At 58.1% G+C, this 56,595-nt stretch carries 57 protein-coding genes and 1 tRNA gene (2 of these 58 only partly in view); 34 read left to right on the top strand and 24 right to left on the bottom strand.

Annotation, left to right across the window (positions count from 1 at the left end; genetic code table 11):
• Positions 1–606: the 3' portion of a cation transporter gene (locus tag NUW46_RS16235; protein ID WP_418140693.1), read on the top strand. Its footprint begins 48 nt before the window's first position; only the last 606 of its 654 coding nucleotides appear in the window; the start codon falls outside the window, past its left edge; it ends in the stop codon at positions 604–606.
• Here NUW46_RS16235 and NUW46_RS16240 read toward each other — a convergent pair.
• Positions 603–1,520, bottom strand: a complete 918-nt coding sequence (locus NUW46_RS16240; protein ID WP_222465325.1) for an AEC family transporter — start codon at positions 1,518–1,520, stop codon at positions 603–605. The genes NUW46_RS16235 and NUW46_RS16240 overlap by 4 nt on opposite strands.
• 174 nt (positions 1,521–1,694) lie before the next feature.
• Between NUW46_RS16240 and NUW46_RS16245 the strand changes: the two genes are divergently transcribed.
• Entirely contained in the window at positions 1,695–2,402 is a 708-nt protein-coding gene (locus NUW46_RS16245) for a Crp/Fnr family transcriptional regulator (protein ID WP_418140694.1), read from the top strand.
• 93 nt (positions 2,403–2,495) lie between these two features.
• Here the strand turns inward: NUW46_RS16245 and wrbA are convergent, their stop codons facing one another.
• The gene (gene wrbA, locus NUW46_RS16250) at positions 2,496–3,095 is read right to left on the bottom strand and encodes an NAD(P)H:quinone oxidoreductase (RefSeq protein WP_069181822.1); all 600 of its coding nucleotides are present in this window, start codon (positions 3,093–3,095) and stop codon (positions 2,496–2,498) included.
• Positions 3,096–3,261: 166 nt separating this feature from the next.
• On the opposite strand from wrbA, the gene trhA reads away from it, so the two are divergent.
• Entirely contained in the window at positions 3,262–3,951 is a 690-nt protein-coding gene (gene trhA / locus NUW46_RS16255; protein WP_209400215.1) for a PAQR family membrane homeostasis protein TrhA, read from the top strand.
• Here trhA and NUW46_RS16260 read toward each other — a convergent pair whose 3' ends face one another.
• Complete coding sequence (locus tag NUW46_RS16260; RefSeq protein WP_418140695.1) at positions 3,952–4,515, bottom strand: Yip1 family protein; 564 nt, start codon at positions 4,513–4,515, stop codon at positions 3,952–3,954. It lies immediately after the preceding gene.
• Between the two features lie 73 nt (positions 4,516–4,588).
• On the opposite strand from NUW46_RS16260, the gene NUW46_RS16265 reads away from it, so the two are divergent.
• From NUW46_RS16265 to NUW46_RS16275, 3 genes are all read left to right on the top strand, one after another.
• A complete protein-coding gene (locus tag NUW46_RS16265; RefSeq protein WP_418140696.1) occupies positions 4,589–5,746 on the top strand; it encodes an NnrS family protein in 1,158 nt (385 codons plus the stop codon).
• Between the two features lie 254 nt (positions 5,747–6,000).
• Positions 6,001–7,632, top strand: a complete 1,632-nt coding sequence (locus NUW46_RS16270; protein WP_136631283.1) for an antiporter — start codon at positions 6,001–6,003, stop codon at positions 7,630–7,632.
• 162 nt (positions 7,633–7,794) lie between these two features.
• Positions 7,795–8,211 (top strand): globin, encoded by a 417-nt coding sequence (locus NUW46_RS16275; protein WP_209400203.1) that lies wholly within the window; start codon positions 7,795–7,797, stop codon positions 8,209–8,211.
• A gap of 93 nt (positions 8,212–8,304) precedes the next feature.
• Here the strand turns inward: NUW46_RS16275 and NUW46_RS16280 are convergent, their stop codons facing one another.
• Positions 8,305–9,807 carry an MFS transporter gene (locus tag NUW46_RS16280; protein WP_418140697.1) on the bottom strand — a complete coding sequence of 501 codons (1,503 nt, stop codon included), beginning with the start codon at positions 9,805–9,807 and terminating at the stop codon, positions 8,305–8,307.
• 47 nt (positions 9,808–9,854) lie between these two features.
• The gene (locus tag NUW46_RS16285) at positions 9,855–10,316 is read right to left on the bottom strand and encodes a universal stress protein (RefSeq protein WP_069181828.1); all 462 of its coding nucleotides are present in this window, start codon (positions 10,314–10,316) and stop codon (positions 9,855–9,857) included.
• A 310-nt stretch (positions 10,317–10,626) separates the two neighbouring features.
• Here NUW46_RS16285 and NUW46_RS16290 point away from each other — a divergent pair, with 310 nt between their 5' ends.
• On the top strand, positions 10,627–11,949 hold the full coding sequence (locus tag NUW46_RS16290; RefSeq protein WP_418140698.1) for an MFS transporter: 1,323 nt from the start codon (positions 10,627–10,629) through the stop codon (positions 11,947–11,949).
• Positions 11,950–12,036: 87 nt separating this feature from the next.
• Complete coding sequence (locus NUW46_RS16295; protein WP_418140699.1) at positions 12,037–12,495, top strand: EVE domain-containing protein; 459 nt, start codon at positions 12,037–12,039, stop codon at positions 12,493–12,495.
• Between the two features lie 24 nt (positions 12,496–12,519).
• Here the strand turns inward: NUW46_RS16295 and NUW46_RS16300 are convergent, their stop codons facing one another.
• The gene (locus tag NUW46_RS16300) at positions 12,520–13,872 is read right to left on the bottom strand and encodes a hypothetical protein (protein ID WP_418140700.1); all 1,353 of its coding nucleotides are present in this window, start codon (positions 13,870–13,872) and stop codon (positions 12,520–12,522) included.
• 220 nt (positions 13,873–14,092) lie between these two features.
• Here NUW46_RS16300 and NUW46_RS16305 point away from each other — a divergent pair, with 220 nt between their 5' ends.
• On the top strand, positions 14,093–14,914 hold the full coding sequence (locus tag NUW46_RS16305) for an ion transporter (RefSeq protein WP_069181831.1): 822 nt from the start codon (positions 14,093–14,095) through the stop codon (positions 14,912–14,914).
• 1 nt (position 14,915) lies between these two features.
• Here the strand turns inward: NUW46_RS16305 and NUW46_RS16310 are convergent, their stop codons facing one another.
• Entirely contained in the window at positions 14,916–15,287 is a 372-nt protein-coding gene (locus NUW46_RS16310; protein ID WP_104321597.1) for a SirB2 family protein, read from the bottom strand.
• A 123-nt stretch (positions 15,288–15,410) separates the two neighbouring features.
• On the opposite strand from NUW46_RS16310, the gene NUW46_RS16315 reads away from it, so the two are divergent.
• Positions 15,411–16,595, top strand: coding sequence for an NnrS family protein (locus NUW46_RS16315; RefSeq protein WP_418140701.1), 1,185 nt, complete (start codon positions 15,411–15,413; stop codon positions 16,593–16,595).
• A 13-nt stretch (positions 16,596–16,608) separates the two neighbouring features.
• On the opposite strand, the gene NUW46_RS16320 is transcribed toward NUW46_RS16315, so the two are convergent.
• Positions 16,609–17,124, bottom strand: a complete 516-nt coding sequence (locus tag NUW46_RS16320; RefSeq protein WP_418140702.1) for an SRPBCC family protein — start codon at positions 17,122–17,124, stop codon at positions 16,609–16,611.
• 223 nt (positions 17,125–17,347) lie between these two features.
• Between NUW46_RS16320 and fabA the strand changes: the two genes are divergently transcribed.
• Positions 17,348–17,857: a bifunctional 3-hydroxydecanoyl-ACP dehydratase/trans-2-decenoyl-ACP isomerase gene (fabA, locus tag NUW46_RS16325; RefSeq protein ID WP_069181834.1), complete on the top strand. Its 510-nt coding sequence runs from the start codon at positions 17,348–17,350 to the stop codon at positions 17,855–17,857.
• Between the two features lie 11 nt (positions 17,858–17,868).
• Positions 17,869–19,080 carry a beta-ketoacyl-ACP synthase I gene (fabB, locus tag NUW46_RS16330; RefSeq protein WP_069181835.1) on the top strand — a complete coding sequence of 404 codons (1,212 nt, stop codon included), beginning with the start codon at positions 17,869–17,871 and terminating at the stop codon, positions 19,078–19,080.
• 6 nt (positions 19,081–19,086) lie between these two features.
• Here fabB and NUW46_RS16335 read toward each other — a convergent pair whose 3' ends face one another.
• The gene (locus NUW46_RS16335) at positions 19,087–19,443 is read right to left on the bottom strand and encodes a helix-turn-helix transcriptional regulator (protein WP_014578227.1); all 357 of its coding nucleotides are present in this window, start codon (positions 19,441–19,443) and stop codon (positions 19,087–19,089) included.
• A 158-nt stretch (positions 19,444–19,601) separates the two neighbouring features.
• Here NUW46_RS16335 and yegQ point away from each other — a divergent pair, with 158 nt between their 5' ends.
• From yegQ to NUW46_RS16375, 8 genes are all read left to right on the top strand, one after another.
• Positions 19,602–20,921, top strand: a complete 1,320-nt coding sequence (yegQ, locus tag NUW46_RS16340; protein WP_418140703.1) for a tRNA 5-hydroxyuridine modification protein YegQ — start codon at positions 19,602–19,604, stop codon at positions 20,919–20,921.
• Positions 20,922–21,405: 484 nt separating this feature from the next.
• Positions 21,406–22,854 (top strand): Fe-S cluster assembly protein SufB, encoded by a 1,449-nt coding sequence (sufB, locus tag NUW46_RS16345; RefSeq protein ID WP_069181837.1) that lies wholly within the window; start codon positions 21,406–21,408, stop codon positions 22,852–22,854.
• Between the two features lie 225 nt (positions 22,855–23,079).
• Entirely contained in the window at positions 23,080–23,853 is a 774-nt protein-coding gene (gene sufC, locus NUW46_RS16350; protein ID WP_069181838.1) for a Fe-S cluster assembly ATPase SufC, read from the top strand.
• 12 nt (positions 23,854–23,865) lie between these two features.
• Entirely contained in the window at positions 23,866–25,152 is a 1,287-nt protein-coding gene (gene sufD / locus NUW46_RS16355; protein WP_136631293.1) for a Fe-S cluster assembly protein SufD, read from the top strand.
• Between the two features lie 6 nt (positions 25,153–25,158).
• Complete coding sequence (locus NUW46_RS16360) at positions 25,159–26,412, top strand: aminotransferase class V-fold PLP-dependent enzyme (RefSeq protein WP_412536493.1); 1,254 nt, start codon at positions 25,159–25,161, stop codon at positions 26,410–26,412.
• Between the two features lie 13 nt (positions 26,413–26,425).
• Positions 26,426–26,779 (top strand): HesB/IscA family protein, encoded by a 354-nt coding sequence (locus NUW46_RS16365; protein WP_136631294.1) that lies wholly within the window; start codon positions 26,426–26,428, stop codon positions 26,777–26,779.
• Positions 26,780–26,820: 41 nt separating this feature from the next.
• Positions 26,821–27,363 carry a putative Fe-S cluster assembly protein SufT gene (gene sufT / locus NUW46_RS16370; RefSeq protein ID WP_209400182.1) on the top strand — a complete coding sequence of 181 codons (543 nt, stop codon included), beginning with the start codon at positions 26,821–26,823 and terminating at the stop codon, positions 27,361–27,363.
• Complete coding sequence (locus tag NUW46_RS16375) at positions 27,364–27,834, top strand: SufE family protein (RefSeq protein WP_305965764.1); 471 nt, start codon at positions 27,364–27,366, stop codon at positions 27,832–27,834.
• Positions 27,835–27,846: 12 nt separating this feature from the next.
• On the opposite strand, the gene NUW46_RS16380 is transcribed toward NUW46_RS16375, so the two are convergent.
• Together NUW46_RS16380 and NUW46_RS16385 are read right to left on the bottom strand one after the other, a co-directional pair.
• A complete protein-coding gene (locus tag NUW46_RS16380; RefSeq protein ID WP_418140704.1) occupies positions 27,847–29,052 on the bottom strand; it encodes a flagellar assembly protein T N-terminal domain-containing protein in 1,206 nt (401 codons plus the stop codon).
• An 18-nt stretch (positions 29,053–29,070) separates the two neighbouring features.
• Positions 29,071–29,619 (bottom strand): LPP20 family lipoprotein, encoded by a 549-nt coding sequence (locus NUW46_RS16385; protein WP_136631220.1) that lies wholly within the window; start codon positions 29,617–29,619, stop codon positions 29,071–29,073.
• A gap of 248 nt (positions 29,620–29,867) precedes the next feature.
• Between NUW46_RS16385 and traF the strand changes: the two genes are divergently transcribed.
• The 5 genes from traF to trmL all read left to right on the top strand — a co-directional run bounded on the left by traF (position 29,868) and on the right by trmL (position 35,001).
• Positions 29,868–31,169 (top strand): conjugal transfer protein TraF, encoded by a 1,302-nt coding sequence (gene traF / locus NUW46_RS16390; RefSeq protein WP_418140705.1) that lies wholly within the window; start codon positions 29,868–29,870, stop codon positions 31,167–31,169.
• Positions 31,170–31,347: 178 nt separating this feature from the next.
• Positions 31,348–32,469, top strand: a complete 1,122-nt coding sequence (locus NUW46_RS16395; protein ID WP_305965761.1) for a multifunctional CCA tRNA nucleotidyl transferase/2'3'-cyclic phosphodiesterase/2'nucleotidase/phosphatase — start codon at positions 31,348–31,350, stop codon at positions 32,467–32,469.
• Positions 32,470–32,478: 9 nt separating this feature from the next.
• Entirely contained in the window at positions 32,479–33,225 is a 747-nt protein-coding gene (locus NUW46_RS16400) for a pteridine reductase (RefSeq protein ID WP_418140706.1), read from the top strand.
• Between the two features lie 127 nt (positions 33,226–33,352).
• Positions 33,353–34,531, top strand: coding sequence for an acetyl-CoA C-acetyltransferase (locus NUW46_RS16405; protein ID WP_069181849.1), 1,179 nt, complete (start codon positions 33,353–33,355; stop codon positions 34,529–34,531).
• A 5-nt stretch (positions 34,532–34,536) separates the two neighbouring features.
• Positions 34,537–35,001 carry a tRNA (uridine(34)/cytosine(34)/5-carboxymethylaminomethyluridine(34)-2'-O)-methyltransferase TrmL gene (gene trmL, locus NUW46_RS16410; RefSeq protein ID WP_305965760.1) on the top strand — a complete coding sequence of 155 codons (465 nt, stop codon included), beginning with the start codon at positions 34,537–34,539 and terminating at the stop codon, positions 34,999–35,001.
• On the opposite strand, the gene NUW46_RS16415 is transcribed toward trmL, so the two are convergent.
• The 8 genes from NUW46_RS16415 to NUW46_RS16450 all read right to left on the bottom strand — a co-directional run bounded on the left by NUW46_RS16415 (position 34,959) and on the right by NUW46_RS16450 (position 43,117).
• Positions 34,959–35,780 (bottom strand): heme ABC transporter ATP-binding protein, encoded by an 822-nt coding sequence (locus NUW46_RS16415; RefSeq protein WP_418140707.1) that lies wholly within the window; start codon positions 35,778–35,780, stop codon positions 34,959–34,961. The two genes, trmL and NUW46_RS16415, sit on opposite strands and share 43 nt — an antisense overlap.
• Positions 35,780–36,817: a FecCD family ABC transporter permease gene (locus NUW46_RS16420; protein WP_418140708.1), complete on the bottom strand. Its 1,038-nt coding sequence runs from the start codon at positions 36,815–36,817 to the stop codon at positions 35,780–35,782. Before NUW46_RS16420 ends, NUW46_RS16415 begins: the two co-directional genes overlap by 1 nt.
• Positions 36,807–37,631: a heme/hemin ABC transporter substrate-binding protein gene (locus NUW46_RS16425; protein WP_228744375.1), complete on the bottom strand. Its 825-nt coding sequence runs from the start codon at positions 37,629–37,631 to the stop codon at positions 36,807–36,809. Before NUW46_RS16425 ends, NUW46_RS16420 begins: the two co-directional genes overlap by 11 nt.
• Before the next feature lie 26 nt (positions 37,632–37,657).
• Positions 37,658–38,731 (bottom strand): hemin-degrading factor, encoded by a 1,074-nt coding sequence (locus tag NUW46_RS16430; RefSeq protein ID WP_222465344.1) that lies wholly within the window; start codon positions 38,729–38,731, stop codon positions 37,658–37,660.
• Positions 38,732–38,735: 4 nt separating this feature from the next.
• On the bottom strand, positions 38,736–39,860 hold the full coding sequence (locus NUW46_RS16435; RefSeq protein ID WP_418140709.1) for an HmuY family protein: 1,125 nt from the start codon (positions 39,858–39,860) through the stop codon (positions 38,736–38,738).
• A gap of 37 nt (positions 39,861–39,897) precedes the next feature.
• Positions 39,898–41,907: a TonB-dependent receptor plug domain-containing protein gene (locus NUW46_RS16440; protein ID WP_418140710.1), complete on the bottom strand. Its 2,010-nt coding sequence runs from the start codon at positions 41,905–41,907 to the stop codon at positions 39,898–39,900.
• A 145-nt stretch (positions 41,908–42,052) separates the two neighbouring features.
• A complete protein-coding gene (gene secB / locus NUW46_RS16445) occupies positions 42,053–42,556 on the bottom strand; it encodes a protein-export chaperone SecB (RefSeq protein WP_064227537.1) in 504 nt (167 codons plus the stop codon).
• A 144-nt stretch (positions 42,557–42,700) separates the two neighbouring features.
• Positions 42,701–43,117: a rhodanese-like domain-containing protein gene (locus NUW46_RS16450; protein ID WP_008169323.1), complete on the bottom strand. Its 417-nt coding sequence runs from the start codon at positions 43,115–43,117 to the stop codon at positions 42,701–42,703.
• Positions 43,118–43,264: 147 nt separating this feature from the next.
• Here NUW46_RS16450 and gpmM point away from each other — a divergent pair, with 147 nt between their 5' ends.
• The 4 genes from gpmM (at position 43,265) to NUW46_RS16470 (ending at position 48,282) form a co-directional block, all read left to right on the top strand.
• Positions 43,265–44,812, top strand: coding sequence for a 2,3-bisphosphoglycerate-independent phosphoglycerate mutase (gene gpmM / locus NUW46_RS16455; protein ID WP_418142052.1), 1,548 nt, complete (start codon positions 43,265–43,267; stop codon positions 44,810–44,812).
• Between the two features lie 20 nt (positions 44,813–44,832).
• Complete coding sequence (locus tag NUW46_RS16460; RefSeq protein ID WP_418140711.1) at positions 44,833–45,966, top strand: murein hydrolase activator EnvC family protein; 1,134 nt, start codon at positions 44,833–44,835, stop codon at positions 45,964–45,966.
• Positions 45,967–46,063: 97 nt separating this feature from the next.
• On the top strand, positions 46,064–47,470 hold the full coding sequence (locus NUW46_RS16465) for a S41 family peptidase (RefSeq protein WP_418140712.1): 1,407 nt from the start codon (positions 46,064–46,066) through the stop codon (positions 47,468–47,470).
• A complete protein-coding gene (locus tag NUW46_RS16470; protein WP_418140713.1) occupies positions 47,467–48,282 on the top strand; it encodes a divergent polysaccharide deacetylase family protein in 816 nt (271 codons plus the stop codon). The genes NUW46_RS16465 and NUW46_RS16470 overlap by 4 nt, the downstream gene beginning before the upstream one ends.
• Here NUW46_RS16470 and hisF read toward each other — a convergent pair.
• The 5 genes from hisF to NUW46_RS16495 form a co-directional block, all read right to left on the bottom strand.
• Positions 48,279–49,052 (bottom strand): imidazole glycerol phosphate synthase subunit HisF, encoded by a 774-nt coding sequence (hisF, locus tag NUW46_RS16475; RefSeq protein ID WP_069181860.1) that lies wholly within the window; start codon positions 49,050–49,052, stop codon positions 48,279–48,281. The two genes, NUW46_RS16470 and hisF, sit on opposite strands and share 4 nt — an antisense overlap.
• Positions 49,053–49,061: 9 nt before the next feature.
• A complete protein-coding gene (gene hisA / locus NUW46_RS16480; protein WP_418140714.1) occupies positions 49,062–49,799 on the bottom strand; it encodes a 1-(5-phosphoribosyl)-5-[(5-phosphoribosylamino)methylideneamino]imidazole-4-carboxamide isomerase in 738 nt (245 codons plus the stop codon).
• A complete protein-coding gene (gene hisH / locus NUW46_RS16485) occupies positions 49,793–50,434 on the bottom strand; it encodes an imidazole glycerol phosphate synthase subunit HisH (protein ID WP_418140715.1) in 642 nt (213 codons plus the stop codon). The genes hisA and hisH overlap by 7 nt, the downstream gene beginning before the upstream one ends.
• Before the next feature lie 56 nt (positions 50,435–50,490).
• Positions 50,491–51,084, bottom strand: coding sequence for an imidazoleglycerol-phosphate dehydratase HisB (hisB, locus tag NUW46_RS16490; protein ID WP_014578250.1), 594 nt, complete (start codon positions 51,082–51,084; stop codon positions 50,491–50,493).
• A 138-nt stretch (positions 51,085–51,222) separates the two neighbouring features.
• Positions 51,223–51,684: an SRPBCC family protein gene (locus tag NUW46_RS16495; protein WP_418140716.1), complete on the bottom strand. Its 462-nt coding sequence runs from the start codon at positions 51,682–51,684 to the stop codon at positions 51,223–51,225.
• Between the two features lie 193 nt (positions 51,685–51,877).
• Here NUW46_RS16495 and NUW46_RS16500 point away from each other — a divergent pair, with 193 nt between their 5' ends.
• The 5 genes from NUW46_RS16500 to NUW46_RS16520 form a co-directional block, all read left to right on the top strand.
• Positions 51,878–54,043, top strand: coding sequence for an AsmA family protein (locus NUW46_RS16500; RefSeq protein ID WP_418140717.1), 2,166 nt, complete (start codon positions 51,878–51,880; stop codon positions 54,041–54,043).
• Complete coding sequence (gene mutY, locus NUW46_RS16505; RefSeq protein ID WP_222465354.1) at positions 54,043–55,110, top strand: A/G-specific adenine glycosylase; 1,068 nt, start codon at positions 54,043–54,045, stop codon at positions 55,108–55,110. The genes NUW46_RS16500 and mutY overlap by 1 nt, the downstream gene beginning before the upstream one ends.
• A gap of 75 nt (positions 55,111–55,185) precedes the next feature.
• Positions 55,186–55,458 (top strand): oxidative damage protection protein, encoded by a 273-nt coding sequence (locus tag NUW46_RS16510; protein WP_008169302.1) that lies wholly within the window; start codon positions 55,186–55,188, stop codon positions 55,456–55,458.
• 121 nt (positions 55,459–55,579) lie between these two features.
• Positions 55,580–55,655: transfer RNA gene (locus tag NUW46_RS16515), tRNA-Phe, on the top strand.
• A 461-nt stretch (positions 55,656–56,116) separates the two neighbouring features.
• A protein-coding gene (locus NUW46_RS16520) for a methyl-accepting chemotaxis protein (protein WP_418140718.1) crosses the window boundary here: on the top strand, positions 56,117–56,595 show its 5' end (the start). It continues 1,090 nt past the right edge of the window; only the first 479 of its 1,569 coding nucleotides appear in the window; it begins with the start codon at positions 56,117–56,119; its stop codon lies off the right edge, out of view.

Raw genomic sequence — 56,595 nt, forward strand, 5'->3', positions numbered from 1 at the left:
TTTCGCAAAGCGTTGTGGATTGCCTTGTGGGTGAACCTGGCCATGTTCGTCGTGGAAGGCATCGCCAGCCTTTCGTCCGGCTCGGTCTCACTAATGGCGGACGCCATCGATTTCTTCGGCGACAGCGCCAATTACATTCTATCCCTCACCGTGCTCTCCATGGGTATGCTCTGGCGCGGACGAGCTGCCATGGTGAAAGGCATTACCATGGCGGTGTTTGGCCTTGTGGTCTGGGCCAGGGCAGTCTGGGTGGTACAGGCCGGCATTACGCCTGAACCGCTGACAATGGGGGCCGTTGGCATGTTGGCACTCACCGCCAACATGGGTGTGGCCGCATTACTGTTCAAATTCCGTGAAGGCGACTCCGACATGCGCTCGGTCTGGCTGTGCAGCCGGAACGATGCCATCAGCAACATCGCCGTTATGGTAGCCGCCCTGGGCGTGTTCGGTACCGGAACCGCCTGGCCCGACCTGGTCGTTGCCGCGATCATGGGTACGCTGGCGATAACAGCCGGCATCAGTGTGGTGCGCCACGCCCGTAGTGACATCGCGGAAGCCAAGGCCTGCACTGTTGAGCCGGCAGCGGCAGGCTCAAGCAACCGTTAGAACGCCAGCGAAATCATCACCGGAATGAACGCCAGGGCAAACAGCGTGGTAAGCAGGACGGTACCCGCTGCCTGCCTTGGCGAGGTATCCAGCAACGTGGCAATAACCACGGTGTTGGCGGCAATCGGGGTGATCGAGATCAGGAACATGGCCTTGTGAACGGCCGGCTCGTAAATGCCCAGAACCGCGGAATCCACCCACCAGAACACGATAGCCACCAGGGGCCAGATCACAAACTTGCCGAAGAACGCCAGTGCCGTGAAACGGACATTACCCGCCAGGCCGCGAAAGCTGGTGATGCTCATGCCGATGATCATCATGCCCAGAATGCTGTAGGCGCCGCGCAGGTTATCGAACAGCGGCACGAAGATATCCGGAATACCAACACCGGCCAGGTTCAGGGCGACGGCCGCCAGGAAGGCGTATACCGACGGCAGTTTCAACACCCGCCAGAGCGCATCCTTGATGCTGTAGCGTCCTCTCGCCGCCAGATAGAAGCCCACGGAGTTCTCGAACAGCGTGGTGCCCAGCATGCACACGATATAGAGCCCGAGCCCCTCTTCGCCAAACAGCAACAAGGCGACCGGCACGCCGAAGTACCCGGTGTTGCCGGAGCCCACACACAGGGGAATGATGTTGGCACTGCCGTCATCAAGCACCCGCTTGGCCAGCTTTAATTGCACAATTCCCAGAACAGAAGAAATCCCGAATACCAGAAACGGCAGCAGGATGACCTCGGGAGAAAGCGGCGCCGCCATAACCCCTGAAAACACCACAGATGGTGTCACGATATAGAGCATTATGCCGGCAATATGACGACCACTGGCCTCAAGGTAACGACCGGCGACCCAGCCCAGGGCGACCGTCACATAAAGCGGAATAAGCTTGAAGAAAAGGGCAAAGGCTGCGGCCATCGGGACTCCGTGAGGAAAGGGGGTAACTTCCAGCAACAGGTGCCGGAGTCTATCACTGAATGTTCGTCAGATCGCGATATCGACTCAGTGAAAAAGCCTTAATGATTTAAGTCATTTCAAAAGATGCTTCTCTGATACCATAATTGACCGGACACTCGTAACAGGGTCATCGCCATGAACAGCATTTTCAGGCCAGACGTTTCCTCCGCCCCCTGCATGATGGGAGAAAACAACCCCGAGATTATCCAGCAGGACGCCGCACCTGAGTCGGCCGCCTTGCTGAATGGTCTCAGCCGGGTCTTTGGTATTCGCCTGGCGGGGCACGAGAATGATCCGGACGCACGGTTTCTGGCAGACCTCGCGCGGCTTTTTCATCTTTGTCGGGTTGATTCTGAGACCGCTCTGGAAAAACACGATAAACCCTGGGCAAACGTCTATCTGGTTCAGTACGGCATACTGCGGCTGTTCCGGGAAGCCCCCAGTGGCAAGGTGTCCGTGCACCATTTCTTTTCTGAAGGCGATATGGTCTGGCCGGTTTTTGGCCGTAGCCGAACCGTCAGAAATACCCTCTGCCTGACTTCAGTAACGCCGGTAACAGCGTGGGTTGCCGACTTCGCTGCCTTCCGGTCTGCAATCCAGTCTCACGGTGAGGGACTCTGGCCCCAGTTCGCCCTTGCCCTGACGGAAGAAATTGCCGAGCTGACCAGCATGAGAGAGTTCCGCAAGCACACCATGCCGGCAAGAGAACGATACAAGTTACTGCTTGAGGAATACCCGGAGCTGGTTAAACGGGTACCGGATAATCAACTGGCATCATGGCTCGGCGTCGTGCCAGCGACCTTTTCCCGGCTGAAAACCGCGAGTGCGAAAATTCGGCCATGAGGCGACACGCCAACCAGGCACAAGATAAAAAAGGGCAGCATGCTCTCGCCTGCTGCCCTGGAAAACGCTCAACGCTTTGGTAATGCTTCAGATTCAGCCGTGCAGTTTTACCGCCAGCTCGGCCACATGCTTGCCCTGGAAGCGGGCGATGGCCAATTCTTTCTCACTCGGCTGCCGTGAGCCGTCGCCCCCGGCGATGGTTGACGCCCCGTAAGGCGTTCCGCCATTCACTTCCGAGATGTCGAAAAACTCAGGGATACCATAGCCCAAGGGGACGATCACCATGCCGTGATGGGCCAGGGTGGTCCAGAATGAGCTGATGGTGTGCTCCTGCCCACCACCGGTGCCTGTAGAGGTAAACACGCTCGCCACTTTGCCGTGGAGTTTGCCCTCAGCCCACAGCCCACCGGTCTGATCGAGGAACGTCCGCATTTGACCGGCCATATTGCCGAACCGGGTCGGTGTGCCAAAAATCACCGCGTCGTATTCGGCCAGTTCTTTCGGGTCGGCTACGGGAGCTTGCTGGTCAGCCTTACCGCCAGCGCCCAGGAACGCCTGATCAGACATGGTTTCCGGCACCCGCTTGATCGTAACTTCGGCGCCATCAACCTCTTTCGCACCTTCGGCAATGGTATTTGCCATCGTCTCGATGTGGCCGTACATGGAGTAATAAAGAACAAGTACTTTTGCCATCTGAAAAACCTCCTCTGTCCGAATTCTGTTATACGCATGCTAACCAGCGGTGGACTCGAGAGAAATCGGAACTTTTCCGACAGGTCGTTCAGTTTTTCTGAACAGCTTCACAAGATGGTCACCATCAGCCATTGCGTACACGTGTACGCTCAAGTATTTTATGGACATGGCTTACAAGGAAGACCTCTCAGTGACAGCATCTGTATCCGCGACACAGAACATCCATCACCGCATTGAAGAGTGGCTGAACAGTGCCACCCACGGCCTGGGCGCCATATTGAGTGTTATTGGCACGATTGCGCTGATCGTGGGCGCCAGTCAGGTCGGGGATGCCTGGAAAATCGTGAGCTTCAGTATTTTCGGCGCTTCCCTGATTCTGCTCTACCTGGCGTCCGCCCTGTATCACGGTGCCCGGCGGCCAGAACTGAAAAGGGCATTCAAAACCCTTGATCATTGCGCCATTTTTCTGCTGATCGCCGGAACCTACACGCCGTTTCTGCTTGTGAACATGCGTGGAACGGTGGGCTGGACCCTGTTTGCCGTGATCTGGTCACTGGCGATCACCGGCGTGGTGCTGAAGGTGATTTTCAAGAACCGCTTCAAGCTCGCAAGGGTCGGCATCTATGTGGCCATGGGCTGGCTGATCACGTTCGCCTCTTCCGACCTGGTGGCCAACCTGAGTGAAACAGCCCTGAACCTGACGATCGCCGGCGGCGTTGTCTACACCGCCGGTGTCGCCTTCTATCTTGCCGACCGCATTCCCTACATGCATGCGATCTGGCACCTGTTCGTGATCGGCGGCAGCGCCTGCCACTTCAGTGCCATCTATTTTGGCGTGCTGCCGCACACGGTCTGATCAGAACGCCCAGACCATCGCCATCAGCACGCCCCACGCCAGCAGTGAAGCCGCCATCACGGTGTAGGTGGCGGACATGACCACGACATCGTTATCACTTCGCTCGCAGAATGACCGAACGCCCTGATAGACCAGAGCGCAGGACAGGAACAGTGCGGCAAACATGGCCACAACACTCACCGCCAGCACGGGCACCAGCAACGCCAGTGATGACAGCCAGAGCGGTAGCGGTGCGATTGCAGCCAGCAAATAGGCATCCTGATAACTGATTTTCAGTTGATGGCTGTCCATAACGGCGCGTATCAGCCAGCCCATCACGAAGAACGTGAGCAACTCTGCCAGGAACAGAATGGTAGTGATGAAGCGCCACTCCTTGTCTCCAAAGCCCTGCATAAAGGCGTCTCCATACTGCGTACCAGCATAGTAGAGCAGCACCGGCGGCAGAAACGACATAGGTACTACAACCACCCATGCCAGGAACGGAATGGACAGGTCCAGGCACCGCAGCTCTGACCAGGCGCCATTGCCGGAAAACGGTAGACGGGCAAGTTGTGTAATATTCATGATGCACCTTTAAAATGTATCCCGCGTTATTTTTACTGATAGTTACGGTACGCCGACGGGTCAAGGACACGAGATGACTTCAGACAACTCGGGCATGCCACGAAAGAACATCCATGCTTTCTGGCTGTTCTTCCCCGCCGCATCACTGTTCGCAGCATTGACGGTTCCCCTGTCGATTTTCAGCGTGCTGTCCGGGACAGGCTGGCCACCTGGATTACTGGGTGCAGGACACGGCCATGAATTGATCTTCGGCTTCGCCCTGGCTCTTGTCGCCGGCTACACGCTTGGTCCTCAACCGTACCGGGTGCTTACCGTACTCTTCGTACTCTGGTTACTCGCGAGGGTGAGCTGGATCCTGGCCCCGGAAAGTCTTGCAGCCCAGCTGTTAAGCCCGGCTTTCGCTCTCTTGCTGGCGCGCCACGCTGTCCCGAGATTTCAGGCAGCCAAAAAGTGGCGTAACCGGATTGCCGGCCCGCTGATTCTACTTCTCTGCCTGTTGTCGGCGGTTTTCTGGCTCGCCGGCAGCACAATGGCCGCAAGCGCATCGGCAATACCGGATAGTCGCCGGGTACTGACGATCGCGATTGTCGGCTTGCTGCTTCTGATGACGTTTATCGGGGGGCGCATCATCGCACCGGCCGTAGCGGGCACGCTGGAGAAGCAAGGCATTGCAATTGAGGCCCGGGTTCAGCCACAGGTTGAGGGAACCCTTCTGGCCACCTTGCTGCTGGCATTGCTATTGAGTTTTCTGCCAGTCGCGGCCCCGGCCGTTGGGCTTTTATTGCTGGCTGCGGGTTTTCTGATTGTGATTCGCACGGTTCGCTGGAAACTCTGGCATTGCCGGAACCGGCCAGACCTCCTGGTGTTGGCACTGGGCTACCTCTGGCTGGCTGCCGGTGCGGTTTTGAGCGGTCTAAGCCTACTGACAAGGAACGATCCTCTTGCTTCCATGCACCTGATTACCATCGGGGGCCTGGGCACGCTTTCCACCAGCGTCATGCTGCGCCTGGCCTGGCAGCGAGCCAGACGAACGGTGCCACCCGCCTGGCAGGTTGCTGCCCTAGCTTCAGGCATGGCCGTTGCTGCAATCGCTCGCCTCTTCGCAGGAAACACGCCGTTTCTCGAACCGACTGCTCTCTGGCTCTCAGCGGCGAGCTGGTCCTGCATCTATGGCCTTGTGGCGCTGCAGGTGGCTTTGCTGTTCAGACACGCCCAGAACCGGCGGAAATGATTGGCTACCTCTACTGCGCCGACAACCGGTTTGCCTACCCCCTTCGGAATATCACCGCTGCATCTTACTGATTTTTATAGCTTTTAAAGGGCAAAAACGGCATGAAAATAGCGCCTGAAAATCGACCACTCGCGCCGCATTCTTGTCCTTGAGCAATATCAAGAATTACTCCCCGCACTGCTTTGCACAATGGCACAAAGCCCTGAAGCCTCTGACCCGAGGCCACGGGTAACGCAAACCGAGGAGCACACATCATGGCCAACAGTACAGCGAGCGCCGGACAAATAGGCGCCAAGAACAGGACAAACGCTGACATCGAAAACTGGGATGTCGAAAGCGAAGAATTCTGGCAACGGGAAGGCAAGCGCATTGCGTCCCGCAACCTCTGGATTTCCATACCCAGCCTTCTGATGGGCTTTGCCGTCTGGCTGATGTGGGGAATGATCACCACCCAGATGAAAAACCTGGGGTTTCCGTTCAGCATTGAACAGCTGTTTACCCTGTCTGCGATTGCGGGTCTGTCTGGCGCTACTCTGCGGATCCCGGCCTCGTTCATGATCAAGATTGCCGGCGGACGGAACACCGTATTCCTGACCACCGCCCTGTTGATGATTCCCGCTGCCGGTACCGGCATTGCTCTGATGAATCCGGATACGCCGTTTATTGTCTTCCAGGCTCTTGCCCTGCTCTCCGGCATCGGTGGCGGTAACTTTGCCTGCTCCATGAGCAACATCAGCACCTTCTACCCGAAAAGCAAACAGGGCTATGGCCTCGGCATGAATGCCGGTCTCGGTAATTTCGGTGTTACCACCATGCAGGTGGTCATTCCGCTGGTAATGACCGCAGGTATCTTCGGCGCCCTGGCCGGTGACCCGATGCAGCTGCAAAGCCCCAGCGGTACGCTGATTGGTCGTATTGAGGCGGGAACCGATACCTGGATCCAGAACGCTGGCTTTATCTGGCTAGTTTTCCTGATTCCGTTGGCATTCGCCAGCTGGTTCGGCATGAACAACCTGAAAGTGGTTACTCCGAATCCCGGCAACCCGCTCTCGGCTTTCGGCAAAATTCTGGGTCTCTACGGGGTCGGTATTCTCGCCTCTATCGCTGGCGTCTGGGCCCTCAGCGTTATGAACATGTGGCTGGCTCTGCCGCTGACCATTGTGCTCACGCTGATCCTTCTGCGCCTTATCCCCGGGGACATAAAGCCCAACATCCAGAACCAGTTTGCGATCTTCAGCAACAAGCACACCTGGTCCATGACCGTGCTTTACATCCTCACCTTCGGCTCGTTCATCGGCTTCTCAGCTGCCCTGCCGCTGTCTATTACCGTTATCTTTGGCAACATGATGGAAGTGGCGGCCGATGGCACGGTCACCCGCGTAGTGAACCCGGATGCGCCGAGCGCACTCACCTGGGCCTGGATGGGACCGTTTGTAGGCGCGCTGATCCGTCCGGTGGGCGGCTGGATTTCCGACAAGGTAGGTGGCTCCATTGTTACCCAGATCATCTCGGTTGTGATGGTTGCAGCCTCTGTAGCAACCGGTTATGTGATGATGCTGGCCTACAACTCCACCGATCCGAACGCCTACTTTGCGCCGTTCCTGATCCTGTTCATCATCATGTTCGCGGCCAGTGGTATCGGTAATGGCTCTACCTTCCGCAGCATCGGTTTTATCTTCAACCAGCAGCAGAAGGGCCCGGTCCTGGGCTGGACCTCCGCGGTTGCCGCCTACGGCGCATTTATCGCCCCGCGGGTGATGGGCCAGGAAATCCAGGCCGGCACTCCGGAAGTGGCCATGTACGGGTTTGCGGTGTTCTATGCACTCTGCCTGGTGGTTAACTGGTGGTTCTACCTGCGCAAAAACGCGTACATCAAGAATCCCTGATAACAGGCCTCTTGTAACAACCGGCGCCCGTCAAAGGCGCCGGTTTTTTATGTCTGCTTTCCAGCGGGCCCTGTCTCCCCATCTGCACCGAATGACGCCCACGCCGGCAAATGCTAGATTCAGGATATTGGATTAATTCCCGACAAAGCCAGGGAGCCAGCCATGTCCTTCGAAGAGCTCTTCGATGCAAGCTACGAACGCGTGCTTCAGCCCCGCCCCGGCTTCCCGGACTTCTTTGAAGCCTTCTACCGCCGGTTCCTGATGGCTTCGCCGGAGGTGCGAGCATTGTTTCGCAATACCGATATGGCGGTTCAGCGGAGTATGCTGAAGAAATCCTTTTTCAGCCTGGTAGCGTTTTACGCCAGCGGCAACGTGGACGATGTTCTCCACCGGATTGCCTGCCTGCACAGTGCCCGCCACCTGAGTATCAAGCCCCACCTCTACGATCTCTGGCTGGACTGCCTGACGGATACAGTAAGAGCTTATGACTGGGAGTGCAGCGACGATACAGAACTGGCCTGGCGCCTGGTGCTGAGCCCTGGCATCACCTACATGAAATTCGGCTACGATCACTTTTGATCGACGGGCGCAAGCCTTATTAAGAGCGACTCAAACAAACGCAAAAAAGCCGCCGGGCAATGCCTCGGCGGCTTTCTCTTTGACAGCTACGGGTTAGCTGGTAGCGGCAGCCTGACGGCGACGCTCTTCTTCCTCGATTTGCAGATCCACGGAAGACACGTGATATTCCTCGGAGAACCCGCTTTCCGGCTCTTTCAGCCACATCATGCACAACAACCAGCTTATAAACGCACCGCCGGCAATGATGTAGAAGAACTGGGTCGGGGTTACGAAGGTGAAGATAGTCAGGTAAACCACCGCACCCACGTTGCCATAGGCGCCCGCCATCCCGGAAATCTGGCCGGTTAGACGCCGCTTGATGGAGGGGATAATGCCGAAGGTGGCGCCTTCTGCCCCCTGCACGAAGAAGGAGGTGAATACAGTAATGCCCACGGCAATGATCAGCGGCCAGTTGGAGTTCATCAGGCCCATGAGTGCGAAGCCGACGGAGATGCCGAACATGTAGCTGAGCATCACGAACCGGCGGTTACCCATTCGATCTGATACCAGGCCACCCATGGGGCGCGCCACCAGGTTCACGAAGGCAAAGGAGGCAGCGATAAGGCCGGCAGCGGTCGCGCTCAGGCTCCAGGTTTCCTCGAAGAACATCGGCAGCATGGAGACTACCGCCAGCTCGGCACCAAAGTTGGCGAAGTAGGTACTGTTCAGAGCGGCAACGCTGTTGAACGGGTACTTGTCATCTTCGGGCACGCCTTTCTTCAGGATCGGCACATTCACCCGCAGGATCTGGATAATCTGGTAGGTCACGATGGCCACAATAACCGCGTAGCAAATAGCGGCGCCGGCGGCGCTCAGATAGCCCATGTTCTCGATGCGCCATACCAGGATGGCCAGGACACCCACCAGGGGAATTGTCCAGAGGATCAGCTTGATCATGTCGCCCCAGCTACTGACTTCCAGCGCTACTGCCTTGCGGGGCTTACGGTGGACTGTGCCGGCCGGGCCGTCGGTAATCGCAAACCAGTAATACACGCCATAGGCCGCCATAACGATTGCACTCTGGGCGATGGCCCAGCGCCAGCCGTCCTCACCGCCATACATGTGCAGCGCGATGGTGGGCAGGGTAATGGCCGCAGCGGCAGAACCGAAGTTGCCCCAACCGGCATAGAAGCCCTCGGCAAAACCGATGTCTTTGGGCTTGAACCACATGGCGGTCATGTGGATACCGACCACGAAGCTGGCACCGATAGAGCTGAGCACCAGACGGCTGACCAACAGTTGCGTCATGGTATTACCAAAGGCAAACACCAGAGCCGGGATGGACATCAGGACCATCAGAACGGAAAACACCCGACGGGGACCAAAACGGTCCAGGGCCATGCCCACGATGATCCGGGCAGGAATGGTCAATGCCACGTTACAGATGGCAAACAGGCGAAGGTCATCGGCGGTCAGCCAATTGACGCTTTTGAGCATGCTCGATGCCAGCGGCGCCATGTTGAACCACACGTAGAAGGTAATAAAGAATGCAATCCAGGTCAGGTGCAGTGCCCTGACTTCCGGATTCTTGACGTGGAAAACGTCTGCGACTTTCATGTCAGCCTCCCTGGGCTTTCAGATTCAGAAACGGTTGCTGGCCAGACTCAACGGCTGGGCAGAATAAGAAGCGGGCACTGGATGCGGCGGGCAAGGAATGAGCTCACGCTGCCGAAGGTCATGTAATCCAGTTCGTCCACGAAATAGGTCAGTGAGCGGGCGATGAAGCCACCGTCGGGCTCATGGCTGTGGCGCGCGATAACCAGCATGTCCGGGTGGACCTTCTTTTCCGCGGCGAACAGCAGCATTTTTCTGGGGTCGCCCTCCAGAAGCATGTTCTCGGCTGAAATCTGTTCCTGGTCACATAACTCCATGGCCTCGGCCAGGTGCTTTTTGAGTTCTGAAACCTCTTCCTGGAACAGGTCTTCGTTGCCGGAAGTGATGTCCCGCGGATTCTCGGCCACTGCAACCAGGGTGATTACAGGTTTGAGATCACGGAACATGGTGATGGTCTGAGCCAGTGCCAGCCTGGCATTTCGCGAGCCGTCGTAGGCAATCATGATTTTCATTTCTGGGTTCTCCCGAGGGCGTTTCCGGCCCCCTCTCAAAGGCGATTTCAAAAGGCATCCATTGATATCTGTCAGCATTAGCCCACACTCTGGTGGCGCCCATAATTGACGTATATCAACCCTTTCAACGCGTACCCCACGAGAGAAATCAAGGGCCTATCCCCTGCGCGCCAAAACCCTCAAATTGCCTACCACCACTGCACCCAGCAGGAGGTACCTCCAATGCCCCGCATGAAAAAACCCTGTTTTTGGTATGGTTTCAGAGACGCTTTCAGACAGCTCTCGATGGAGATGAGAAAGGAGGGGGAACATGGCCACTAGCCCATCAAAACCCGAGCAATACCGCGCGCTGGGTTTATCCACGTTCGCTTTCACTCTGTGCTTTGCGGTCTGGACCATTTTCTCCATCATCGGGATTCGCATAAGCGAAGATCTCGGGCTCTCGGATACCCAGTTGGGTCTGCTGATGGCGACGCCGATTTTGACCGGCTCAGTAAGCCGGCTATTCCTGGGCATATGGACAGACCGGTATGGCGGTCGCTGGGTATTCGGCATTCTGATGCTGACCACCGCCGCCTGCGTGTATCTGCTCACCTTCGCTACGACCTACCTCATGCTGTTGATCGGTGCCCTGGGTGTGGGCCTGGCAGGCGGGGCTTTCATCGTGGGGGTGGCCTACACGGCGGCCTGGTTTGAACCGGAGCACCAGGGCACAGCGCTGGGCATTTTCGGGGCGGGTAACGTGGGCGCGGCGGTGACCAATTTCGGGGCCCCGTTCCTGCTGGTGGCGTTCGGTTGGGAGAGCACGGCGCAGATCTATGCCTCGGTGCTGGCAATCATGGGGATCGTTTTCATCCTGTTGGCCAAGGAAGATCCCCTGGCCGCAGAGCGGGCCGGCAGCAAGTCCAAGACCTTCATTGAGCAGATGGAACCCCTGCGGGAACTGAGGGTCTGGCGTTTTGCCCTGTATTATTTCTTCGTGTTCGGCGCCTTTGTGGCTTTGGCACTTTGGCTGCCGCACTTCCTGATTGGCGTATACGGCCTGGACATCAAGACCGCGGGCATCATTGCCGCGCTTTACACCATCCCGGCTTCCCTGTTCCGGATTCTGGGCGGCTGGATGTCAGACCGTTTCGGCGCCCGCCGGGTCATGTACTGGACCTTCGGCGCCTCGGTTCTGTGCACGTTTCTGCTGAGCTATCCGCCCACCGATTACGTGGTCCAGGGCATTGATGGCGATATCCGCTTTACCCTGGCCATGAACCTGCCCATGTTCGTGGCGCTGATCTTTATCCTCGGATTCTTCATGTCCCTCGGCAAGGCAGCCGTGTACAAGCACATTCCGGTCTACTACCCCATGCACGTCGGCGCCGTAGGGGGCGTGGTTGGCATGATTGGCGGGCTTGGAGGGTTCATCCTGCCACTGACCTTCGGCGTACTGAACGACCTTACAGGCATCTGGCAGAGCTGCTTTATGCTGATGTTCGTGATCGTGGCAGCTGCCCTGGCGTGGATGCACTACGCAATCCGTTCTGCCGAGCGGGTGGAGTGGGCCGCAAACGAGGAAAGAACCGACCTCCCGGAACTGGCCTCGCCACAGCTGTTTTATCCGCTTAACCGCAAAAAGCCCTGACCGGGCATGACCCTGCGCCTCTGTGCCCCCTCTCCGGGGGCTTTTTTTGGCTTATAATTCAGGCGAATTCAGCGATGGGAGGACTCAATGGCTAAGTGGCTGGTTAAATCAGAGCCCGCGGAATGCGGCATCGAGGATTTCGCCAAGGCGCCAGACGGGATTATCCCGTGGGACGGCGTACGCAACTACCAGGCCCGCAACTTTCTGGCCCGCATGACAGAAGGCGACGAGGTCTTCCTGTACCACTCCAGCTGCAAACACATCGGGATTGCCGGTATCGTCAGGGTTGTTCGCAGCGCCTATCCCGACCCCACCCAGTTTGACCCGGAATCGCCCTACCACGATGCCAAGAGCACGAAGGAAAAGCCTCGCTGGCAGGCTGTAGACATGAAGTACGTCCGCACGCTGCCAAAGCTGATCCCACTGGATGAGCTGAAATCCATGGCCGGGCTCGAAAACCTGCCTCTGGTGCGCAAAGGTAACCGGCTTTCCGTCATGCCGGTGAGTGAAGAGGAATGGCAGATCATCCTGAACCAGGCTGGCTGAGATCCGGGATCTGCCTCCTACCAATCACTCGTCGTGCGGAATGGGATCCGGGCTCCGGTCCCAGCCTACCAGAGCCAGGGTTGCCACCACGCCGATCAAAAGCCCCATCCACGGTTCGAAGAAAGCCAGAGCAGCGCCAATCAGAACCACCGTGCCCCGGGAAGCATTGTCCCTTGGAATCGACATGGCAATGTAGGCACAGGCAAAGCCGGTCAGCACCAGGGTCAGCGACAGAGCGACGCCCAGCAGCGGTTTTAGCCCGGTCAGCAGCGGCAGGAGGAAGAAAATGAACGGCAGGCCCATCAGGTAGTAGGAGGCAAGGCCACTGTGCAGGCTGTTCATAGCCTTCGGCCCCTGCTTCCAGCGCTGCACCACGATCACGTGTACGCCGGTCCAGACCGCGCCCTGGGTCGGGAAGAACGGCGCAACGATGCCCATGATGGCGTTGCGGATCGACAGCGAGAAGTGGGTACGATTGAGGTTGATATCCACGTGTTCGTCCTTGCGCACCTTCAAACCGTCCCTAAGCACTTCGTTCCCCGTGACCAGGTCGCCGAACAGGATGATGTAGGCAATCAGCGCCAGCGGAATACTCTGGAGAATCATCTCCTGGGACGGCCAACCTATCGCCAAAGGCGAAACCTTCGCCAAGGCTTCGCCCAGCGGTGGCACCAGGATTCCCCACTGGATATCGAAATCTACCTCACCGACTAACGGCCCGACGATGGCCGCAGCCAGAAAACCTGGTAGCAGGCCCAAGGCTCCTAGCATGAAGAAGAATCGGCTGCGCTCCTTGAGCTTCTGCATTGGAATCGAGAAGGTGAAGATCAGGCAAATCGCGCAAGCAAGCCCCGTGGCAATGGGTTGCTCAAGCAGAAAGCGTTCGGCATCGTCGACGAACACCCGCTTGAGCGCCGCAATCGAGGCGCCCAGGATAATGCCCGCCTTGAGTGTGTCGGGCAGCCAGATCACGAAACGCCGGCCCAGGCCGGTTATTCCCAGAAACAGCACAAGGGTGGCAAATACCAGGCTCAGCGCGGTCATTGCCTGGAACCGGCTGACCGGGTCCTCATAGCCCCCTATGACGAACGCCAGGATCAGGGGCAAGGCCGGGGTAATCCAGCCTCCCGCGTAAGGCTCACCAAAGACGATCACCGCCGAGGCGATCAGGGAGGCGTGAATCATGGACAGCGCGACGGCCTCTTCAAAACTCAGGCCAAAGAAGGCGGTCATCACCGGGATCAATGCCAGGCCTGTGGCGGCAGAAACAAACAGCCCCTGCAGGAACTCGGACCAGCACAGGCGCGTGTGGTAAAACGGCACGCGGAAGGTAAACGGCCCCCAGCGCCAGCCGGCTAACTCCGGTCTGTCTTCCATGGAATGTCACTCGCTTTTTGGTTTTATTTTCGGTGACCTGATTATGGGAAGGGTTTCCGGATCGCACGAATGAATATTTCTGATCAAGCTGAATAACTCATACTTATTACGTATCTCCGCGTCGCCCCCAGGGACGCGCGACCATCATTCAGGCTATCCAATTCAATCCCGGCCCTTTAGAATTCGGCCTTCCCCGAATTGTCTGGAGCCGCCGTCTGCCATGTCGTCCCAATTAAGCCCCGCCTCCGGTTTCGAGAGACTCCGCCGCATTGAATCAAGCAAGGTTTTCCAGGGCGCCGTCATTACCATCATCATCTTGTCGGCGCTGACCATTGGCGCCAAAACCTATGATCTGCCGCCCCTGGTGGAGAAGTCGCTCATCGTGATGGACAACGCCATCACCCTCTTCTTCCTGGTGGAGATCCTGTTCCGTTTCGGTGTGTGTGCCAACAAAAAACGCTTTCTGTTCGACGGCTGGAACCTGTTCGACACCCTGGTGGTGATCGGCAGTCTGATTCCTCTGGATAATTCCGAAGCGGTGTTGCTGGGGCGCCTGCTGCGGGTGTTCCGGGTGTTGCGCCTGGTGTCGGTGGTGCCCGAACTCAGGTTCCTGATCAATTCGCTGTTAAAAGCGATCCCGCGCATGGGCTATATCGCGCTGCTCATGTTCATCATCTTCTACATATACGCGGCCATGGGGTCCATGTTCTTCGCCAGCGTGGACGAGGAGCTGTGGGGCGACGTGGCCATAGCCATGCTGACGCTGTTCCGGGTGGCCACCTTCGAGGACTGGACCGATGTGATGTACGCCACCATGGAGCAATACCCGCTTAGCTGGATTTTCTACCTCACCTTCATTTTCCTGACGGCGTTTGTTTTCCTGAACATGATGATCGGGGCGATCCTGGAGGTTATGGGCGAGGAGCAGAACGCCAAGCAGGCCCAGAAGGCCCACGATGAGCGGGACGAAATTGCCCGCCAGCTCCAGGCAGTGCAGGTTCAGCTGGCGGAACTGACAAAGCAGGTCAGCGAAAAACGTTGACTCAGAATGGCTTGGTCATCGCCAGATGCAGAATGGCGCTCACCTGTACCAGGGCAAGTACGGCGGCTGAAATTCGAACGGGCTTGCCCAGCGTGGTCTTCAGGGCGAATACGCCGGCAATGATGTAGCCGAACAGCAACACGATCTTGGCAATCAGCCACCCGGGCATGGCCGAGGCGTAGCCGGCGACAAAAACCAGGGAAATGGCCGCCACCAGCAGAATCGTGTCGTTGATGTGGGGAATAAACCGCAGCGGGGTCTGGCGCCAGCCAGGCCGACCGACCGCGTCCAGCAGCAGCCGCAGGGCAAACAGCGTGATAGTCAGGTACGCAGTGGTCATGTGCAGGTGCTTCAGGATCATGTACGACGTCATGGAAGTTCCCTTGTAATTGAATGGGTTGCGCCTATTGTACGCAATCTACCTCCAAGCAGGTATGGTTAACAAAGTCGGCAGGGTTTAACATATACACAAAATACATGTATATGGGAGACATCTATGCGGGCCATTCCGACTTCCCCTGATCGGGCGTCTGCCAGCGTCGGTCAGTTATTTGCCTATCCATTCCGGATCTTCTTTCTGTCCATGACCGTTCTGGCTCTCGCCGCCATCCCCCTCTGGGTAATGCAGGTAAACGGAGTTATCAGCCTGCCTCTGGCGATGCCAGGATTATTCTGGCACCAACACGAAATGCTGTTCGGGTTCCTCTCGGCAGCTATCGCGGGGTTCCTGCTGACCGCCGTCTGCGTGTGGACCCAGACCGAGCGTACCCACGGATTCAGACTGGTGCTGCTATGGGGCGTCTGGCTCGCCGGCCGTCTGTTGTTGGCAACCGGAGCAGACCTTCCATACTGGCTGGTACAGGGCGTGAACCTCGCTTTCCTGCCTCTGGTAATGGTGGATGCCGGCAGGCGAATCTGGCATGCCCGGCAAAAAAGACAGCTGATGATCATGGTGGTGCTCGGCCTGCTCTGGCTGATGCAGATCGGCTTCGTTACACGTCTGGACATGACCTTCAGTTACGGCTCCCTGATCATGGCCATGGCACTGATCAGCATCATCGGAGGGCGCATCACGCCGGCATTTTCCGGCGGTTGGTTGCGCCAGCGCGGCTTCGACGGCAACGTGGTGAAAACGGTCCCCGCCCTCGATATGGCAACGATTTTCAGCCTGATTCTGCTGATGGCTTCCCTTGTCACCGGCTGGGAAACCGTTACCGGTGCGCTGGCCCTGCTGTCCGGTACGCTTATGCTGGTGCGGCTGGCTGGCTGGAAAGGCTGGCTTGTGCGTCGGGAACCCCTGCTCTGGATTCTGCACCTGTCCATATTGTGGGTGCCGGTCGCCCTGTTTCTGCTGGCAGGCACATTGTTCGCCGGCTGGCCGTCCAACGCGTGGAGTCACGCTGCCGGAACCGGGGCGGTCGCATGCCTGATTCTGGGGGTTATTGCACGGGTGGCACTCGGCCACAGCGGCAGACCGCTGGTGTTACCAAGGGGGATGGTGCTTGCGTTCGTCGCGATTCATCTGGCCGCGCTGGTACGGGTGCTCACGGCCTTCGAAATTATCCCATGGCACCCCGGCATTGGCAGCAGCACCCTGCTCTGGCTGTTTGCTTTCGGTATGTTCCTTTACCGCTACACCGGCATCCTGGCCAGCCCCAGACCGGATGGCCGCGAAGGCTGAAACCGCTGGCTGGTCAGGCGGCTAACTCCTGCCTGACCAGCGACTCGAACCTTGCCCTCGCCTGGCGAAACCGGCTCGCCGGGAAGTGAATACTTATTCCTTCCAGGGCCGCCAGTAGCATTTCGAGATGCGCATCCCAGCCCGCGCACGCAATGGGCACCAGTTCATCATCGGGCAGCAGCAATGTCAGTGACAGACGGGTTCCCTCGTCGATGGGATCAAGCTCCCATACCAACGGCCGCTCGGCGGAATCGCCGGAACTCCAGGAATAGGCCAGGCGACGATTGGGCTGGCAATCCGTCACGCGGCAATCGATCGGCATACCGCTGTTACCGAAATCAAGCTGAACCCGACCGCCCGGCCGGGCGTCGAGTGTGCCAGGAGCCAACCACTCTGCCAGACACACCGAGTCGGTGAGCATTTCCCAGACGCGTTCCGGCAAATGCCCGGTCTCTCTTTCCAGACATACCATGACCCGGTCACCCTTGCGCCGGATCTTGCCTTCGATGGTTTCCTCATACCCGGACATACGATGTCCTCCTTGCCGGTTTCGACTCTCCGGATTTCGCAAAACGGACTCTGGATGATTGTATTCGCGGGCACGTGCATCCACCTTGATGACCATCAAACGGGTGGGAACAGAAGTAAGGCGGGAACTTCAAACGGGCAATCATCCACTAAAGGTCAATAGCTCCTCGTGAAATTCGAGCTAAAGTATGAGGAAATCATTTTGTAACAGAGACACTGGCACTATGAACCCGGATCATTTTGATAAAGAAGACCTGATCAAATGCGGCCATGGCGAGCTCTTCCCTGGCTCCATGCGTCTGCCCATCAACGAGATGCTGATGTTCGACCGCGTCACGCATATCGCAGACGACGATGGCCTCTACGGCAAGGGCAGCCTGGTAGCGGAGCTCGACATCAATCCGGACCTGTGGTTTTTCAAGGTACACTTCGTTGATGATCCCGTAATGCCCGGTTGTCTTGGCCTGGATGCCATGTGGCAGCTGGTTGGCTTCTTCCTGGCCTGGGGTGGCGGTGAAGGCAAGGGTCGCGCACTGGGCGCCGGCGAAGTGAAGTTTACCGGCCAGGTGCTGCCCACAGCCAAGAAGGTCACTTACCACCTGGATCTCAAGCGTGTGATCAGGCGCAAGCTGACCATGGCAATCGCTGATGGCCGGATGGAAGTAGACGGCCGGGAAATCTACACAGCCAAAGACCTGCGGGTTGGCATGTTCACTTCGACCGATGATTTTTAGGAGTTAACAGGATGCGTCGTGTTGTAATCACCGGTATGGGCATCGTTTCCAGCCTTGGTACCAACCAGAAGGAAGTCGCCCAGTCCCTCAAGGAATCCCGTTCCGGCATAGGCTTCAGCGAAGAAGCCCGGGATAACGGTCTGCGCAGCCACATCTGCGGCCAGATCAACCTGAACCTGCCGGAATTGATTGACCGTAAACTGTGGCGCTTCATGTGCCCGGCTTCCGGATATACCTATCTGGCCATGCGCGAGGCTATCGAACAGGCCGGACTGACCGACGAACACATCAAGGCCGATACCACCGGCATTATCTTTGGTCAGGGTGGCGCGTCGACGGTTGAGCTGCTGGATTCCATCGACACACATCGCGACCGCGGCATCCGCCGTGTCGGCCCTTATCGCGTGCCGCGCACCATGGGAAGTGCCATCAACGCCTCACTGGCAACCGGTTTTGGTATTCGCGGCATCAACTACGGCATTACCTCTGCCTGCGCCACCAGCGCGCATTCCATCGGCCATGCCGCCGACCTGATTGCGCTCGGGCGCCAGGATGTGATGTTTGCCGGCGGCGGTGAAGATATCCATTGGACCCTGAGCCTGCTGTTCGATGCCATGGGTGCCCTGTCGACGAAATACAATGACACGCCGGAACTGGCTTCACGCACCTATGACGCAAACCGGGATGGCTTTGTCATCTCTGGGGGCGGCGGCGTGCTGGCACTCGAGGCCCTGGAACACGCCGAGGCCCGTGGCGCAAATATCCTGGCGGAACTGGTTGGCTTTGGCGCCACCTCAGACGGCGCGGATATGGTCGCCCCGAGTGGCGAAGGCGCAGTGCGGTGCATGAAGCAGGCCATGAAAAACCTGGATGGCGAGATCAGCTACATCAATACCCACGGCACCAGCACACCGGCCGGTGATGTAACCGAGCTGAAAGCGCTGAAGGAGACATTTGGCGACAAGATCCCGCCGCTCAGCTCCACCAAGCCTCTGTGTGGTCACGCCCTGGGTGCCGCTGGCGTGCACGAAGCCATTTACAGCCTGATCATGCAACGTGAAGGTTTCATTGCGCCGTCTGCCAATATCCAGACCCTCGACGAAGGCGCAGAAGGTTATCCGATTGTCCGTGAGCGCATGGACAACCAGAACCTCGACCTGGTGATGAGCAACAGCTTTGGCTTTGGCGGTACCAACGCCACGCTGGTATTCAAGAAAGTCTGAGCCTGATCAGGAAAGCCTGACAGAGCGGTATTCAGCCGGGGATGTCCCCATCCAGCGCTTGAAAGCCCGGCTGAATGCGCTCAACTCCGAAAACCCGAGCTGCTCGGCAATTTCCACCAGCGGTTTGGTCCTATCCTGCATATAAGTCAGCGCCTGCCGACGCCGAACATCTTCAAGCAGACGGGCGAATGTCAGCCCTTCACGCTTCAGTTTCTTGTGCAGCGTGTAACGGCTCATATGCAGCTGCGACGCCACGACTTCCACACCAACCTTGCCACGGGCAAGCTGAACACTGATCAGGGAACTGACCCTGACACTCAGCGAAGCCCGCGCCACCTCTGGCGTCAGAGGCTTTGATGCCATCTGGAACTCCTCCTTTGCAACGCGTCGGCTCGAAATACTGGAACCGTGAGCGTACACATGTTAGCCGAAAACAATCAATACGACCTTTGAGCAGGATCAAGGGAACATCCGCCCGCATACGGCAAAATGCCCCGCTTTCAGAATCCCCCGGAGCCACTATGAACACCCCGGAACTGCTCGCCCCAGCGGGCACCCCCGAACACCTGGAAACGGCCTTTGCCTACGGCGCCGACGCGGTCTACGCCGGCCAGCCCCGCTACTCGCTGAGAGTAAGAAACAACAGTTTCAAAGACGTTGCAGCCCTGGGCGCCGGCATTGAACGGGCCCACGAACTGGGCAAACAGTTCTACCTTGTCTCCAACATAGCACCTCACAACGACAAGGTGCGCTCCTACCTCAGGGATCTGGAACCGGTACTGGAGCAAAAGCCGGATGCCCTGATTATGTCGGATCCCGGCCTGATCATGCTGGTGCGGGAACAATGGCCAGAACAGCCGATCCATCTCTCGGTGCAGGCCAACGCGGTGAACTGGGCTACCGTAGAATTCTGGCGCCGACAGGGCATCAGCCGGGTCATCCTCTCCCGGGAACTGGCCCTGAATGAGATTCGCGAGATCCGCGACCGGGTCCCGGACATGGAACTGGAGGTCTTTGTACACGGCGCCCTGTGCATGGCTTATTCTGGCCGCTGCCTGCTCTCGGGTTACATGAACCACCGGGACGCCAACCAGGGCGCCTGCACCAACGCCTGCCGCTGGAACTACAAACAGGTCCAGCACGGCCACGACCAGACCGGCGACCTGATCGCCACCTGTGGCGGTGCCGACGTACAGGAAGTCGCACCGAAAGAAATCCTGCTCGAAGAGCCCAACCGCCCGGGCGGATTCATACCCGCCTACGAGGACGAGCACGGCACCTACATCATGAACTCAAAGGATTTGAGAGCCGTTCAGCACGTCGCCGAACTGGCAAAGATGGGTGTCCACTCCCTGAAAATCGAGGGCCGTACAAAAAGCACCTACTACGTGGCCCGCACCACCCAGGTCTACCGCCGCGCTATCGACGAAGCCATGCAGGGCAAGCCCTTCGACATGAACCTGATGAACGAACTGGAAGCCCTCTCCAACCGCGGCTATACCGAAGGCTTCCTCCGCCGCCACATGCCCCGCGAGTACCAGACCTACGAACAGGGCTCATCATTCCTTGGCACCCAGCAGGTGGTCGGCACCATCTCCGACACCGACGACCAATGGCTGACCATCGACGTGAAAAACAAATTCGCCCCCGGCGATCACCTCGAACTGATCAGCCCGGCCGGCAACATCCAGTTTTCCGCCAGCATCATGGAAAACCGAAACGGCCAGGTCATGGACTATGCGCCCGGTAGCGGACACATCGTTCGAATTCCCAGACCGGCTGATCTTCCAGAGACTCTAAACCACAGCTACCTCACCAGAATCCTGGCTACCGGCGACTAGCAATTAGTCTGAGGCGCCGGGCGGGACTGCCTCCCAAAACCGTGCATTGCCATGGATGGCAATGCCGAGCCCCCAGGGATGGGTTCACGGCGTGTTTTGGGAGGCTTCCCGCTCACCCCGCCCTGCACTCACCTCAAAAGCCCCAGACCCACAAGAACCAGACTATCAGCCTCATTACCACCCCCTTAGTGCCCCAAAGGCCGATTAAGGTATAATCACTCCACGCACAAATTAATACCTGACTAATTTACTCTGGTATTGTATAATCGCTCGCCAGAAGCGATGGATCCAGGCTGCTTTTTTGTTCAGTTACCAGCGACAGCCTGGGCAATCCGTCATCCAAAAAGCGATTGCAGGGCGTACTCACAGGACGAGCGACCACTGCAACACACAAACTGATGATATCCGATCGGCAACCCATCCTTGAGGCTGCCGGCGACACCAAGGGCGAAAGCCCGCGATGAGAGAATACGGAGCGACGATCATGGCGACCACCGACCAAGAGGTGAACGAGCTGATCAAACGGGAATACGAGCACGGATTCGTAACAGACATCGAATCCGACACGTTCGAGCCCGGCCTGAATGAAGACGTTATCGCCCGCCTGTCCGGCATCAAGAAAGAGCCGGAATGGATGCTGGAGTGGCGTCTGAAAGCCTACCGTCGCTGGCTCGAGATGGAAGAGCCGGACTGGGCCCACGTGGGCTACCCGAAAATCGACTACAACTCGATTTCCTACTATTCCGCGCCCAAGCGCAAGGAAGACATGCCCCAGAGTCTGGATGAAGTGGATCCGGAACTGCTGAAAACCTACGAGAAGCTGGGCATTCCCCTGCACGAGCGCGAAAAGCTCGCGGGCGTGGCGGTAGACGCGGTGTTCGATTCCGTCTCCGTGGCAACCACCTTCAAGGAACCGCTGGCCAAGGCCGGTGTGATTTTCTGCTCCATTTCCGAAGCGATTCGCGATTACCCGGAACTGGTACAGAAATACCTCGGTTCAGTTGTCCCCCATGGAGACAACTTCTTCGCCGGGCTCAACTCAGCGGTCTTCTCTGACGGCACCTTTGTTTACGTGCCCAAAGGCGTTCGCTGCCCCATGGAACTGTCCACCTATTTCCGCATCAACGCGGCCAACACCGGTCAGTTCGAGCGCACCCTGATCATCGCCGACGAAGGCAGCTACGTGAGCTACCTTGAAGGCTGCACCGCGCCCATGCGGGATGAAAACCAGCTGCACGCGGCAGTTGTCGAGCTGGTGGCCCTGGACGATGCCCAGATCAAGTACTCAACCGTACAGAACTGGTACCCGGGTGACGAAGAAGGCAAAGGCGGCATCTTCAACTTCGTCACCAAGCGTGGCGCTGCCATCGGCAAGAATTCCAAGATTTCCTGGACCCAGGTCGAAACCGGCTCCGCGGTTACCTGGAAGTACCCCAGCTGCGTCCTGCGTGGCGAGAACAGTGTTGGCGAGTTCTACTCCGTGGCCCTGACCAACAACTTCCAGCAGGCCGACACCGGCACCAAGATGATTCACTTGGGCAAGAACACCTCCAGCACGATCATCTCCAAGGGGATTTCCGCCGGGAAGAGCTCCAACGCCTACCGTGGCCTGGTTAAATTCGGCCCCGGCGCGGAAGGCGCGCGTAACTTCACCCAGTGCGATTCGCTGCTGATCGGCGACCGCTGCGGCGCGCACACCTTCCCGTACATCGAGAGCAAGAACAAGTCGGCCATCGTCGAGCACGAGGCGACCACTTCGAAGGTGAGCGACGAGCAGATGTTCCTCTGCCGCCAGCGCGGCATCGACCCGGAACAGGCGGTGTCCATGATTGTGAACGGCTTCTGTAAGGAAGTGTTCAAGGAGCTGCCCATGGAGTTCGCGGTCGAAGCCGGCAAGCTGCTTGAGGTCAGCCTCGAAGGGTCCGTCGGTTAAGGGCTCCGCTGGTTAACAGGACGGCAAACGCAAAAGCATAGCGGAAGCCGTCGGGCAGGCCCTTCCGGGATCGTCGAAATCAGGGATGATTTCAACGAGCGTACAGGGACGTATTTACAGCGTATCCCGGAAGGGCCTGCCCGATGGCTGACTCACCCGATTCAGCGGTCAGCAAGACCAGGGTGAACATCAGAATTCAACGGTTAAACGAGAGAGAAGCCACAAATGCTGAGCATCAAGAACCTGCACGCATCCGTTGAGGGCAAAGAAATCCTCAAGGGCATCAACCTGGAAATCAAGGCCGGGGAAGTTCACGCCATCATGGGCCCGAACGGTTCTGGCAAGAGTACCCTGTCGCAGGTGCTTGCAGGCAACGAGGCATTTGAAGTCACCGAGGGTGAGATCAGCCTGAACGGTGAAAACCTGCTTGAACTTGAAACCGAAGAGCGCGCCCGTGAAGGCATCTTTCTGGCATTCCAGTACCCGGTGGAAATCCCCGGGGTAAGCAACCTGCAGTTCCTGCGTACCGCCGTGAACGCCATGCGTCAGCACAAGGGCCAGGACGAGATGAACGCGGCCGAGTTCATGAAGCTCGCCAAAGAGATTTCCAAACAGGTGGATCTGGATCCCTCATTCCTCAAGCGGGGTGTCAACGAAGGCTTCTCCGGTGGCGAGAAGAAGCGTAACGAGATCCTTCAGGCTCTGCTGCTGCAGCCGAAGCTGGCAATTCTCGACGAGACCGATTCTGGCCTTGATATCGACGCCCTGAAGGTTGTTTCTGACGGCGTAAACGCTCTGCGCGCTGAAGACCGCGCCATCCTGATGGTGACCCACTACCAGCGTCTGCTGAACCACATCGTGCCGGATTACGTGCACGTGCTGGCCGGCGGCAAGATCATCAAATCCGGTGGCCGCGAGCTGGCCCTGGAGCTGGAAGAACGCGGCTACGGCTGGCTGGGCATCAAGGATGAAGAAACTGCCGACAGTTCAGCCAATTAAGGAGGTCGCGGAATGAAACCAGCACCCACGCTTTCCACCGCGTTCCTGCATCCGGCCGGTCAGTCACTGCCGGAGCCGCTGCTCGCCCTGCGCAAGCAACGGGGTACCGCGTTGGTCGACATGCCGTTGCCAACCCGGAAAACCGAAAACTGGAAGTACTCCAGCAAGTACCTGAAGCTGACCGACGAGATGGCTATTTCGCTGCCGGCGGAAGGCAAGACCGGCAGCAGTCTGGCAGTGCCCGGTTACAAGGTCGCGTTTCTCAATGGCGTGATGATGCCTGAGGCCTGTGAATACCCGGACCTGGACGGCATCAGCATCCAGAGTTTCGGTGATCTGAGCGACGAGGAGGCCAGTGATCTGGCGGACCGTCTGGACAGCACCCTGGACAACAAAGCCGTCCAGATGGCGCGGCTGAACTCCGCCCGTTTTGAAGACGGTCTGCTGATTCGCCTGAAGCCGGACGCTGTGCTCGACCAGCCGCTGTTCATCGTTCACGAAGTCACAGCTGAGGCCAGCGGTTCGGCCTTCCCGCGTATTTTCGTAGACGCCGGCCGTCACAGCCAGATTACGCTCGTAGAGGAATATATCTCCAGCGGCTCGGCCCCAGTCATGGTTAACACCGTTACCGAGTTCAACGTCGCAGAGGGCGCCAACATCACCAGCATTCGCCTCAACATGGAAGGCGAGAATGTCCAGCACATTGGCTCTACCGGTGTCCTGCAGCAACGCAGCTCCCGGTTCGAGAGCCACACGGTCGGTTTTGGCGGCCCGCTGCGCCGGCACGATCTGCAGGTTCGGCTGGAAGGCGAAGGCGCCGAGTGCAAGCTTAACGGCGTGGTTGTTACCCAGGGCAAACAGCATTACGACAACCACACCACCATTGAGCACGTGGCTGCCCACTGCAACAGCGAGGAAACCTATCGCAATATTGCAGCCGACCAGTCACATGCGGTTTTCAATGGCCGGATTCATATCCATCAGGACGCCCAGAAGTCCAATGCGGATATGAACAACAAGAACCTGCTGCTGTCCAACGGGGCAGAAATCGATACCAAGCCGGAACTCGAAATCTACGCCGACGACGTAAAGTGTGCCCATGGCGCAACCATCGGCCAGCTGGATGAGACCTCTCTGTTCTACCTGGTTTCACGAGGCATCGGACGGCGTGAGGCGAACGTTCTGCTCACCATGGCCTTTATCAACGAGCTGGTGGAACAGATTCCGGTTGAAGCAGTGCGGGAAACGGTCCAGGGCCGGCTGAACCACTTCTTCGAACAGACATTCCAGGAGGCGTGAGCGGTTATGACCGATCTTTCCGTGGCAAGCACAGCCAAGCGCACCACCTTTGATGTGGACGCCGTTCGCCGGGATTTCCCGATCCTGTCTCAGCAGGTGAACGGCAAGCCCCTGGTGTATCTGGATAATGGTGCCTCGGCCCAGAAGCCTGAGGCCGTGCTGAACGCCATGGATCGGTATTACCGTGAGATGCACTCCAACGTCCATCGTGGCGCCCACACGCTCGGAGACCGGGCGACCGCTGCGTTCGAAGGGGCCCGTGAGACTGTTCGCAGTTTTCTGAATGCGGAAAGTACCCGGGAGATCATCTGGACCCGTGGTACTACCGAGGCCATCAACCTCGTTGCCAACGGCCTGGCTCCTCGCCTGAAGGCCGGAGACGAGATTCTGGTGAGCCACATGGAGCACCACGCCAACATTGTGCCCTGGCAGATGATTGCCGAGCGCACGGGTGCAAAAGTGGTTCCTGTTCAGGTAACCCCGGACGGCGAGCTGGATCTCGAATCCTTCACCAGCCTGCTCAATGAAAAAACCCGGGTGCTGGCAATCACCCATGTTTCAAACGTGCTTGGCACCGTAAACCCCGTGGCAGCCCTGATTGAACAGGCAAAAGCGCACGGCATTATTACCCTGGTGGACGGCGCCCAGGCAGTACCCCATTACCAGCCGGATGTGCAGGCACTGGGCTGCGACTTTTACGTGTTCTCATCGCACAAGCTGTTTGGCCCCACCGGTATTGGCGTGCTTTACGGCAAGGCCCAGTTGCTGGAGGAAATACCTCCCTACCAGGGCGGCGGCGAGATGATCGAGCGGGTGTCCTTCGAGCGGACTACCTGGAACACCCTGCCCTACAAATTCGAGGCCGGCACGCCGGCCATTGCCGAGGCGGTGGGCTTGGGCGCAGCCATCGACTACCTGAACGGTCTGGACCGTGCTGGCATGGAAGCGGCCGAGGCCGCCCTGCTAGAGCGAGCCAATCAGCTGGTGGAAACCGTGCCCGGCATGGAGATCATCGGCACCGCCAAACAGAAAGTGCCGGTCATGTCCTTTAAAATTGCTGGTTTGCACCCCAGTGATATAGGCACGCTGCTGGATCAGCAGGGCATTGCGATCCGCACCGGCCACCATTGCGCCATGCCGCTGATGGATTTCTATGGAGTTCCCGGTACAGCCCGGGCCTCATTCGCGTTCTACAATACACTGGACGAGGTGGATACATTGTTTACCGCCCTGCAGAAAGTCCAGCGTCTGTTTGCCTGATGGAGGTGGAATCATGACAGCCGAAGTCTTCACCCCGACCGTTGCCGTCACCATGACGCCGAGCGCCGTTAAACACGTGCGCAAACAGCTCGAGAAAAAGCCGGAAGCCAAGGGCATCCGGCTGGCCATCAAGAAGAGTGGCTGCTCCGGCTTCAAATATGAAACCCAGTGGGTGGAAGAGGCCTCGGCTGACGACAAGGTGTTCCACATCGACGGTGTCGATGTCTTCGTGAAAGAGGAGCACCTGCCTCTGGTGAACGGCATCGAGATCGACTTCGTGACGGAGGGCGTGAACTCCATGTTCCAGTTCCGCAATCCGAACGCCACCGCGGAATGCGGCTGCGGCGAGAGCTTTACCGTAGCGTAATCCGACACCAGAGATTTAAGAAAAGCGAGGCCAGAACAGGCATGCAAGAAAGGGAAGTGGTCCTGACCAAACGCGAGGTGGAAGCCCGCCTTGTTCCTGCCGGAACCGAAATCATGATTCCGTCGGACACCTTTGTGACCATCACACAGTCACTGGGTGGCACTTTCACGGTCGCCGTGAACGGCAATCTTGCCCGGATTGAAGGCCACAACGCCGATGCCCTCGGCAAGAAACCCCTGGAAAGCAGCTTTGAAACTCCCGAAGACGGCACCGTCAACGAAAACCAGGTCTGGGAAGCCATGCGAAACTGCTACGATCCGGAAATTCCGGTAAATGTGGTGGATCTTGGCTTGATTTACGAGTGCAAGATTGAAAATGGCACCGAAGACGGCAACCACGTCTACGTCCTGATGACGCTGACGGCCGCCGGTTGCGGCATGGGCCCGGTGATTACCGAGGATGTGAAAACCAAGCTTGAGCACGTGCCCAACGTGGACAAAGTCACCGTTGAGCTGACTTTCGATCCGCCCTGGAGCAACGACATGCTCACCGACGAAGCCAAACTCGAACTGGGAATGCTGTAAATGACTGCCAGTGAACAGGACTTTCTGAACAACCCCCTTGGCAAAGACACCACCCTGGAAGACGTTCTGGATGGCTTCGAGCTTCTGGACGACTGGGAAGAGCGCTACGCTTTCATCATCGATCTGGGCAAACAGCTTCCTGCCTTCCCGGAGGAATCCCGGATTGAGGAAAACTATGTTCACGGCTGCCAGAGCCAGGTCTGGCTGATCCACCACTTCGACGAAGACAGCGGCCGGCTTTACCTCTTGATTGATTCAGACGCCATGATTGTACGCGGGCTGGCCGCCATCATTCTGGTTGCCCTGAACGGCAAAACCCCGAGGGACCTGCTGGCAACCGACATCGATGAGTTGTTCGAGCAACTGGACCTGTTCCGCCATATTTCGCCGACCCGGGGCAACGGCCTTCGGGCCATGGTCGGGAAAATCCGGGATATTGCGGCTGCAGAGGCGGCCGGCGCCAGCAACTGATACCTACCCGCCTTACCAGATAATCGCGATATCATCTCTCTGGATGTTCAAGATGCCGCCGAGCTGCGGCATCGTGCCCCGACTGAAATGGGGCTGAACGCTATCAAGAGTGACGGTGACCTCGGTGTCATGTAGCTCCGGAGAATCTTCAGGAGCATCCAGATAGCGCTTGCTCCGGTAAAGCTTCAACTCGTCGCCCGGCCTGAGCCCGGCGGTAGCCCCCGATTCCAGCGTCACCCCGTGGCCGTCCACCCGCGCAATCCGGGTAATAAAGGGCTGACACGCCAACGCCTCGGTCACGGCGGCCGCCATTTCCCCGATTAAACCGTTCACTGCCTGTCCATAGGCGGTCTTCTGGAAGCCCGCTGAACCAAATCCGGCAGAACTTCCCGGACCGGCATCCCACTGGGCTGCTGTTGCAAACCTCTGCCGGTAGACAGGCGCACCGCTGAATCCGTCAAATATAATCAGATCAGCCGCGAACCGACGGCGTTGATCCACCACGCCAATGCCCCGTTGCATCCTGTCCAGTACAGAAGTGCCCCAGGCCGACGGGTCTGCCACACCCAGATCCCGAATAACCCCGGTCACCACGAACTGCACACCCATTTCCCGGGCCAGCTCGAGTACGTTGCTTAATCGATTGTCGTTCTGCTGAACCGTCGGTGCGTTCAGCAGGTCGGTAAACATTCTTGAAGTGGTCGCGCCGAAAACCTGCAGACCGCCCTGGGCCACCAAACGCTGTTGCAGCTGTTGCGGCAAGATCTCGCCGGCATCGTCAATTCGCCCTACCCTGGCCTGGTCCGGATACAGCATCGGGAAGCCGGTCACCGCGACCCGCTTTTTCAGCCGGCCGGCATCGCCCGCGCCGCACTGACTGCGACTCTCGCTGATATCTCCACGAACAATCACCCGTAACAGGTTACCACTCTGGTACTCATCAATTATCCGCACGTTCCGGGCTCTGGCGCTTGAGGCCAGATCCATCCGGGATTCGGTGATAACGCCATTTTTCATGGTGTCGTGCGTGCTTACCCGGGCCTCATACTGGAGCGAGAGGTCCCGGATAGCCGCCTTGCGGGCTTCGGCCCGGGCGGCTTCCAGATTTCCGTTGTGGATATTGGCGTGACCAACACCTTCAAGGACAACAGCCTGGGCACCCGAGACCGGAACAAGGGCGAGAATCCCGAATACAGCCAGTGACAGCAAGCGTTTCATAGCTTTCAGTACTCTCGATCAATCAAGGTAATACAGGGAATCCACGCCCTTGCTCTGCACATCGCCCACGCTGTCATTCTCCTGCGGCATGGGGATCGGGCAGAGATCCTGCACCTGATCATCAGCCACCTCGGCGACACAGGCCCGGAAACGGGGCTCAAGTTTCAGTTCCATCACGGTCTCGAACACGCCGTCGCTGTGCTCGTTCACGGCGACCAGCTTCGCTCCCCGAATGTAACTGTCGACGTAGGTTCTGAACATATCATTGCGCAAGACAAAATCGTTCACGGTGGAACTGCCGTATACGACGGTACCGTATACGCGTTCCACGAGATTGCGGTATGCATCCAGCTGGGACGCTCGCCGGGCCATCAGGCGTTTGCGGGTATCCGAACGGTCGGCCGCAACATCCTCATAGGTCCCCAGACCGCTCACCCGCACCGTTATCGGCTCAAGCATCGTATCCTGGCGGGGCTGGCTGCCGTTATCCCCCTGGTGGCTGCCAATCGGCGCACAGGCTGCAACCGTTGTCGCCAACAGAGGCATGAGTATCCAGCGAAGATTCATTGCGTGTCTCCAGAAAACATCATTTCCGCTTGACCATGAAAAAATTACGCCAGTTTTTCTAAACCACTGATATTTCGATTAACAACGTCCGTTCCTCTCATTCTGCAATCCCCAAGCGGCAAAAAACTGCCTCCGTTTACACATCAAAAACAAACCGTTACCCCATGCGTCATGTGCTGGAAAACGTTCTGCATTAACCTTTCTAGTACGTCATATCTATTTTGCTTTTTTACACGACAGGATTCTTCATGACCGGACATCGTCTGACCAAACTTTCTGTGGCCATCGGCCTATCCATTGCCACCTCATCAACACTGGCCAGCCCCCAGTCTTTTATGTCTGCGCGCTCTTTCGCCATGGGCGGCACAGGGGTGGCGGTTGCAACACCTTCTACAGCGCCCTCGGACAACCCGGCAATGATTGCTGCGGATCACCACAGCTGGCAGGATGATTTCGGGCTGATGCTGCCCTCGGTGAACGCCCGGGCAGCCGATGAAGAAGAAACAGTTGATCAGGTAGACGACATTCAGGATGTGATCACGGATCTGGAATCGCTCGTTTCCGGCTTTGATCCGAATAACGACAACCCGGACGCTATACAGGCTGGAGCGGCGGACCTCAGCAATCGCCTGACCGAATTCGACAGGGATACCATGAGAGTGAACGCAGGTCTTGGATTGGCTCTGGCTGTGCCCGGACAATCCCTTTCTGTTGGCGTATTCACCAATGGTAATCTGACGGCGACGGTTCGTGGTGATGTCTCTAACCAGGATATTACCGCCCTCGACAACATTGCTACTGCCGCAACGGCCCAGGATGTGCAAGATGCCGTCGACCAGATCAGCACGAATGGCAACCTGGATCTGACATCGCAGGGACAGATACTTGCATCCGCCGTCGGGGAAGTGGGCATCAGCTTTGCCCGCTCCTTTGAGCTGCAGAATGGCAACAGCTTCCAGCTGGGCCTTTCACCGAAATACGTTGAACTGCGCACGTTCCAGTACACCGAGTCGGTTTCCGGTTTCGAAGATGACGAATTCGATGACGACCAGTATCAGACCGAAAAGAGTGGGTTCAACGTGGACGTTGGTGCAGCCTACAGCTTCGGTGACTCCAATCAGTGGAACACAGGTATTGTTGTTAAAAACCTGATCCCCATGGAACTGGACTCTGCTGCCAGCCGGCCTCTGCTGGGAGAAGAAGTTCGTACACTGAAGCTCGACCCGATGGTTACAGCCGGCATTGCTCATAAGAGCGAGTACCATGTTGTTACTGCAGAAATTGACCTGACCAAGAAGGAAGCCTTTGGCTTCGAGGACGACACCCAGTGGGCAGCCCTGGGCGCCGAATTCGATGCCTTCCGTTACGCGCAGCTTCGGGTTGGCGTTCGCCACAACCTGGCCAGCAACGATGACAACGACGGCATTGAAGAGAAAACCCAGTTCACCGCCGGTCTTGGCCTGAACATTGTTGGCGTCCGCCTTGATCTCGGCGCCCTCTACAGCGATGCGGATGTGGGCGCATCCCTGGAGCTTGGCACCGCGTTCTGATCAAAAACTGAAAGAGGAAGCAGATGAAGGTTTGATCTGCCTCCAACTTCCGATTAAAGCCCGCCCATGGCTATCACGGGCGGGCTTTTTTATGGCCTGTCGTGTTACAGGTTTGCCTGCCCTGCCCTGGAACCGGATAATCCACCGACACACTCCCCCGAAAGGAATCAGACATTCCATGCAGGCCTATCTGGTTGGCGGTGCCGTTCGTGACGAATTACTGGGCCTTGAGGTCAAGGACCGGGACTGGGTGGTGGTCGGCGCGACACCAAAGGAAATGCTTGCCAAGGGGTTCAAACAGGTGGGCGCGGACTTTCCGGTCTTTCTGCACCCCCGCACCCGGGAAGAATATGCCCTGGCTCGCACCGAGCGCAAAGAGGGGCGCGGCTACCACGGTTTTACTGTTTATAGCGCACCGGATGTCACCCTCGAGCAGGACTTGCGGCGACGGGACCTGACCATCAATGCGATAGCCAAAACCGAAGACGGCGCCTTGGTGGACCCCTTCAAGGGCCGAAGCGATATAAAAGATCGCAAGCTCCGCCATGTCTCGGAAGCCTTCGCCGAAGACCCCCTGAGAATTCTTCGCACCGCCCGGTTCGCAGCCCGCTTTCAGCCACTTGGATTCAGCGTGTGCGATCAGACCATGGGCCTGATGAAGCAAATGGTGGCTAGCGGAGAAGTGGATCACCTGGTTCCGGAACGGGTCTGGCAGGAATTTCAGCGGGCACTGCATGAAAAGGCGCCCCGGGCCTTTTTCGACGTTCTCCGGGACTGCGGGGCCCTGGAGGTACTCATTCCGGAACTGGCACCCGAAAAGGTGTTTCAACTTGCGATCGCGGCGCTTGGCTGTGTCCAGAACCAATCTGACGCCCAGACGGAAGAACGCTTTGCCGCCCTGCTGTCCCCCCTGGATGACTCTGCAGCCGTGGCACGGGCCAAGGCACTGAAAGCCCCCAATGATTGCCAGAACCTGGCGCGACTGGTTACAGCCTTCAAGCCACAAATCAGGAACATCGATGCTGAGCACCCTGAAGCCGAAGCCTTGCTGGACCTGCTGGACCAGGCGGACTTCTGGCGCCGCCCGGAGCGCTTTTCGCAACTGATGAACGTGCTCGAATGCGCCCTTCCCGGCGAGTCGGGCCCACTGAACCTGCTTCGAACCGCCTCTGGGGCCGCTACCGGTGTTGACCCAAAAACTCTCCTCGCCCGGGGCTACAAAGGCAAGGAGCTGGGCAGCGCAATCCGAACCGAACGCTTGAAACGTATCGGCGATGCCATCGCCCCGACCAACCACTGAGGAGTCACCATGCCGTCCACAACACCCGTTGCCCTGGTCACCGGCGCAGCCCACCGTCTTGGCGCACAGACGGCCCGGACACTTCACGAAAGAGGCTGGAACCTGGTGATTCACTACCGGAGCCGAGAAGAGCAGGCGAGGTCACTGATTGAGCAACTGAACCGGCAACGGCCCGACTCTGCCTGCGCCCTTCAGGCGGATCTCAGCCATACAGCCGGCGTGAAAAGATTGGCCGGTGATGCCATCGCACACTGGGGCCGACTGGATGCACTGGTTAACAATGCGTCGGTGTTTTGCCCCACCCCGACTGCGGACACCTCCGAAGACGACTGGGACACCATCCTGAACACCAACCTCAGGGCCCCGTTTTTCCTGCTTCAGGAATGCCTGGCCGAACTTCGGCGAAACCGCGGCAGCGTGGTAAATCTGATCGATATTTACAGTGAAAGACCCATCGATGACCATCCACTTTACTGCGCCAGTAAAGCCGGCCTCGCCGCCCTGACACGCTCCTGGGCGAAAGACCTGGCACCGGACGTGCGGGTGAACGGTGTATCACCGGGCGCAATCCTCTGGCCCGAGGGCGAGGCCGAAATGGACGAGACCGCGCAGCAGGCGATTCTCCAGAAGACCCCACTGGCCCGCACAGGGAATCCTGATGATATTGCCCATACCATCGCATTCCTGGTCTGCGATGCGCCTTTCATCACCGGTCAGGTTATCGCCGTGGATGGTGGCCGAAGCCTGAACATGTAATCCAGACAGTGGCCTCCAAGGCTGCCCACTTTGGCCGGGCGAAGCTTTCCGGATACAATGCCGGCAGATTTCAATCCTGCACGCGCCGGACCTGATTCCCCGCGTGCCTCTGATCCGGAGATTTCCCATGCGTGATGTCGTTATTGTTGCCGCCCGCCGTACTGCTATCGGAACCTTTGGCGGAGGTCTCTCCAGCCTGAGCGCAGACCAGCTGGGAACCGCTGTGATCAAGGCAATCCTTGAAGAAACCGGCGTCGCCGGCGACCAGATCAACGAAGTGGTGCTCGGCCAGGTGCTGACCGCCGGTTGCGGCCAGAACCCCGCTCGCCAGTCTGCCATCAACGCCGGCATTCCTGCCTCCGTACCCGCAATGACCATCAACAAGGTCTGCGGTTCCGGCCTGAAGGCCGTGCATATGGCGGTACAGGCGATTCGCTGCGGCGACGCCGAACTGATGATTGCCGGCGGCCAGGAAAGCATGAGCCAGGCGCCGCACGTGTTGCCTAACAGCCGCAACGGCCAGCGTATGGGCAACTGGTCCATGGTGGATACCATGATCAAGGACGGCCTTTGGGATGCCTTCAACGATTACCATATGGGCATTACCGCCGAGAACATCGTCGAGAAATACGGTATCAGCCGTGACGAACAGGACGAGTTTGCTGCGGCGTCCCAGCAGAAAGCCGCAGCAGCCCGCAATGCCGGCTACTTCGATGGCCAGATTGTTCCGGTCTCCATCCCCCAGCGCAAAGGTGACCCGATCGTGGTCGACCGCGATGAAGGGCCGCGCGATGGCGTGACCGCCGAGAGCCTGGGTAACCTGCGTGCAGCGTTCAAGAAGGACGGCACGGTGACCGCCGGCAACGCCTCCTCCCTGAACGATGGCGCCGCCGCCGTGATGGTCTGCAGTGCCGAAAAGGCAAAAGAGCTGGGACTGACTCCGATTGCCACCATCAAGGCCCATGCCAACGCCGGCGTGGACCCGACCATCATGGGCACCGGCCCGATCCCTGCCAGCCAGCGCTGCCTGAAACTCGCAGGCTGGAGCGTGGATGACCTGGACCTGGTGGAAGCCAACGAAGCCTTTGCCGCCCAGGCCATTTCTGTCAATCGCGACATGGGCTGGGATACCAGCAAGGTAAACGTGAATGGCGGCGCCATTGCCCTGGGCCATCCCATCGGCGCCTCCGGCTGTCGTATCCTGGTCTCCCTGCTGCATGAAATGGTTCGCCGCGACGCTCACAAGGGTCTGGCCACACTGTGCATCGGTGGCGGCATGGGCGTTGCCCTGGCTGTCGAGCGCTAAGCTTCATGCTCCACGTGGTCCTGTACGAGCCGGAGATACCGCCGAATACCGGCAATATTATCCGGCTGTGCGCCAACACCGGTTGTCAGCTGCATCTGATTGAACCGCTGGGTTTTAACCTGGAAGACAAGCAGATGCGGCGGGCCGGGCTGGATTACAGCGAATACGCGTCGGTAAGGATTCACCGGAATTACCGGGACTTTCTCGCCAGCGAGCAACCGCAACGCCTGTTCGGCCTGACCACCAAAGGCAGCACTCACTACCATCAGGTGCAGTATCAGGAAGGCGACTACCTGATGTTCGGCCCGGAAACCCGTGGCCTCCCTGCTGAGGTTCGCGAAGGCCTGCAGCCCGAGCATCGCCTGCGGGTTCCCATGCAGCCGGAGAGCCGCAGCCTGAACCTTTCCAACACCGCGGCCCTGGTGGTTTACGAGGCCTGGCGGCAACTGGGATTCCAGGGCGCGGTGTAGGTGCCCGAGAGCCCGCTGCGCCGTGGCACCACCATCGGGTAGCCCTCCTCAAGCTCCACAACCCGTGCGGCAAAGCCGTAAACCGTTTCAAGCAGGTCAGGCGTGAGCACTTCCCACGCAGAGCCCTCCTGAACAAGATGGCCCGCCTTCATCAACAGCAGCCGATCTGCAAACTGGGCCGCCAGATTCAGATCGTGGACAACCGCCAGAACCGCCACACCCTCTTCTTTGGCCAGACGTCGGACCAGATCCAGCACCAATTGCTGATGAGCCGGGTCCAGGGCGGAGGTGCATTCGTCCAGCAACAACAACCGGTCGCCCGGGCTGTCGATGATCTGGGCCAGCACCCGTGCCAGCTGCAACCGCTGCTGCTCACCTCCGGACAGGCCCGGGACGAGCCGATGCTTCAGGTGAGCAATATCCAGTTCGTTCAGCAACCGCTCCACCGCCGGATCACTGCCACGCCGGGCGGCCCCGGGGCGACCCAGCTGTACCACCTCCTCCACCGTCAACGGGAAATTAACCTCCACCCGCTGGGGCATGACCGCGCGCTGACGGGCCAGCCGCTCCGGGCGCCATTGCCCGAGCTCCTGGCCGGAAAGCGTCACACTGCCGCCATAGGGAAGATCACCACTGATCGCCCTGAGCAGAGTCGACTTGCCAGCACCGTTCGGGCCCAGGAGCATCAACACTTCTCCTGCTTCGAGGTGGCAATCAATGCCATGGACAATCCGGGAACGCTGGAGAGAGACACTGACGTTGTTAATGCAAAGAACCATCAGATCACCTTTGTTCTCAAAAGCAGCGCAAGGAAGAAGGGACCGCCGATCAGCGCCATCATCAGGCCTATGGGCAGTTCCGCCGGTGCTACCACCACCCTTGCCAGGGAATCCGCGGCCACCAGAAGGGTGCCGCCCACAAGGGCACTGAGGGGTAACACCACCCGGTGACTGGCGCCAAGTAGCTGGCGTACGAGGTGAGGCACCACCAGGCCGACAAACCCGATCAGTCCACTGACCGCAACAGCAGCTCCCACACCCAGGCCAACCACCAGGATCGCGGCTTTCTTGACGGTATCGGAGCGATAGCCCAGGTGCCCGACGACGGATTCTCCCAGCAGAAACGCATCCAGCGGACGGGCCAGCCAGGGGGCGGCCAATAATGCCAACAGCATGAACGGAGCGCCCACCAGCAGATCATCCCAGCCGGCGTGGCCGAGACTGCCCATGGTCCAGAAGGTCAGCGAACGCAGCTCTTCGTCGTTGGCATAAAACGTCAGCAACCCTGTGGCCGCGCCAGCTATGGCGTTAATCGCAATGCCGGCGAGCAAAAGGGTTGCTACCGCTGTTTGTCCCGACTTGTTGGCAACGCGCCAGGCCAGCAGAACCGTGCCACTGCCGCCAAGAAGGGCGGCAATGGGCAAAGCCCACTCACCGGTCATGGCCAACCAGCCACCCAGCCAGGTATTACCCAGCACGATCACCGCAATGGCCGCCAGTGAAGCGCCGGCGGATACCCCGATCAGCCCTGGGTCGGCCAGAGGGTTGCGAAACAGTCCCTGCAGCAGGGCTCCCGAGACGGCCAGCACTGCTCCAACCAGAAAGCCGAGCAGGAATCTCGGCATTCTCACTTCCAGCAGCACCATGGACGCCACCGGATCGCTCGCTTCCCGGCCGCTGATGACACTCAGGATATCCCCCAATGCCAGCGGGTAAGCGCCACTGGTAATAGACACCAGAGCAACAAGCGCGGCGGCCAGTAACGCGACCACCAGTGATGGCGCAAAACCGAAGCGCCCCGCGGCATCACGAATCATTGGCTGCCACTTGCGATGGGTCAGGCAATACGCTGTTCACTGCGGCCATGGCGTCAGGCAGCCTCGGGCCAAAACCCAGCAGCATCATGCCGTCCGCCACCAGCCGGCGACCGCTCTGCCAGGCATCGAGATGCTCCACCTCCGGCCAGGAATCGATCATGAACTGCCCCGGCGTGGATTCAGCAATCACAATGGCATCCGGTCGGGAAGCCAGAACGGCCTCCCGATTGACCGGCTTGTAGCCCTTCAGGCCGGACACCGCATTGTCCGCGCCAACGGTATCCAGCAGTGCTGATGCAGCGGTTTCTTCGCCCGCCAGCATCACCGAGTGATTGCCAGCTGCAAGAATGAACAGCACCTTCGGCCGACTTCCCCGGGATTGCGATGCCTGCTGGATACGGTTGATCTGCAACCGGAGCTCGGAGGCCAGGGTCTGTGCCCGCTCCTGTTGGCCCAGCAATTCACCCACGTTAACAATGCGCTCCAACGCAGCATCCGGTGTTCTTGCCGACGACAGTTTCTCGACCTGAACACCCGCCCTGGCCAGTCGCTCCAGGTTTTCTTCCGGAGCGGCCTGCTCGGAGGTAATCAGCAGATCCGGCTTGAGTGCGAGCACCCCTTCAAAAGGTAACGCCCGCAGGTAGCCAATTTTGGGCAGCGAGTCGGTCTGTTCCGGATAACCGCTGGTGGTGTCCACGCCTACCAGCAATGACTCCAGGCCCAGTCGGTACACAATCTCGGTAATTGCTCCGTCAGCCGTCACAACCCGCGGCGAATCCCCCGCCTGGGCGGAAGACGCGATTGCAGTAGCCAACAGGAGCCACCCAATAACCCTCGATATCATGACAAAGCCTCCAGGGTCGCCGCCTGCTCCCGCCAGAGTTCGGATTCCGGAATGCCGGGCTTGCGCTCACCAAACACGGTCAATACCAGCTCACCGTCGGCGTTAAAGGCCTCTACTGAGGTGATAATCCCGTCTGCAGAGGGGCGGCGGACCAGCCACCAGCGCCGGATTGCTTCGGTGTTGGCATGGAGGTTGAAGCCGCTGTCAAGAACGTTCATCCAGGGACCAGTACGGCGCAGATTGGCCACCTTGCCCGTGAATATCTGCACGATGCCGGGATTGCCGACGAAGAACATCGCCGGGCACTGATTATCCCGAAGCAGCTCCAGTAGCCGGTCCAGCACGTCGCCATCGGTACGCTCAAGCTCGGTCGCCCATTCGCCTCTCAGGAGTTCCAGCGCCGTCAAACGATCTGTACCCGCCCGTTTCAAAAGCGCACCAAAATGATGGACATCCTTGAGTTCCCGCCAGCCCTCTCGGAGAACCTCTGTGTTGACGGCTTCTGGCGCTACCCGTTGAGGAACCGGGCGCGTGCCCTGAGACTTGAACGGCCTCAGCTCTTGATCGGCGAAAGAATGGACCAGACGCTCCCATGCCTCGCCATCCGTATCGGCAACCCGGTAGATCTTGTGGACCGCAGCGCCGTAATGATCAAAGAACTGCAGACTCTCCCTTGACCCGGAACGAACCTGTTCCTGCACCTGGTAGCCATAGGCCCAGTGTTTAAAAAAGACCCGGATATCGATCTCGCCGACGGCCAGCCCCATGGCCCCGGACCTGCCACTGGTGAAATCCTTGAAGGTGCCGGTAACCTCATGAACCACCTCGTTGTTACGGCTCAGTATCATGACCGGCCCGACGCTCTCAAGGGCCTTTAGAAGTTCCCCGAAGTTGTCCTTGAGAGGAATCAGTGCATCGCCGCCACGCAGCCGAACCAGCTCCATCTCGCTGACGCCCAGCTTGTCCGCCATCTGGCGGATCCTCATGTTTGGCTCTGCTTCTTGCAGTGTTCGCCAGCGCGCTGCGAGCGACCCGGTTGCCGTGCCTGTTGCCATCGCTGTCTGTTGCATGGGGTTACTCCTGCGCCTGCTGAAGTTCAACCGGCAGCCAGCGCACGGTCGGCTGGCCGCTGGTTCCGTTCTGGTCGTAGTAACCGACAATCTGCAGCGCCCAGACCATGGACTCCGAATCATCGATATCCGCCTTGATCAGGAAGGTCCGGAAGTTTGGCCAGATCTTGTGCTGATCGGTCAGGTTGTAGGCGTACCAGGTGTTATCAGTGAATACCCCGCCGGTTGAGTCCGTGTTGTAAAGCTGGGGAACCCCTGGATCGCTGTCATTGGCTGCAAGCTCGGTCCAGGTCATCGGATCAGAGGCGCCGCCACTGCCGTTGCCGGACACGCCGCTGTTGGATTTCAGGTACCAGTCGCGTCCGGAGAAACCGACCTGGACATCCCAGAGGTCGCTGGTCGCGCAATCAACAACAGTGGCCGAATCGAAATCGAAGCACGCATCGCCGCCGTCGTAGCCTGCGGGCGGCGTGAATGTGACAGGTGTGGCACTGAATTGCGACGCACCGGAGGCCTGCACATCAAACTCCAATGTGAAATCCTCAATGCCCTGCCCCTCGCGGGTCGGGAAGTTGAAGTCGACAACCCGCATCCGGGCGAAGCTGTCGCCCTCGGCGGATCGCACCAGATAGCCAACGTCCGACTGTTCGGAGATGACCCCGGTGGCGAAATCGTACTGGGACCAGGCGTCGGACGCCCCGAACGCGCTGGCGAAGGCATCCTCTTGCCAGTTTGCCGGTTCCTCGAGGATGCCCAGCAAATGCTCCTGCTCGGAGTTGGCGGTGGCGTTGGTGAATACGTTCGGGTCGGGATCCCCGTTACCGTCGTAGAAATCGTCCTGGGCGATGGCCAGGGCACCACCAACACGGCCGGTTCCCGACGCACCGCTGTTTACTTTGAAGCTCAACCGGCTGGCAGCGATGTGCCAGTTATCGCCTTCTTCCACCATCGCTCCAGTTTCCAGATTCAGATAGACCGTCTCCGTAGCCGCTGGCATCAACTGCTCGGAAAAACTGCTGACATCATCCGCGTCGTCCTGTGCAATGGAGTTGTCACTGCCTCCGCCACAGGCCGTCAAAGCCAGGGCGGCCAGCACAATGGCCGGGGGTCTGGTATCGAAAAGATCCATGGATATCTCCTTCCTATCGTTTTTTGGTGGTCAGGCATTATTCGCCAAAGGAAACCGTTAGCCCGGCGTAGAGGAACCGCCCGGCAACCGGTCTGAAATCTTCACTGGCATTGGAAAAGTCGCGCTGCTCGTCGGTGATGTTGTCGGCACCGGCAAACAGCCGAAACTGGTTGGAAATCTGGTAATTCAGCTTCAGGTCGGCTGTGGTATAGCCCGGGGATTCGGTTCCCGCAGCAGCATCCACAAACTCCTCGCTCTGGTACTTAAGCCGCGCACTCCAGGACAGGCCGGTTACCCCGAGCGGACCATCCAGTCCGAGACGCGCCTGATGCCTTGGCCGGCGATTAAGCTCATTGCCTGTCGCCAATTCCTCCGTTCGGGTCAGGGTGTAGCCAGCGGTGAGCCGCCAGTGCTCGGAAGGCTCCCAGCCGGCAGTGGTCTCGAACCCCCAGGTCCTTGCCTCGGCAAGGTTTTCATAGGAGAAAACCTGAACGCCGTCGTTCCGCGCCTGGGTGGCCTCAGTATCCGGTGAGGTCTGGATCAATTGCTCGATGTCGTTCAAGAAGGCGTTCGCTTCCAGCCATGCAGACCGGTTCCAGGACAGCCCGCCCCCAAACTGATAGCTGATGGATTCCTCCGGTTGCAGCCCTGGAGTCCCCTGCACGACGTAGCCAAGCTGGCTGTGATCAAAGGTGAAGTACCTTTCCTTCAGATTCGGCACACGGTATCCGGCGCCAACACCACCACGCAGGAAGCCCGTCAGTGAATCGGTTCGGACCAAGTCGTAGCGTGCATTAATCTTGGGTGCTGTGTGAGTTCCGAAGTCGGAGTCATTCTGGAACCGGACGCCAGGCACTAGCTCAAGATGTTCATTGGGCATCCAGGTGTCCTGCACCCAGGCTTCCTGGCTTTCACGCTGTCGGCGAGGTTCTGCACCGAGCTCGGAAGCACCGTCCTTGGTCTGATCGAGCGTTTCACGGTTGAAATCGACGCCACCCTGCAGGTGATGACTGAGCCCCACTGGCTTGCCCAGATGGGCCGAAAAACGGGATAACGTAGATTCGGCACGACGGTCATCAAAGACTCCGCTGCCGGTGTACTTCAAGGTATCGTCGTTGAGGATCTCCTGGACGGCGGACCAGCCCGCTCTCAGATCAGAGTTGCGGCCATGATCTCCGGAGAGGGTATAGCGCGTACGGGTAACCGTTTCATCCTTACCCTGATTGATAACAAAAGGCGGGTTCTGTTCGGTGAAACGGGATCCGGACTCCTCCTCGAATCGTGCCACTGCGGCGCTGAGGCGATGATCTTCGTTCGGAGACCAGTCGGTGCGGAAACTGAGATCGGTACGATCGTATTCATCGCCGGGCCTTGCCCAGGTATCCGGCTCCGGGTCGATGCCATCGGAATGTTGGTGTGACGCGGACAACCGCAGGGCGAATTCTTCGCTCCCCCCCTGGACCGTGGCTCGGGCCGAATATCGGGCGGGGTCGGCTTCATCGCCCGAGGGATTCTGGTCACCATAGGTGCCTGCATCGGTGGTGAACTGACCGGAGAGCCCCGGCGCTGGCGGCCGAGTGATAACATTCACCACGCCACCGATACCAGAACTGCCATACTGGGCAGAGACGGCGCCCTTGACCACTTCCACCCGCTCGATATCGAGCACGGACAACTGGCTGACATCGACAGTCGACCCGGTTGTGGCTGTCATCGGCAAACCGTCAATCAGAACCAGCACCCGATCGGATTCAACGCCCTGGAGCCAGACCTCATAACCGGGCTTGCCGTGGATTTCCCGAAGCTGCAAACCCGGAACGTTCTCCAGAGCCTCTTTCAGATTGCGAGCGTGGGTTTTCTCAATCTCTTCGGCAGTAACCACTTCGGTTCGAACTGGAGTATCCAGCAACTGACGCTCCGTGCGGGTTCCGGTAACAACAAGCTCATTCAGGTAACCGGCCGACCGGTTGTCGGCAAGCGTTGCCGTAGAGACCATGGCAACCAGGGAAAGGCAGGACAGAGAGGGATATGATTTTCGAAAATGCATAGATCAACCAAACGACTCACAATTTAATGCGAACGATTATCGTTTGATTTTAGATTTATATCAATGCCTGGACTGGAATTTTTGTATAGGCACAAAAAAAACCGGCCGGAGCCGGTTTTTCTATTTCTTTTTCATCTGCCGCAGATCAGTGAGTCTGCTGCTCTTCGTTTGCCTCGCCCGCAGCTTCTTCCTGCTTGCGCTTGAGCGCCTGGGCATAGATGGCATCGAAATTCACCGGCGCCAACATCAGGGCCGGGAAGCTGCCCTTGTTCACAATGCCGTCGATGGCTTCGCGAGCGTAGGGGAACAGGATAGTCGGGCAGTAGGCGCCCAGCATCTGGCCCAACTGCTGGCCTTCGATGCCCTGAACCAGGAACACACCGCCCTGCTGGATCTCGACGATGTAAGCCACCTTCTCACCCACTTTCGCGGTAACGGTCAGGGAAAGCACAACCTCGTACTGGTTGTCGCTGACTTTGTTGTGGGAGGTATTCAGATCCAGGTTAACCTGCGGCTTCCACTGCTCCTGAAACACAGTTGGAGAGTTGGGCGATTCGAAAGACAGGTCCTTCACATAGATGCGCTGAAGGGCAAACTGGGGTTGGTTCTGGTTGTCACTGCCTGCTGCGGCTTGCTGATTCTCAGCCATTTTCGGTCCTTTCGTTCTCAATCGTGGGCTCGGGGCCCGTTGTTATGGGATGCTCTAGAGCTTGCTGCCGGGACATTTTACGTTCAGGCCGGGCCGGCTAATGTGAAACAGTGCGGCAGAATGATCTTCAGATCAAGGGCCAACCTATTTCTTCACGAGCGGAAGGTTGCTTGCCTTCCAGTCCGCCACACCACCGTTCAGGCGAACCACATTGCTGAAGCCTTCCGCGTTCAGCTGCTTGACCGCCATGGCGGAATGCTGGCCCATTTTGTCGGCAACGATAATCTGCTTGTCCTTGAACTTGCTCAGCTCGCCAACGCGACTCTTGAGACTGTTCAGGGGAATGTTGATAGAGCCGGTAATACGCCCCTCACCAAACTCCTTACGGTCCCGGATGTCCACTACAACGGCTTCATCCTTGTTGATCAGATTGACCGCGCCCTGGGCCGAGATCTTGGCACCGCCACGACGGGACTCCAGAATAAGAATGGCGACCAGAAATGCCACGAACAGCGACACAAGAATGTAGTGGTTAACGACAAATTCAAACAACCGGTCCATGAATTTACCCTGATGATGAGTTTGGCGCGATTATACACAGCCTGCTCCCCGGACAGAAGGTGACGAAACTGGCCAGTAAATGCGAAAATAGATAGACTCGATTTTTGTTTTAGTAAATTTACTAACATTTCACTTCCGGACCGAATGATGACTGCAATGCGCAAGCCGACTGCACTGATTATCCTGGACGGCTGGGGCCACCGTGACCCGGCTGAAGACAATGCCATCAGCAACGCCAGCACCCCGTTCTGGGATCAACTCTGGCAGAGCCAGCCCAGAACCCTCATCAACACGTCAGGGATGTTTGTCGGGCTGCCGCAGGGGCAAATGGGTAACTCGGAAGTTGGCCATATGAACCTGGGCGCAGGGCGCGTGGTCTATCAAAGCCTGACTCGTATCGACAAGGACCTGGAGGAAGGCACTTTCCAGAAGAATGAGGTTCTCTGCTCCGCTATCGACAAAGCCGTTCAGAGCGGCCGCGCCGTCCATCTCATGGGACTGATGTCTCCCGGTGGTGTGCACAGCCACGAGGACCACATTATTGCGGCCGCGGAGCTGGCTGCTGCCCGCGGCGCGAAGGAAGTCTATATCCATGCCTTCCTTGATGGCCGCGATATGCCGCCTCGCAGCGCCAAACCGTCACTGGAGAAAGCGGCCGCGAAACTCAAGAGCCTGGGTGTTGGCCGGGTTGCGTCGATTGTCGGTCGTTACTATGCCATGGACCGTGACAACCGCTGGGACCGGGTGGAAGCCGCCTATAACCTGATGACCCAGGGAACCGCAGAGTTCGTCGCAGCCGATCCGGTATCCGGGCTGGAACAGGCCTACGAGCGCGGGGAAAACGACGAATTCGTAGCACCTACCCGCATCCACGCCGCGGGCGAGCCGGAAGGCACCATCAACGATGGCGACACGGTGCTGTTCATGAACTTCCGTGCCGACCGCGCCCGGGAGATGACCCGCACCTTCGTGGAAAAGGACTTTGACGGTTTCGAACGCAAGAAGCACCCGGAACTGGCCGATTTTGTCATGTTGACCGAGTACGCGGCCGACATCAAAACGTCCTGCGCCTACCCGCCGGAGCAGCTTACCAATGGCCTTGGCGAGTATATGGCGAAGCAGGGAAAGACCCAGCTGCGAATTGCCGAAACTGAAAAATACGCCCACGTAACCTTCTTCTTCAATGGCGGCCTGGAAACGCCGTTCGAAGGCGAGGACCGGATCCTGGTGCCGTCCCCCAAAGTGGCCACCTACGACCTGCAGCCGGAGATGAGCGCGCCGGAAGTTACGGACAAGCTGGTAGAGGCCATCAAAAGCGGCAAATACGATCTGGTGGTCTGCAACTACGCCAATGGCGACATGGTTGGCCACACCGGCAAGCTGGATGCGGCCATCAAAGCAGCCGAATGCCTGGACGAATGTGTAAAGCGTGTTGTCGAAGCTCTGGATGAAGTTGGCGGCGAAGCACTGATTACCGCCGACCACGGCAACTGCGAGCAGATGACCGACCCCAACTCCGGTCAGGTCCACACCGCCCATACAATCGGGCCAGTGCCACTGGTATACACCGGCCATCGCAAGGTTGAGCTGAAGAACGACGGAAGCCTGAGCGATGTGGCACCTTCGCTGCTCACCCTGATGGGGCTGGAGCAACCAGAGGAGATGACCGGGCACAGCCTGGTTGAGATCGGCTGATCCGGGAACGGAACCAACCTTTGCGACTCACCGCACTACTGGCGCTCACCCTTTTTCTGGGTGCAGCGCCGGCACTCGCCCAACAGGATGTTACCCCGGCCCAGATCGAGGAACTCAAGGAACGCATTGAGGACATCGACGATTGGCTGGAGGACGCCGAAGAAGACCGCTCCTCCCTGGAGCGGCAGCTTGCCGCGACCGAAAAGAATATCAGCCGCCTGACCCGCGAGCGGCGAGCCCTGCGCCAGCAGGCCGAACAGCAGCAGCAAAGACTCCGGGAACTGGAGAATGAGGCGCAGGAGCTCACCCGAACCCTCGACCGCCAGCGTGAGAGCCTCAAGAAGCAGATCCGCGCAGCCTGGATGGAAGGAGACGCGCCGGCGGTAAAAGTCCTGCTCAATGAGATAGATCCGGACAAGATCGCCCGGACCATGACCTATTACGAATACCTCAGCAAGGACACCGTCAACCGCCTGGAAGCGTTCAGGAAAAGCCTGCAAGAGCTCAGAAACACTCAGGCTGCCGTGCAATCGACACGGGTCGAACTGGCCAGAACCGAGGAAAACGTCGCCAAACGCCAGCAGGAACTGACCGAATCCAGACAGAAACGCCAGCAGACCCTGGCAGCACTCAAAGCCGACATCCAGAACCGCCTGAGCGAACGGGAAGATCTGGAATCAGATCGCAAACGGCTGGAAAACCTGCTCGAAGAAGTCCAGCAGGCAATCAACAACATCCCCTCACCCAATGAATCCCAGCCCTTCGCTTCACTGCGCAACAAGCTGCCATGGCCAGTGGAGGGCAAGGTATTGAGCCGCTATGGTGAACGCTATGCCGATGGCAAACTCCGACGCAACGGCCTTCTTATCGGCACCGGTGATGAAGCGGAAATTCGGGCAATACACTACGGTCGGGTGGTGTTCGCCAACTGGCTTCGGGGTTTTGGCCTGATTACCATCATTGATCATGGCGACGGCTACATGACACTGTACGGCCACAGCAGCAGCCTGTTCACCAGTCCCGGGGACTGGGTGGTTGCAGGTGAGCCCATCGCCCAGGCAGGCCGTACCGGTGGCACCGATTCCCCGGCTCTGTATTTTGAGGTTCGCCACAATGGCAAGCCCGACAACCCGGGCCGGTGGCTGGCGAACTGAGGCACTCGTCGAGGGCTGACAAACGCCGCGGCTAACGCCATACTGTCCGGAGTCAGGGAATCCAGTCCAACTATCGGAATAAAAACAGGATATGTGAATGAAACGGGTCAGAAGTACACTTAACGCCTTTCCATTACGCAGCATTGCGCTCGCTACCTGTTTCGCAACCGCCTCCGGACTGGTCTGGGCCCAGGATGAAGACACCACCACCGAACAGCTTCTCGAAGGCATCCAGAATGGCGAACGGGTGGAAATCAGCCTGCCGGATCCCGAGAAACAGCTGCCGTTGGAAGATCTTCGGAAGTTCACCGAGGTATTCAGCCGCATCAAAGACGCCTATGTCGAGGAAGTAAGCGATCGCAAACTCCTCGAAAGCGCCATCAAAGGCATGCTGTCGGACCTTGACCCACACTCCACCTACCTGGCACCGAAGGACTACGAGGAACTGGAAGAAAGCACCTCCGGCGAATTCGGCGGGCTGGGCATTGAAGTGGGCATGGAGAACGGCTTCGTAAAAGTGATTGCGCCCATCGACGACACGCCGGCCCAGAAAGCGGGCGTCCAGGCCGGGGACCTGATCATCAAGCTTGATGAAAAGCCGGTCAAAGGCATGAGCCTGGAAGAAGCCGTCAAACTGATGAGGGGCAAACCCGGCTCTGTGCTGACACTGACGATCATGAGGGAAGGCGAGACCGGCCCCATTGAAATCGAAGTGGAGCGCGACATCATCAAGGTCACCAGCGTGAAATCCCGCATGCTGGAGAATGGCTACGGCTATGTTCGCATTACCCAATTCCAGGCGGATACCGGTTCACAGTTCAGGGATGCACTCAACGGCCTTGAAGACGAACTGGGGCAGGACCTTGACGGGCTCATCATCGACCTTCGCAATAACCCGGGTGGCGTCTTGCAGGCAGCCGTGGAGTCTGCCGATGCCCTCCTCGATGAAGGACTTATCGTCTACACCGAAGGCCGTATCCAGAGCTCACGCCTGCGCTTCAGCGCAAGGGCCGGCGACATCATGGCAGGCACGCCCATTGTGGTGCTGATCAACGGCGGCTCCGCCTCGGCATCGGAAATCCTGGCCGGTGCACTCCAGGACCATGAACGGGCCGTGGTGATGGGCACCCAATCCTTCGGCAAAGGCAGTGTCCAGACGGTGATTCCACTGGATGAGACCCATGCCATCAAGATGACCACCGCCCGCTATTACACACCGGATGGCCGCTCCATCCAGGCAACCGGAATCAAGCCGGACATCGTAGTACGCCCGGCGGAGCTGAAGGAACTCGACAGCAAACCTTTCTTCACCGAAGCGGACCTGAGCGGTCACCTTGAAGGCCAGAACGAAGGCCAGGAGAAGGACGGCGAAAGCGAGGCAAACGCCGATTCAGGCTCCCTCGCAGACCGGGATTACCAGCTGCGTTCGGCACTGAACCTTCTTAAAGGCATCCGGATTCTGAACCCGAACAAGAAGGACAAGGCAGAAGGAAGCGATCAGTGACAGTAGCGCGTACTCTGCTGGCACTGGCATTCTGCATTGCGGCCGGCGCGGTGTCGGCAGAGCCGACAAGAACGGCCCTGCCCCCAACCATTGCCATCATCATCGATGACATGGGCCACAGCCTTGCTGAAGGTGAGCGACTGGCTAACCTGGATCAGCCACTTACACTGGCCTTCCTGCCCTACCGGCGCCACACCGACAGCCTTGCCCGGCTCGCCCACAAGCAGCACAAGGAAATCATGCTGCACGCGCCCATGGCCAACACCCGCAATTACGGCCTCGGCCCGGGCGGCCTGACCCCGGACATGGACGAACAAAGCATGGTAACCACGCTTCGCCGTGCGTTGCAGTCGATTCCCCATGTGCAGGGTGTCAACAACCACATGGGCAGCCTGCTGACCCAGCAACTGCAGCCCATGGACTGGGTCATGAAAGAACTGTTCCGCTACCCGGTATACTTTATCGATAGCCGCACCATTGCCTCATCCGTTGCTGGTGATGTCGCTGCCGCCTACCGGATTCCAACCATGACCCGGGACGTGTTTCTCGACCACGAACAAACCGAAGAGTTTGTAGACCGCCAGTTCAAACTGCTGATCAAGCGCGCCCGGGAAAACGGCAGTGCCATCGGCATTGGCCATCCTCACAAGGTCACTGTGGATTATCTGGAGAAGCACCTGCCAACACTGGATGAGCAGGGTATCGCCATAGCCACCGTCAGTGGGCTTTGGGCAATGCGTAACGGTAATCGTGAGATGTTTGCGGAGGGAGAAAAGCAGGCCATTCGACCTGCTTTCGCAAAGAAGGATTAATCGCGGACTTCTATACCCTGGGCCTTCATAAAGGCCTTCGCTTCCGGAATGGTGTGCTGCCCAAAGTGGAAGATAGAGGCCGCCAGTACAGCATCAGCACCACCCTGGGTAACGCCATCAGCAAGGTGCTGGAGCTCTCCGACGCCGCCTGAGGCAATCACCGGCACAATTACCGCATCGCTGATGGCCTTGGTCAGGCCCAGATCAAAGCCGATCTTGGTGCCGTCCCGGTCCATGCTGGTCAGCAGTAACTCACCAGCGCCCATATCTACCATCTTGCGCGCCCATTCAACGGCATCCAGCCCCGTGGGCTTGCGACCACCGTGGGTAAAGATCTCCCAGCGGGGCTCCTCACCCTCTTCACTGACGCGCTTGGCATCAATGGCCACCACAATGCACTGGCTACCAAAGCGCTCGGCCGCTTCCCGCACAAACTCGGGGTTGAACACAGCGGCAGTGTTGATCGACACCTTGTCTGCACCTGCATTCAGCAGCTTACGGATGTCATCCACCGTGCGCACACCGCCGCCCACCGTCAGCGGAATGAAGACTTCCGCTGCCATTCGCTCGACGGTCTCGTAGGTGGTGTCACGGCTTTCATGACTGGCCGTGATGTCGAGGAAAGTGATCTCGTCGGCGCCCTGCTCGTTGTAGCGACGGGCTACCTCCACCGGGTCGCCGGCATCACGGATATCAACGAAGTTGACGCCTTTCACCACGCGGCCTTTGTCGACATCGAGGCAGGGAATGATGCGTTTTGCCAGAGCCATAAGCCGTCCTTACCCCTTCAGGCCGTCGCAGAAGGCCTGAGCTTCAGCCACGTCCAGCGTGCCCTCATAAATGGCACGTCCCGTGATGGCACCCAGGATACCCTTGTCGGCCACGGTCGCCAGGCGCTTGAGGTCGTCCATGTTGGTGACACCGCCAGAGGCAATCACAGGTATTCCGCCCTCTTCCGCCAGCGCAGCAGTGGCCTCAACATTGACGCCCTGCATCATGCCGTCGCGGCTGATGTCGGTATACACGATGGCGTCCACGCCATCGGTGGCAAAACGCTTAGCCAGATCGGTGGCCATCACTTCCGAAACTTCCGCCCAGCCATCGGTGGCCACACGGCCGTCTTTGGCGTCGAGGCCCACGATGATGTGGCCGGGGAATTTCTTGCACATCTCGGTGACAAATTCCGGCTCTTTAACGGCCTTGGTTCCGATGATGACCCACTGCACGCCTGCCTTCAGATAGGCCTCGATGGTTTCAGCCGAGCGGATGCCGCCACCGATCTGTATCGGTAGATCCGGATATTTGCGGGCAATAGCCTGGACGATTTCACCGTTGACCGGCTCGCCGGCGAAGGCGCCGTTAAGGTCAACCAGGTGCAGGCGGCGGGCACCTGCTTCCACCCAGCGGGTCGCCATATCGACAGGATCGTCACCAAACACCGTGGAGTCATCCATACGGCCCTGACGAAGGCGTACGCATTTGCCGTCTTTAAGATCGATCGCGGGAATTATCAGCATTTTCCAGTCCAGTTTGTAAAATTCTCAAGCAGCTGCAATCCCGCCCGGGCACTTTTCTCCGGATGGAATTGCACTGCAAAAATATTGTCTCGCGCGACGGCTGCCGCAAGATCCACCCCATAGTGGGTGCGGCCTGCCATATCAGCGTTGCCCTCGGCTTCTGCGTAGAAGCTGTGCACGAAGTAGAAACGGTCACCCTCGGGAATGTTTTGCCAAAGGGGATGATCCATGGTCTGCTGCACCTGGTTCCAGCCCATGTGGGGCACTTTCAGACGCTCGCCGTTTTCCGTGAGGTGGTCACCGAAATAACGCACTTCCGAGGGGAACAGGCCGATGCAGTCAACGCCGCCGTTCTCTTCACTGCGGGACATCAGGGCCTGCATGCCAACGCAGATACCAAGGAACGGACGGTCCCGAGAGACTTCACGAACCAGATCCACCACCCCAAGGCGATGCATTTCCGCCATGCAGTCGCGAATGGCACCAACGCCTGGGAGGATGACACGGTCGGCTTCACGGATTTTCTGGGCGTTGTCGGTGACCAGTACGGTGGTGTCCGGGGCAACGTGCTCCACCGCTTTTTTGGCAGAGTGAAGGTTACCCATGCCGTAGTCGATTATGGCAACGGTTTTCATGATTGTTGCGGTGTCCTTGATTGACCGGCCACAACTGACCGGTTAAAGCGAGCCTTTTACAACGAGCCTTTGGTGGACGGCGTAATACCGGCCATGCGCTCGTCCATCTCGATCGCCATGCGCAGGGCACGGCCAAAGGCTTTAAACACGGTTTCAATCTGGTGGTGGGTATTCTTGCCCTTCAGATTGTCGATGTGCAGGGTCACCATGGAGTGGTTCACAAAGCCGTGGAAGAACTCCTCGAACAGGTCAACGTCAAAACCGCCGACGGCGCCACGGGTGTAGGGCACATCCATCATCAGGCCCGGGCGGCCGGAAAGATCGATAACCACACGGGAAAGAGCCTCGTCCAACGGCACATAGGCGTGGCCATAACGGCGGATACCCTTTTTGTCGCCAACGGCCTGCTTGAAGGCCTGGCCAAGGGTGATACCGATGTCTTCAACGGTGTGGTGGTCATCGATGTGCAGATCGCCCCTGGAAACGATATTCAGATCAACCAGGCCATGACGGGCAATCTGATCCATCATGTGCTCCAGAAAGGGCACGCCGGTGTCGAAACTGGATTTACCGGTACCGTCGAGATCAATCTCAACGGTGATCTGGGTTTCAAGGGTATTTCTTTCTACCCGAGCCTTGCGTTCGGCCATGGGGACTCCGTGACAATTGAGCGGCATAACGCCGGAAAAATTCTATCCGGCGATTATACCTTTTATGTCCGCCAGAGTCCCACAACCGGTTTAATCGCTGCGATAGCGAAACGCGGTTATTCAGCAGACCGGGTCTTGTCAGAAAGCCTTTTTGAGGTTGTTCATGTAGGTGTCCACGAGACTGTTGAACTCGTGTTTGATAACCGGACTTATTGCCAGCTTGAGCAGGCTTGGCAGGGGCACCGTCAACTCTGCACTGGTCTGGAATTTCACGGCCGTGGCATTGTCGCCCTTGGATTTAATGGTCCAGGAACCGCTTACAACGCCGTTGCCTTCGCCTTTTACCGGCTCCCAGGTAATCCTTCCGGCGTCTTTGTCCGAATGGTATTTGCAGGCGTAAACGGACTGGATGGCGTGCTTGTCGACACCAACTTTTTCCATTTCCCAGCGGTAGGTGTTGTCGCCGAGGTCGGTCAGTTTGTGAACCTTGGGAAAGTGACTGGCTGAACGTGGCACATCGGCCAGCAGATCAAACACTTCATCATAGCCTCCGGGAATCTCAAGCTCCCGGTTCAGCTCAATAGAGACGGTAATAGCCACGGCCAACTCCTTCTTGTGTTTATAGGTATCAATGTAGTCGGAAAATCAAGGACGTGTATTTTGGCCCAACACTACCGCATTGTCATACTCCTGCGCTGTTAATTTGTTAACCCTGCGTTATCCTTTGGGTCATTGGCGTCGGTATTCGCCGCGAATACTGCAAGCTCCCAACATTAGGAAGGAAGCCTGAATCATGAAAGCCGTCCGTTATGTGCTGATTGGTATCGTTGCACTCATCGTTCTTGCTGTGGCTGCCGTTGCCATCGCCATGGCCGTGATCAACCCCAACGACTATAAGCCTCAGATTGAACAAGCCGTTGAAGATGCAACGAACCTGGACCTCATCCTTGAGGGCGACATTGGCTGGTCTTTTATTCCACTCGGTCTGGAGCTGAATTCCGTAGAAGCCACACTGGAGGGTGATCGCTTTGTGGCCCTGGAGCAGTTGGTTGCCCAGATCGATTTCTGGTCGCTTATTGCCATGTCGCCACGGGTAAACACCTTCGTGCTGGACGGGTTGGACGCCCGGCTGGAAGTGGACGAACAGGGCAACGGCAACTGGACCAGAATCATGCCCGAGGAGTCAGCCGGAGCGGCAACGGAAGAATCAGCCGGCACCCAGGATGAGCAGGCTCAGGAAGGTGAAGGAGCCGGCGGCGAGCCCTTGAACTTCAACGTTGAGAACGTTCAGATCAGTAATGCCCAGGTGCACTACACGGACAAGAGCACCGGCCAATCGGTCACTCTGGAGAACTTCACCGTTAACGCCAGCAATATCACCCTGGGTTCCGAGTTCCCGCTCGAAATCGGATTCCGGGTTGCCACTACCCAGCCCACGTTTGAAGTGGATGGCAGCATCAGCGCCCGCCTCGCTGCCAACGAAGCGCTCGACGAATTCGCCGTATCCAGCCTGAATGCTGTGTTTGACATGACCGGCGAGCCGTTCGGCGGCAAAGAGGTCACTGCTGAACTTGGCGGCTCTGCCCGGGCGAATCTGGAAAACGAAACCGCCACTCTGAGCGGCTTTACCGCCAGCCTGGCCAACCTGAACCTGTCTACCGATCTGGATGTCTCCGGATTCGGCAACAAGCCAACCCTGAGCGGCAAGATCTCCATCGCTGAGTTCTCGCTGAAAGACCTTCTGAACAACCTCGGCCAGCCTGCAGTGGAAACCAGCGATGCGGACGTGCTTGAAGCCATCGCATTCTCCACCGGAATTGGCGGTCCGGCGGGCAAGGTGGAACTCACCAATCTGACCATCAAACTGGATGACACCACGTTCAATGGCTCTGGCAGTTACAACCTGGCCGATTCGGGCATCGTCTTCAACCTTCAGGGTGACCAGTTGAATGCCGACCGCTACCTGCCACCCAAGGCAGAGGGGGAAGCCGAGGAAGCACCTACTAACCAGGAAACCGCGGCAACTGGACCGGAGGGCGACCTGCTGCCCCTGGAGACCCTTCGCAGCCTGTTGCTGGATATTGATCTGGGTCTCGGACAGCTGATCGTCAGCAACCTGACCATCAACGAAATCAAGGCGAGCACTACCGCGAAAAACGGCCTGCTCAAGATTGATGAGTTCAGCGGCAAACTTTACAAAGGCAGCTTTGGCGCCAATGTGACCATCGACGCCCGCAGCGACAACCCGAAATGGACCGTGGCTTCAGACGTTACCAACGTTCAGACCCTGCCCCTGCTCACCGATCTTGCGGAGGTAGACATGCTCGGCGGCGGTGCGAACCTCAAAGTGAACGCCACCACCACCGGTAACCGAATCTCGTTACTGCGCAGCAATGCTGACGGCCAGATCAGCTTCAACCTGGCAGAGGGCGAGTTCCGTCGCATGAACCTGACCCGCATGGCCTGCCAGGGCATCGCACTGGTCAACCAGGAAGATCTGACAACCACAGACTGGGGCACCAGCACGCCGTTCAACGACATGCGTGGCACCCTGGACATCAACGGCAACACTCTGAATAACACCGATCTGGTCGCCGCACTGGCCGGCATGCGCCTTGAGGGCAACGGTACCGTGGATATGGCCCAGAGCCAGCTGGATTACGAAGTGGGCCTGAGAATCGTCGGTGAGATCCACAGGGACGAGGCCTGCCGTGTCACCGAATACGTGGAAAACGCGGTTATTCCTGTAGAGTGCCGGGGCAACTTCGCCGAGGACCCGGCCGGCCTGTGTTCTTTCGACGGATCCCGCTTCCGGGACACTCTGAAAACCATCGCGGAAAACGCTGCCAAGGCAAAAGCCCGAGAGGAAGTCGACAAGGCAAAAGCCAAGGCGGAGGAAAAGGTGAAAGAAAAGGTTCAGGAGCAACTCGGCGACAAACTGAAAGGTCTGTTCAACTGATGCACGACCGTTTCGCCGACAAGCTGCTGCAATGGTACGACAGCCACGGCCGGCATGACCTGCCGTGGCATCACAACCGGAACGCCTACCGGGTGTGGGTCTCGGAAATCATGTTGCAGCAAACCCAGGTAACCACCGTTATCCCCTACTTCGAAGCGTTCATGAAACGCTTCCCGGACGTCCACGCCCTGGCCGAAGCCCCCGTGGATGATGTGCTCAGCCACTGGTCCGGCCTTGGATACTACGCCCGGGCCCGTAACCTGCAAAAAGCCGCGCAGACTGTTGTTCAGGACTTTGCTGGTGAGTTCCCACAAACCCAGGAAGAGCTCGAATCCCTGACCGGCATCGGCCGCTCCACAGCCGCCGCCATCCTGGCCCAGGCCTTCGGCATTCGCGCCGCCATCCTGGATGGCAACGTCAAACGGGTGCTGGCGCGCTACCATGCGATCCCCGGCTGGCCCGGACAGACCGCCGTTCTCAATCAACTCTGGCAACGGGCGGAAGAGCATACTCCTGAACAGCGGGTGCGTGACTACACCCAGGGCATCATGGACCTGGGCGCCATGGTTTGTACCCGCAACCGACCGGCCTGTGAGAGCTGCCCGCTGCAAGAAGGCTGCACGGCCTACGCTCAGAATGAAACCTCACTCTATCCCGGCTCCAAACCGAAAAAGGCCAAACCGGAGAAAACCACCTGGATGGTTATTATCGAGGACGGCGAGGGGCGCATCCTGCTGGAGCGCCGCCCGCCCAGTGGCATCTGGGGCGGCCTCTGGAGCCTGCCGGAACTGGACCCGGCTTACGGGGCCGACGAACTTCAGGAGGCCTGCGAGCAGAGCCTGGGGCTGGATTGCGGAGAGCCGGAGCTGATCAGCGGCTTTCGCCATACCTTCTCCCATTACCACCTGCACATTCAGCCGGCCCGCCTGAACGTCACTGGCCAAGCCAACACCGTTGCAGACAGCGATCATCTGAAATGGCTGCACCGCCATGAAGCCCTCAACCTCGGTCTGCCGGCGCCGATCCGGTCGCTACTTACCGAACCTGAGCAAGCTGCCTTGCTTTGATCTGACCGGCCAGCGCCCTCACCCGCAACGATCTGTTATCATCACCGCCAGCAACATTTGCCAACAGGAGCCACCATGAGCCGTACCGTTTTCTGCCGCAAATACCAGAAAGAACTGGAAGGCCTGGACTTCCCGCCCATGCCCGGCGCCAAGGGCCAGGATATCTTCGAGAATATTTCCAAGCAGGCCTGGGAAGAATGGCAGGCCCAGCAGACCATGCTTATCAACGAGAAACACCTGAGCCTGATGGACCCTAACACCCGCAAGTACCTGCAGGCGCAGATGGAACATTTCTTCAATAACGAGCCGTTCGACAAGGCCGAAGGCTACGTTCCACCGGAACAATAACGCCGGATTGATCAAAGCCTGAGCATGCCTGAAAAGATTCGGAAATTTTTCCGGCTCAGTCTTGACTCAATACATCGAAACCGGTTTAATAGCGCCCCGTTGCACAGCAGTAGCGCAACATGCCCGGATAGCTCAGTTGGTAGAGCAGGGGATTGAAAATCCCCGTGTCGGTGGTTCGATTCCGCCTCCGGGCACCATTAAGAATTCAGACAAAACCCGCCTCGTGCGGGTTTTGTTGTTTTTGACTTTCAGTTTATTGCCCCTACCCCGGAAATTAAGCCCATCTGCAATTGGCAAATCCGGAATGATAGATCCCTCTGCGAGTCATAGCCATCTGACTTGCGCAGGTTTCATCAATGTCACCCCCCCTATGCGCATATATCTAATGACTGGTTTTGGATTCTGGAAACTACCGTTCCTATAAACCAATAGTGGTTTCCGATGCCGCTAAAAATGGCTCTCACATCGGGCTCAAGGCCGGCCTGCCTCAAAGACTTACCCACTAGGTCCTGCGCAAAACGCAGTCCAGACAAAAGTCTAATAAAACTACTAATTATTCGTAAGATGAACTAGAGTTAAGGTTTGAATTCTAATTCAAGAATTGTTTTACAGACTACAAATTTCTGCAGGGAGGCCTCGATCAAAGGATAAAATTGCTATGCGTGCTTTCTGGGCAAACCTTGCTGTTGGGAAGAAACTCTCGTTCAGCTTTGCTCTACTCGTTCTATTAATCATTATCGTATCCACTCTCAGCATCCTTTCGCTCAACGAATACAATCATCGCGTTTCGATATTAAAACAGGCAAACACGGCCGAAATCGCGCTTTTGAGCGCGGAACTCAAGGAAAAAGACTTTCGGATTTCTAGAGATCCAAGCGCCATGGACGACGCTGAAACTCTTTTAAATGAGACGAAAATTGCCCTCTCCACCCTCGTCGAACTGATCGAAAGACCCGAAGACCTGCGACTCGTTGAGGAGATTCATACTGATGTAGCTGCCTATGAAAAACTCCTGAAAGAATATGCCGTAAACATTTCCTCGAATACCGAAGCGGTTTCTGTTCTCGAAGAACAGCTTTTCGCAGCCGCAAAAAATGCAATAGAGAAAACAGAACAGTTAAAAGCTCGCGAAATGGG

The sequence above is a fragment of the Marinobacter sp. MA genome, assembly GCF_048298425.1.
GTDB classification, from domain to species: Bacteria; Pseudomonadota; Gammaproteobacteria; order Pseudomonadales; family Oleiphilaceae; genus Marinobacter; species Marinobacter salsuginis.

Bases quoted from the DNA above. Each gene is read 5' to 3' on its own strand.
- NUW46_RS16240 (WP_222465325.1), bottom strand. From the start codon at position 1,520: ATGGCCGCAGCCTTTGCCCTTTTCTTCAAGCTTATTCCGCTTTATGTG.
- NUW46_RS16245 (WP_418140694.1), top strand. From the start codon at position 1,695: ATGAACAGCATTTTCAGGCCAGACGTTTCCTCCGCCCCCTGCATGATG.
- wrbA (WP_069181822.1), bottom strand. From the start codon at position 3,095: ATGGCAAAAGTACTTGTTCTTTATTACTCCATGTACGGCCACATCGAG.
- trhA (WP_209400215.1), top strand. From the start codon at position 3,262: ATGGCTTACAAGGAAGACCTCTCAGTGACAGCATCTGTATCCGCGACA.
- NUW46_RS16260 (WP_418140695.1), bottom strand. From the start codon at position 4,515: ATGAATATTACACAACTTGCCCGTCTACCGTTTTCCGGCAATGGCGCC.
- NUW46_RS16265 (WP_418140696.1), top strand. From the start codon at position 4,589: ATGACTTCAGACAACTCGGGCATGCCACGAAAGAACATCCATGCTTTC.
- NUW46_RS16270 (WP_136631283.1), top strand. From the start codon at position 6,001: ATGGCCAACAGTACAGCGAGCGCCGGACAAATAGGCGCCAAGAACAGG.
- NUW46_RS16275 (WP_209400203.1), top strand. From the start codon at position 7,795: ATGTCCTTCGAAGAGCTCTTCGATGCAAGCTACGAACGCGTGCTTCAG.
- NUW46_RS16280 (WP_418140697.1), bottom strand. From the start codon at position 9,807: ATGAAAGTCGCAGACGTTTTCCACGTCAAGAATCCGGAAGTCAGGGCA.
- NUW46_RS16285 (WP_069181828.1), bottom strand. From the start codon at position 10,316: ATGAAAATCATGATTGCCTACGACGGCTCGCGAAATGCCAGGCTGGCA.
- NUW46_RS16290 (WP_418140698.1), top strand. From the start codon at position 10,627: ATGGCCACTAGCCCATCAAAACCCGAGCAATACCGCGCGCTGGGTTTA.
- NUW46_RS16295 (WP_418140699.1), top strand. From the start codon at position 12,037: ATGGCTAAGTGGCTGGTTAAATCAGAGCCCGCGGAATGCGGCATCGAG.
- NUW46_RS16300 (WP_418140700.1), bottom strand. From the start codon at position 13,872: ATGGAAGACAGACCGGAGTTAGCCGGCTGGCGCTGGGGGCCGTTTACC.
- NUW46_RS16305 (WP_069181831.1), top strand. From the start codon at position 14,093: ATGTCGTCCCAATTAAGCCCCGCCTCCGGTTTCGAGAGACTCCGCCGC.
- NUW46_RS16310 (WP_104321597.1), bottom strand. From the start codon at position 15,287: ATGACGTCGTACATGATCCTGAAGCACCTGCACATGACCACTGCGTAC.
- NUW46_RS16315 (WP_418140701.1), top strand. From the start codon at position 15,411: ATGCGGGCCATTCCGACTTCCCCTGATCGGGCGTCTGCCAGCGTCGGT.
- NUW46_RS16320 (WP_418140702.1), bottom strand. From the start codon at position 17,124: ATGTCCGGGTATGAGGAAACCATCGAAGGCAAGATCCGGCGCAAGGGT.
- fabA (WP_069181834.1), top strand. From the start codon at position 17,348: ATGAACCCGGATCATTTTGATAAAGAAGACCTGATCAAATGCGGCCAT.
- fabB (WP_069181835.1), top strand. From the start codon at position 17,869: ATGCGTCGTGTTGTAATCACCGGTATGGGCATCGTTTCCAGCCTTGGT.
- NUW46_RS16335 (WP_014578227.1), bottom strand. From the start codon at position 19,443: ATGGCATCAAAGCCTCTGACGCCAGAGGTGGCGCGGGCTTCGCTGAGT.
- yegQ (WP_418140703.1), top strand. From the start codon at position 19,602: ATGAACACCCCGGAACTGCTCGCCCCAGCGGGCACCCCCGAACACCTG.
- sufB (WP_069181837.1), top strand. From the start codon at position 21,406: ATGGCGACCACCGACCAAGAGGTGAACGAGCTGATCAAACGGGAATAC.
- sufC (WP_069181838.1), top strand. From the start codon at position 23,080: ATGCTGAGCATCAAGAACCTGCACGCATCCGTTGAGGGCAAAGAAATC.
- sufD (WP_136631293.1), top strand. From the start codon at position 23,866: ATGAAACCAGCACCCACGCTTTCCACCGCGTTCCTGCATCCGGCCGGT.
- NUW46_RS16360 (WP_412536493.1), top strand. From the start codon at position 25,159: ATGACCGATCTTTCCGTGGCAAGCACAGCCAAGCGCACCACCTTTGAT.
- NUW46_RS16365 (WP_136631294.1), top strand. From the start codon at position 26,426: ATGACAGCCGAAGTCTTCACCCCGACCGTTGCCGTCACCATGACGCCG.
- sufT (WP_209400182.1), top strand. From the start codon at position 26,821: ATGCAAGAAAGGGAAGTGGTCCTGACCAAACGCGAGGTGGAAGCCCGC.
- NUW46_RS16375 (WP_305965764.1), top strand. From the start codon at position 27,364: ATGACTGCCAGTGAACAGGACTTTCTGAACAACCCCCTTGGCAAAGAC.
- NUW46_RS16380 (WP_418140704.1), bottom strand. From the start codon at position 29,052: ATGAAACGCTTGCTGTCACTGGCTGTATTCGGGATTCTCGCCCTTGTT.
- NUW46_RS16385 (WP_136631220.1), bottom strand. From the start codon at position 29,619: ATGAATCTTCGCTGGATACTCATGCCTCTGTTGGCGACAACGGTTGCA.
- traF (WP_418140705.1), top strand. From the start codon at position 29,868: ATGACCGGACATCGTCTGACCAAACTTTCTGTGGCCATCGGCCTATCC.
- NUW46_RS16395 (WP_305965761.1), top strand. From the start codon at position 31,348: ATGCAGGCCTATCTGGTTGGCGGTGCCGTTCGTGACGAATTACTGGGC.
- NUW46_RS16400 (WP_418140706.1), top strand. From the start codon at position 32,479: ATGCCGTCCACAACACCCGTTGCCCTGGTCACCGGCGCAGCCCACCGT.
- NUW46_RS16405 (WP_069181849.1), top strand. From the start codon at position 33,353: ATGCGTGATGTCGTTATTGTTGCCGCCCGCCGTACTGCTATCGGAACC.
- trmL (WP_305965760.1), top strand. From the start codon at position 34,537: ATGCTCCACGTGGTCCTGTACGAGCCGGAGATACCGCCGAATACCGGC.
- NUW46_RS16415 (WP_418140707.1), bottom strand. From the start codon at position 35,780: ATGGTTCTTTGCATTAACAACGTCAGTGTCTCTCTCCAGCGTTCCCGG.
- NUW46_RS16420 (WP_418140708.1), bottom strand. From the start codon at position 36,817: ATGATTCGTGATGCCGCGGGGCGCTTCGGTTTTGCGCCATCACTGGTG.
- NUW46_RS16430 (WP_222465344.1), bottom strand. From the start codon at position 38,731: ATGCAACAGACAGCGATGGCAACAGGCACGGCAACCGGGTCGCTCGCA.
- NUW46_RS16435 (WP_418140709.1), bottom strand. From the start codon at position 39,860: ATGGATCTTTTCGATACCAGACCCCCGGCCATTGTGCTGGCCGCCCTG.
- NUW46_RS16440 (WP_418140710.1), bottom strand. From the start codon at position 41,907: ATGCATTTTCGAAAATCATATCCCTCTCTGTCCTGCCTTTCCCTGGTT.
- secB (WP_064227537.1), bottom strand. From the start codon at position 42,556: ATGGCTGAGAATCAGCAAGCCGCAGCAGGCAGTGACAACCAGAACCAA.
- NUW46_RS16450 (WP_008169323.1), bottom strand. From the start codon at position 43,117: ATGGACCGGTTGTTTGAATTTGTCGTTAACCACTACATTCTTGTGTCG.
- gpmM (WP_418142052.1), top strand. From the start codon at position 43,265: ATGACTGCAATGCGCAAGCCGACTGCACTGATTATCCTGGACGGCTGG.
- NUW46_RS16465 (WP_418140712.1), top strand. From the start codon at position 46,064: ATGAAACGGGTCAGAAGTACACTTAACGCCTTTCCATTACGCAGCATT.
- hisF (WP_069181860.1), bottom strand. From the start codon at position 49,052: ATGGCTCTGGCAAAACGCATCATTCCCTGCCTCGATGTCGACAAAGGC.
- hisA (WP_418140714.1), bottom strand. From the start codon at position 49,799: ATGCTGATAATTCCCGCGATCGATCTTAAAGACGGCAAATGCGTACGC.
- hisH (WP_418140715.1), bottom strand. From the start codon at position 50,434: ATGAAAACCGTTGCCATAATCGACTACGGCATGGGTAACCTTCACTCT.
- hisB (WP_014578250.1), bottom strand. From the start codon at position 51,084: ATGGCCGAACGCAAGGCTCGGGTAGAAAGAAATACCCTTGAAACCCAG.
- NUW46_RS16500 (WP_418140717.1), top strand. From the start codon at position 51,878: ATGAAAGCCGTCCGTTATGTGCTGATTGGTATCGTTGCACTCATCGTT.
- mutY (WP_222465354.1), top strand. From the start codon at position 54,043: ATGCACGACCGTTTCGCCGACAAGCTGCTGCAATGGTACGACAGCCAC.
- NUW46_RS16510 (WP_008169302.1), top strand. From the start codon at position 55,186: ATGAGCCGTACCGTTTTCTGCCGCAAATACCAGAAAGAACTGGAAGGC.